53 protein-coding genes (2 of these 53 running past the window's edge) are annotated in these 56,761 nt (G+C 59.2%); 23 read left to right on the top strand and 30 right to left on the bottom strand.

The window, feature by feature from the left end; genetic code table 11:
* On the top strand, nt 1–615 hold the final stretch of the coding sequence (locus D3F01_RS11330) for an HD domain-containing protein (protein ID WP_242888814.1). 1,233 nt of this gene lie to the left of the window's left edge; the window shows 615 of its 1,848 coding nt (coding positions 1,234–1,848); the start codon falls outside the window, past its left edge; it ends in the stop codon at nt 613–615.
* 134 nt (nt 616–749) lie between these two features.
* On the opposite strand, the gene pflA is transcribed toward D3F01_RS11330, so the two are convergent.
* From pflA to D3F01_RS11365, 7 genes are all read right to left on the bottom strand, one after another.
* Nucleotides 750–1,505: a pyruvate formate-lyase-activating protein gene (pflA, locus tag D3F01_RS11335; protein WP_242888816.1), complete on the bottom strand. Its 756-nt coding sequence runs from the start codon at nt 1,503–1,505 to the stop codon at nt 750–752.
* Nucleotides 1,492–3,744, bottom strand: coding sequence for a formate C-acetyltransferase (pflB, locus tag D3F01_RS11340; protein ID WP_117534012.1), 2,253 nt, complete (start codon nt 3,742–3,744; stop codon nt 1,492–1,494). The genes pflA and pflB overlap by 14 nt, the downstream gene beginning before the upstream one ends.
* A 634-nt stretch (nt 3,745–4,378) precedes the next feature.
* Nucleotides 4,379–4,831 (bottom strand): hypothetical protein, encoded by a 453-nt coding sequence (locus D3F01_RS11345; protein WP_242888817.1) that lies wholly within the window; start codon nt 4,829–4,831, stop codon nt 4,379–4,381.
* Nucleotides 4,832–4,921: 90 nt separating this feature from the next.
* Nucleotides 4,922–5,947 (bottom strand): lysylphosphatidylglycerol synthase domain-containing protein, encoded by a 1,026-nt coding sequence (locus tag D3F01_RS11350; protein WP_242888818.1) that lies wholly within the window; start codon nt 5,945–5,947, stop codon nt 4,922–4,924.
* A gap of 189 nt (nt 5,948–6,136) precedes the next feature.
* Nucleotides 6,137–7,738, bottom strand: coding sequence for a glycosyltransferase (locus tag D3F01_RS11355; protein ID WP_242888819.1), 1,602 nt, complete (start codon nt 7,736–7,738; stop codon nt 6,137–6,139).
* 22 nt (nt 7,739–7,760) lie between these two features.
* Nucleotides 7,761–8,588, bottom strand: a complete 828-nt coding sequence (locus D3F01_RS11360) for a hypothetical protein (RefSeq protein ID WP_242888820.1) — start codon at nt 8,586–8,588, stop codon at nt 7,761–7,763.
* Between the two features lie 60 nt (nt 8,589–8,648).
* Nucleotides 8,649–9,809 carry an acyltransferase gene (locus D3F01_RS11365; protein ID WP_242888821.1) on the bottom strand — a complete coding sequence of 387 codons (1,161 nt, stop codon included), beginning with the start codon at nt 9,807–9,809 and terminating at the stop codon, nt 8,649–8,651.
* 376 nt (nt 9,810–10,185) lie between these two features.
* Here D3F01_RS11365 and D3F01_RS11370 point away from each other — a divergent pair, with 376 nt between their 5' ends.
* The 4 genes from D3F01_RS11370 to D3F01_RS11385 all read left to right on the top strand — a co-directional run bounded on the left by D3F01_RS11370 (nt 10,186) and on the right by D3F01_RS11385 (nt 14,824).
* Nucleotides 10,186–11,694 carry a class I adenylate-forming enzyme family protein gene (locus tag D3F01_RS11370; protein WP_242888822.1) on the top strand — a complete coding sequence of 503 codons (1,509 nt, stop codon included), beginning with the start codon at nt 10,186–10,188 and terminating at the stop codon, nt 11,692–11,694.
* 28 nt (nt 11,695–11,722) lie between these two features.
* Nucleotides 11,723–13,195 carry a class I adenylate-forming enzyme family protein gene (locus D3F01_RS11375; protein WP_242888824.1) on the top strand — a complete coding sequence of 491 codons (1,473 nt, stop codon included), beginning with the start codon at nt 11,723–11,725 and terminating at the stop codon, nt 13,193–13,195.
* A 182-nt stretch (nt 13,196–13,377) separates the two neighbouring features.
* A complete protein-coding gene (locus D3F01_RS11380) occupies nt 13,378–13,620 on the top strand; it encodes a phosphopantetheine-binding protein (RefSeq protein WP_223455057.1) in 243 nt (80 codons plus the stop codon).
* 7 nt (nt 13,621–13,627) lie between these two features.
* Complete coding sequence (locus D3F01_RS11385; protein ID WP_242888825.1) at nt 13,628–14,824, top strand: hypothetical protein; 1,197 nt, start codon at nt 13,628–13,630, stop codon at nt 14,822–14,824.
* Between the two features lie 482 nt (nt 14,825–15,306).
* Here the strand turns inward: D3F01_RS11385 and D3F01_RS11390 are convergent, their stop codons facing one another.
* From D3F01_RS11390 to D3F01_RS11400, 3 genes are all read right to left on the bottom strand, one after another.
* Entirely contained in the window at nt 15,307–17,370 is a 2,064-nt protein-coding gene (locus D3F01_RS11390) for a hypothetical protein (protein ID WP_242888828.1), read from the bottom strand.
* A gap of 264 nt (nt 17,371–17,634) precedes the next feature.
* Nucleotides 17,635–17,772 (bottom strand): hypothetical protein, encoded by a 138-nt coding sequence (locus tag D3F01_RS11395; protein WP_242888830.1) that lies wholly within the window; start codon nt 17,770–17,772, stop codon nt 17,635–17,637.
* A gap of 243 nt (nt 17,773–18,015) precedes the next feature.
* Complete coding sequence (locus tag D3F01_RS11400; protein WP_242888832.1) at nt 18,016–18,978, bottom strand: biotin--[acetyl-CoA-carboxylase] ligase; 963 nt, start codon at nt 18,976–18,978, stop codon at nt 18,016–18,018.
* Nucleotides 18,979–19,312: 334 nt separating this feature from the next.
* Between D3F01_RS11400 and D3F01_RS11405 the strand changes: the two genes are divergently transcribed.
* From D3F01_RS11405 to D3F01_RS11420, 4 genes are read left to right on the top strand one after another with little or no spacing between them, the layout of a single operon-like run.
* Nucleotides 19,313–19,843 (top strand): sigma-70 family RNA polymerase sigma factor, encoded by a 531-nt coding sequence (locus tag D3F01_RS11405; RefSeq protein WP_005934952.1) that lies wholly within the window; start codon nt 19,313–19,315, stop codon nt 19,841–19,843.
* Nucleotides 19,827–20,405, top strand: coding sequence for a hypothetical protein (locus D3F01_RS11410; protein ID WP_242888838.1), 579 nt, complete (start codon nt 19,827–19,829; stop codon nt 20,403–20,405). The genes D3F01_RS11405 and D3F01_RS11410 overlap by 17 nt, the downstream gene beginning before the upstream one ends.
* Nucleotides 20,406–20,415: 10 nt before the next feature.
* Nucleotides 20,416–21,096, top strand: coding sequence for a hypothetical protein (locus tag D3F01_RS11415; RefSeq protein WP_242888841.1), 681 nt, complete (start codon nt 20,416–20,418; stop codon nt 21,094–21,096).
* The gene (locus D3F01_RS11420) at nt 21,077–21,571 is read left to right on the top strand and encodes a hypothetical protein (RefSeq protein WP_242888842.1); all 495 of its coding nucleotides are present in this window, start codon (nt 21,077–21,079) and stop codon (nt 21,569–21,571) included. Before D3F01_RS11415 ends, D3F01_RS11420 begins: the two co-directional genes overlap by 20 nt.
* 169 nt (nt 21,572–21,740) lie before the next feature.
* On the opposite strand, the gene D3F01_RS11425 is transcribed toward D3F01_RS11420, so the two are convergent.
* Nucleotides 21,741–22,886 carry a glycoside hydrolase family 88 protein gene (locus D3F01_RS11425; protein ID WP_242888843.1) on the bottom strand — a complete coding sequence of 382 codons (1,146 nt, stop codon included), beginning with the start codon at nt 22,884–22,886 and terminating at the stop codon, nt 21,741–21,743.
* Nucleotides 22,887–22,889: 3 nt separating this feature from the next.
* Entirely contained in the window at nt 22,890–24,446 is a 1,557-nt protein-coding gene (locus tag D3F01_RS11430; RefSeq protein ID WP_242888844.1) for a glycoside hydrolase family 28 protein, read from the bottom strand.
* 99 nt (nt 24,447–24,545) lie between these two features.
* On the opposite strand from D3F01_RS11430, the gene D3F01_RS11435 reads away from it, so the two are divergent.
* Nucleotides 24,546–25,361 (top strand): AraC family transcriptional regulator, encoded by an 816-nt coding sequence (locus tag D3F01_RS11435; RefSeq protein ID WP_117505867.1) that lies wholly within the window; start codon nt 24,546–24,548, stop codon nt 25,359–25,361.
* A gap of 79 nt (nt 25,362–25,440) precedes the next feature.
* Here the strand turns inward: D3F01_RS11435 and D3F01_RS11440 are convergent, their stop codons facing one another.
* The 5 genes from D3F01_RS11440 to D3F01_RS11460 all read right to left on the bottom strand — a co-directional run bounded on the left by D3F01_RS11440 (nt 25,441) and on the right by D3F01_RS11460 (nt 30,652).
* Complete coding sequence (locus tag D3F01_RS11440) at nt 25,441–26,298, bottom strand: carbohydrate ABC transporter permease (protein WP_097771504.1); 858 nt, start codon at nt 26,296–26,298, stop codon at nt 25,441–25,443.
* Nucleotides 26,299–26,309: 11 nt separating this feature from the next.
* Nucleotides 26,310–27,236 (bottom strand): sugar ABC transporter permease, encoded by a 927-nt coding sequence (locus tag D3F01_RS11445; RefSeq protein WP_097771503.1) that lies wholly within the window; start codon nt 27,234–27,236, stop codon nt 26,310–26,312.
* Nucleotides 27,237–27,400: 164 nt separating this feature from the next.
* Nucleotides 27,401–28,771, bottom strand: a complete 1,371-nt coding sequence (locus D3F01_RS11450) for an extracellular solute-binding protein (protein WP_097771502.1) — start codon at nt 28,769–28,771, stop codon at nt 27,401–27,403.
* A 543-nt stretch (nt 28,772–29,314) separates the two neighbouring features.
* On the bottom strand, nt 29,315–29,923 hold the full coding sequence (locus D3F01_RS11455) for a thymidine kinase (RefSeq protein WP_005934938.1): 609 nt from the start codon (nt 29,921–29,923) through the stop codon (nt 29,315–29,317).
* Between the two features lie 87 nt (nt 29,924–30,010).
* Nucleotides 30,011–30,652: a redox-sensing transcriptional repressor Rex gene (locus tag D3F01_RS11460; protein WP_005934937.1), complete on the bottom strand. Its 642-nt coding sequence runs from the start codon at nt 30,650–30,652 to the stop codon at nt 30,011–30,013.
* 253 nt (nt 30,653–30,905) lie between these two features.
* On the opposite strand from D3F01_RS11460, the gene D3F01_RS11465 reads away from it, so the two are divergent.
* Nucleotides 30,906–31,592, top strand: a complete 687-nt coding sequence (locus D3F01_RS11465) for an ATP-dependent Clp protease proteolytic subunit (RefSeq protein WP_097771500.1) — start codon at nt 30,906–30,908, stop codon at nt 31,590–31,592.
* 31 nt (nt 31,593–31,623) lie between these two features.
* On the opposite strand, the gene D3F01_RS11470 is transcribed toward D3F01_RS11465, so the two are convergent.
* On the bottom strand, nt 31,624–32,952 hold the full coding sequence (locus D3F01_RS11470) for an MATE family efflux transporter (RefSeq protein WP_242888845.1): 1,329 nt from the start codon (nt 32,950–32,952) through the stop codon (nt 31,624–31,626).
* A 244-nt stretch (nt 32,953–33,196) separates the two neighbouring features.
* On the bottom strand, nt 33,197–34,108 hold the full coding sequence (locus D3F01_RS11475) for a pyridoxal-phosphate dependent enzyme (protein WP_097771498.1): 912 nt from the start codon (nt 34,106–34,108) through the stop codon (nt 33,197–33,199).
* Nucleotides 34,109–34,404: 296 nt separating this feature from the next.
* Here D3F01_RS11475 and D3F01_RS11480 point away from each other — a divergent pair, with 296 nt between their 5' ends.
* The 8 genes from D3F01_RS11480 (at nt 34,405) to uvrC (ending at nt 41,180) form a co-directional block, all read left to right on the top strand.
* Nucleotides 34,405–34,788, top strand: coding sequence for a sigma factor-like helix-turn-helix DNA-binding protein (locus D3F01_RS11480; protein WP_035394754.1), 384 nt, complete (start codon nt 34,405–34,407; stop codon nt 34,786–34,788).
* Between the two features lie 31 nt (nt 34,789–34,819).
* A complete protein-coding gene (gene ffh, locus D3F01_RS11485; RefSeq protein ID WP_242888846.1) occupies nt 34,820–36,175 on the top strand; it encodes a signal recognition particle protein in 1,356 nt (451 codons plus the stop codon).
* Nucleotides 36,176–36,261: 86 nt separating this feature from the next.
* Nucleotides 36,262–36,504: a 30S ribosomal protein S16 gene (rpsP, locus tag D3F01_RS11490; protein WP_035394752.1), complete on the top strand. Its 243-nt coding sequence runs from the start codon at nt 36,262–36,264 to the stop codon at nt 36,502–36,504.
* A gap of 16 nt (nt 36,505–36,520) precedes the next feature.
* Nucleotides 36,521–36,754: a KH domain-containing protein gene (locus D3F01_RS11495; protein WP_005934928.1), complete on the top strand. Its 234-nt coding sequence runs from the start codon at nt 36,521–36,523 to the stop codon at nt 36,752–36,754.
* Nucleotides 36,755–36,966: 212 nt separating this feature from the next.
* Nucleotides 36,967–37,503: a ribosome maturation factor RimM gene (gene rimM, locus D3F01_RS11500; RefSeq protein ID WP_097771496.1), complete on the top strand. Its 537-nt coding sequence runs from the start codon at nt 36,967–36,969 to the stop codon at nt 37,501–37,503.
* Between the two features lie 3 nt (nt 37,504–37,506).
* Nucleotides 37,507–38,739 (top strand): tRNA (guanosine(37)-N1)-methyltransferase TrmD, encoded by a 1,233-nt coding sequence (trmD, locus tag D3F01_RS11505; protein WP_242888847.1) that lies wholly within the window; start codon nt 37,507–37,509, stop codon nt 38,737–38,739.
* Nucleotides 38,740–38,999: 260 nt separating this feature from the next.
* Complete coding sequence (locus D3F01_RS11510) at nt 39,000–39,263, top strand: HPr family phosphocarrier protein (RefSeq protein WP_005920365.1); 264 nt, start codon at nt 39,000–39,002, stop codon at nt 39,261–39,263.
* 69 nt (nt 39,264–39,332) lie between these two features.
* Entirely contained in the window at nt 39,333–41,180 is a 1,848-nt protein-coding gene (gene uvrC / locus D3F01_RS11515; protein WP_242888850.1) for an excinuclease ABC subunit UvrC, read from the top strand.
* A 54-nt stretch (nt 41,181–41,234) separates the two neighbouring features.
* Here the strand turns inward: uvrC and D3F01_RS11520 are convergent, their stop codons facing one another.
* The 3 genes from D3F01_RS11520 to D3F01_RS11530 all read right to left on the bottom strand — a co-directional run bounded on the left by D3F01_RS11520 (nt 41,235) and on the right by D3F01_RS11530 (nt 43,757).
* Nucleotides 41,235–42,083, bottom strand: coding sequence for a transporter substrate-binding domain-containing protein (locus D3F01_RS11520; protein ID WP_242888851.1), 849 nt, complete (start codon nt 42,081–42,083; stop codon nt 41,235–41,237).
* 158 nt (nt 42,084–42,241) lie between these two features.
* Complete coding sequence (locus D3F01_RS11525) at nt 42,242–43,057, bottom strand: amino acid ABC transporter ATP-binding protein (RefSeq protein ID WP_117476736.1); 816 nt, start codon at nt 43,055–43,057, stop codon at nt 42,242–42,244.
* A gap of 16 nt (nt 43,058–43,073) precedes the next feature.
* The gene (locus tag D3F01_RS11530) at nt 43,074–43,757 is read right to left on the bottom strand and encodes an amino acid ABC transporter permease (protein ID WP_005931789.1); all 684 of its coding nucleotides are present in this window, start codon (nt 43,755–43,757) and stop codon (nt 43,074–43,076) included.
* Nucleotides 43,758–44,073: 316 nt separating this feature from the next.
* Between D3F01_RS11530 and D3F01_RS11535 the strand changes: the two genes are divergently transcribed.
* On the top strand, nt 44,074–45,102 hold the full coding sequence (locus D3F01_RS11535) for an NAD(P)H-dependent glycerol-3-phosphate dehydrogenase (protein ID WP_117535829.1): 1,029 nt from the start codon (nt 44,074–44,076) through the stop codon (nt 45,100–45,102).
* A gap of 166 nt (nt 45,103–45,268) precedes the next feature.
* Here D3F01_RS11535 and D3F01_RS11540 read toward each other — a convergent pair whose 3' ends face one another.
* The 7 genes from D3F01_RS11540 to coaBC all read right to left on the bottom strand — a co-directional run bounded on the left by D3F01_RS11540 (nt 45,269) and on the right by coaBC (nt 53,724).
* Entirely contained in the window at nt 45,269–46,324 is a 1,056-nt protein-coding gene (locus D3F01_RS11540; RefSeq protein WP_242888853.1) for a GDSL-type esterase/lipase family protein, read from the bottom strand.
* Between the two features lie 15 nt (nt 46,325–46,339).
* A complete protein-coding gene (locus D3F01_RS11545; protein ID WP_242888855.1) occupies nt 46,340–48,073 on the bottom strand; it encodes a class I adenylate-forming enzyme family protein in 1,734 nt (577 codons plus the stop codon).
* A gap of 183 nt (nt 48,074–48,256) precedes the next feature.
* The gene (locus D3F01_RS11550; RefSeq protein ID WP_242888856.1) at nt 48,257–49,282 is read right to left on the bottom strand and encodes an ATP-binding cassette domain-containing protein; all 1,026 of its coding nucleotides are present in this window, start codon (nt 49,280–49,282) and stop codon (nt 48,257–48,259) included.
* Nucleotides 49,275–50,336: an ABC transporter ATP-binding protein gene (locus tag D3F01_RS11555; protein ID WP_097771486.1), complete on the bottom strand. Its 1,062-nt coding sequence runs from the start codon at nt 50,334–50,336 to the stop codon at nt 49,275–49,277. Before D3F01_RS11555 ends, D3F01_RS11550 begins: the two co-directional genes overlap by 8 nt.
* A 13-nt stretch (nt 50,337–50,349) precedes the next feature.
* A complete protein-coding gene (locus D3F01_RS11560) occupies nt 50,350–51,381 on the bottom strand; it encodes an ABC transporter permease (protein ID WP_097771485.1) in 1,032 nt (343 codons plus the stop codon).
* The gene (locus D3F01_RS11565) at nt 51,381–52,322 is read right to left on the bottom strand and encodes an ABC transporter permease (RefSeq protein WP_242888858.1); all 942 of its coding nucleotides are present in this window, start codon (nt 52,320–52,322) and stop codon (nt 51,381–51,383) included. Before D3F01_RS11565 ends, D3F01_RS11560 begins: the two co-directional genes overlap by 1 nt.
* 205 nt (nt 52,323–52,527) lie before the next feature.
* On the bottom strand, nt 52,528–53,724 hold the full coding sequence (gene coaBC, locus D3F01_RS11570; RefSeq protein ID WP_005931764.1) for a bifunctional phosphopantothenoylcysteine decarboxylase/phosphopantothenate--cysteine ligase CoaBC: 1,197 nt from the start codon (nt 53,722–53,724) through the stop codon (nt 52,528–52,530).
* 251 nt (nt 53,725–53,975) lie between these two features.
* Between coaBC and D3F01_RS11575 the strand changes: the two genes are divergently transcribed.
* The 3 genes from D3F01_RS11575 (at nt 53,976) to D3F01_RS11585 (ending at nt 56,573) form a co-directional block, all read left to right on the top strand.
* Complete coding sequence (locus D3F01_RS11575) at nt 53,976–54,863, top strand: type III pantothenate kinase (RefSeq protein ID WP_005931758.1); 888 nt, start codon at nt 53,976–53,978, stop codon at nt 54,861–54,863.
* 24 nt (nt 54,864–54,887) lie between these two features.
* On the top strand, nt 54,888–55,871 hold the full coding sequence (locus tag D3F01_RS11580) for a Gfo/Idh/MocA family oxidoreductase (protein ID WP_242888859.1): 984 nt from the start codon (nt 54,888–54,890) through the stop codon (nt 55,869–55,871).
* Nucleotides 55,872–55,973: 102 nt separating this feature from the next.
* Nucleotides 55,974–56,573, top strand: a complete 600-nt coding sequence (locus tag D3F01_RS11585) for an ECF transporter S component (RefSeq protein ID WP_097771480.1) — start codon at nt 55,974–55,976, stop codon at nt 56,571–56,573.
* A gap of 130 nt (nt 56,574–56,703) precedes the next feature.
* Here D3F01_RS11585 and D3F01_RS11590 read toward each other — a convergent pair whose 3' ends face one another.
* On the bottom strand, nt 56,704–56,761 hold the end of the coding sequence (locus D3F01_RS11590) for a DUF6465 family protein (RefSeq protein ID WP_035393739.1). 275 nt of this gene lie beyond the right edge of the window; only the last 58 of its 333 coding nucleotides appear in the window; its start codon lies off the right edge, out of view — the gene reads right to left on this strand; the stop codon is at nt 56,704–56,706.

The following is a 56,761-nucleotide window of genomic DNA, read 5'->3' on the forward strand; positions in this document are numbered from 1 at the left end:
CGTGCCCTGCTGCATCGGCAGATCGAGACAAGGCCCGAAACACTGGTTGGCCTGCTGGGCTGCAGGAGCGCGGCCGAGGTGCAAACCCGGCGGGAGGAGCTCTGCCAGACGGCCTATGAGTGCGGCCTGTACCACGACCTTGGCAAGTGTGCCGTTCTGATGTACATCGACAACAACGCCCGCCGCCTGCTGGATGAGGAATTTTTCTGCATCCAGAGCCACCCAAGGACCGGCGCTGCCATTCTGAATAGAATGGGCTGCGGAAGAACGCTGGCCCCGGCGGCACTCTATCACCACTGCTATTACAACGGCAAGGGCGGATATCCCAATGATGTACCCTCCTGCCCGGAGGAGATCAAGGGAATCGTGGATGCGCTGAGCGTGGCAGACTCGCTGGATGCCGCCACCGATAATATCGGTCGGTGCTACAACCTTGCCAAGCCCTTCCGCACGCTGCTGGAAGAGCTGCGGGCCCAGAGCGGCACCCGCTATGCGCCCAATGTGGTCGCTCTGTTCGAGGATGAGCGTTTCTGCCAGCTGCTGGCAGAGAACACAGATGCCGAGCGCAAAAGGGTGTATCTGCAGGTGTATCACGCCGGAAGTGAAGAAAAATAAACGACCCTCTCTATCATTGCTTCGCAGTGCCACCTCCCCAAAAAGGGAGCGGGCATACGTCAGCGTGATAGAGAGGGTCATTCTTTTTGTTTAAGTCAGGATGAAGCTTTCCCAGTCCACCCTGCCGGTGCAGTTCAGCCGGGGTACTTAGCCACTTCCAACAATTCCTCCGCCCGGCGGACCTGTTCCGCCGTGGGGGGAACAGCATCGGGCAGGGGATAGGAGATGCCCAGCTTCTGCCACTTGAACAGCCCCAGCGTGTGGTAGGGGAGAACCTCCACCCGCTGCACCGTTTTCAGGCTGCGGATGAAGTCTGCGGTCCTGCGCAGGCCCTCCTCGTCATCGGTGAGGCCGGGCACCAGCACATGACGGATCCAGAGCGGAACGCCCAGATCAGAGATGTGCCGTGCCATGGCTAAGATGTTGGCATTGTCCCGGCCGGTAAGCTGACGGTGCTTCTCCGGGTCGATCTCCTTGAGATCCAGGATGACCAGACTGGTGGAAGCCATCAGGGTATCGAAGGCGGCCAGGTAGGCGGGGTCATCGGGCTGGAACGGCTGACCGGCCGTGTCCAGCGCGGTGTGCACCCCCTTGGCGCGTGCCAGCTGGAAGAATTTTGTCAAGAAGTCCATCTGCCGCAGCGGCTCGCCGCCGCTGACGGTGATGCCGCCCTTCTTGCCCCAGTAATTGCGGTAGCGCCAGACATGCTGGAACAGCTTCTCCGGAGACCATTCCGTGCCGCCCTCAGCGCTCCACGTTTCGGGGTTGTGGCAGTATTTGCAGCGCAGGGCACAGCCCTGCAGAAAGACAACGAACCGGACACCCGGCCCGTCCACCGAGCCGAAACTTTCCAGCGAGTGGACGAGACCGACAGAGTCACAGTGCGGCATGGCAGGTACGGGAGATCACGTCCATCTGCTGTTCGCGGGTCAGGTCGATGAACTTGACCGCATAGCCGGAGACGCGGATGGTGAAGTTGGCGTATTCTTCCTTTTCGGGGTGCTCCATGGCATCCAGCAGCTTCTCCTTGCCGAACACGTTCACGTTCAGGTGGTGTGCACCCTGATCGAAGTAGCCGTCCATGACCTGCACCAGGTTCTCCTTGCGCTCCTCCTCGCTGTGGCCCAGAGCCTCGGGGTTGATGGTCTGGGTGTTGGAGATGCCGTCCAGAGCCCAGTGGTAGGGCAGCTTGGCAACAGAGTTCAGGGAAGCCAGCAGGCCGTTCTGCTCCGCACCGTAGCTGGGGTTTGCACCGGGTGCAAAGGGGGTAAAGGCGGCACGACCATCGGGCAGAGCACCGGTGTACTTGCCGTACACCACGTTGGAGGTGATGGTCAGGATGGAGGTGGTAGCCTCGGAGTTGCGGTAGGTGTGGCGCTTCTTGATCATCTCCAGGAAGGTGCGCAGCAGCCAAACGCCGATCTCATCGGCACGGTCGTCATCGTTGCCGTACTTGGGGAAGTCGCCCTCCACCTCATAGCCGGTGGCCAGGCCGGTCTCATCGCGCACGACCTTGACCTTGGCGTACTTGATGGCGCTCAGGGAGTCGATGACGTGGGAGAAGCCTGCAATGCCGGTGGCAAAGGTGCGGCGCACATCAGTGTCGATCAGGGCCATCTCGGCTTCCTCGTAGTAGTACTTGTCGTGCATATACTGGATGAGGTTCAGCACGTTGACATACAGGCCGGCCAGCCAGTCCAGCATCTGCACATACTTGGGAAGCACCTCGTCATAGTTCAGGTACTCGCTGGTGATGGGGGCATAGTTGGGGCCGCACTGTTCGTGGCTCTTCTCGTCCACGCCGCCGTTGATGGCGTACAGCAGGCACTTGGCAAGGTTGGCGCGTGCACCAAAGAACTGCATCTCCTTGCCGGTCTGGGTGGCAGACACGCAGCAGCAGATGGAGTAATCATCGCCCCACACGGGCTTCATCACATCATCGTTCTCGTACTGGACAGAGCTGGTGTTGATGGACACCTTGGCAGCGTACTTCTTGAAGCTCTCAGGCAGGGCAGAGGAGTACAGAACGGTCAGGTTCGGCTCCGGTGCGGGGCCCATGTTCTCCAGAGTGTGCAGGAAGCGGTAGCAGTTCTTGGTGACCATGCTGCGGCCGTCCATGCCGATGCCGCCCACTTCCAGGGTGGCCCACACGGGGTCGCCGGAGAACAGCTGGTTGTAGCTGGGGATGCGGGCAAACTTGACCATACGGAACTTCATCACCATGTGGTCGATCAGCTCCTGAGCCTGGCTCTCGGTCAGGGTGCCGTTCTCCAGATCGCGCTGGATGTAGATATCCAGGAAGGTGGAGATGCGGCCCACGCTCATGGCAGCGCCGTTCTGGGTCTTGATGGCGGCCAGGTAGCCGAAGTACAGCCACTGGCAGGCTTCCTTGGCGTTCTTGGCGGGCTGGGAGATATCGCAGCCGTAGGCCTCGGCCATCTTCTTCATGCCCTTCAGGGCGCTGATCTGGCGTGCGATCTCCTCGCGCAGGCGGATCACATCATCGGTCATGGTGCCGTCGCCGCAGTTGGCGAAATCTTCCTGCTTGAACTTGATCAGGGCATCGATGCCGTACAGGGCCACGCGGCGGTAGTCGCCCACGATGCGGCCGCGGCCGTAGGTGTCGGGCAGGCCGGTGATGATGTGGGTGTGGCGGGCAGCCTTCATCTCAGGGGTGTAGGCATCGAACACAGCCTGGTTGTGGGTGCGGGTATAGTCGGTAAAGATCTTGTGCAGCTCCTCGCTGGGCTGATAGCCGTAGGTGGTGCAGGCCTGCTCTGCCATCTTGATGCCGCCGTAGGGCATGAATGCACGCTTCAGGGGCTTGTCGGTCTGCAGGCCGACGATCTGCTCCAGATCCTTCAGGGTCTCGTCGATATAGCCGGGGCCGTAAGCGGTCAGGCTGCTGACGACTTCGGTCTCCATGTCCAGCACGCCGCCCTTGGCGCGCTCTTCCTTCTGCAGCTTCTGCAGGGCACCCCACAGCTTATTGGTGGCTTCGGTGGGGCCAGCCAGAAAGCTCTCGTCGCCGTCGTACGGGGTGTAGTTCTTCTGGATGAAGTCGCGAACATTGACTTCCTCTTTCCAGATGCGGCCCTCAAAGCCTTCCCACTGTTCAAAATTGATCATTGGAACCTCCTTGCTCCATTTCATGCGCAAGTTAGCGCATTCTAACTACTGAGCCTTTGAAAAACCGCACTACATAGGCGGCTTTCTGGGGGCGAAACAGTCTTGAACTGCCGTCTGCGGCAGCTCTGACTACAAGGTGTAGACAAAAATGAAAACCTGCCCACAAAATCTTGCGTTACTATAATAACAAGAACCACTTTAAAAAGCAATAGAAAACAAGTGGGTTTTCTTCCAAAGCAAGGGGGATTCTTTGGGCAGAATGTAGAAAAAACGCTGAAACCCCGGCGGTGCACACCTTTTTCGGGAAAAATTGCAAATTGAGGGTTGACAAGACTAACCGCTTATGGTATCCTGTTCTCACGGCACTGGTTAGCCAATTCTAACCGCGCTGCACCAAAAAACGGCGCGTCTGCAAGCGCTCCGTTCCATTCCTCCATTCCATACTCTCTTTTTCTTGGCAGGATGCAGCATTCTGGTTTGCTCTGCATCCGCCGCGCGGCACACAGGGCTCTGGTACGGCACTGTGCGCAGATGAAAACAAAAACGGGACACTCAGCTTGACCACCTGAGTGCCCCGATTTTTGTTTTGTCCCGGTCGTTGATCAGCCGCATCCCGGGGAGCGGACAACATTCTTTACACCACCGCGTCCCGCAGCAGCTGGTAGATGGCCTCCGCGTTTCCATTGGGGGAGCGGAGGGAGACGAATTTTCCGTTTACCTGGCAGACTCCGTCCGAATAGACGGTGAAGAGCAGGTTCTGGCTGGAACCGTCTGCAAAGCGCAGGGTGATGGAATGCGCTTCGTAGTCGTGGGAGTAGGAGCGGGCATTCTGGTTGAACTTCTGGTAGCAGCTCGCGTTTTGCAGGATCTTGAAAAATGCCTGATAGGTGTCATCGCCCGCAGAATAGGCACGGGTGGTGACCACAGAGGGGCTCAGGCTGACGGTATCCTCCACACTGACAGAGACGGAAGTGCTTTTATTGATATCAGTTTTCAGGTCAACGCGGCGGTTGGAAACGAACAGCAGCACGAACAACACGACCCAGAGGACCATGATGGCATAAAAACGGAGACTTTTGTTTTCCATAAGGCGTTCTCCTTTGGCAGGCCGCACAGCAGGGCGGCCAGAGAGATTCAGAGAGTACGCTTTCATTATAGTGCCGGAACGCGCAGGATGTCAACTGTTCTCCAGATGCTTCTGTGCCGCAAAGGTACCTGCGGCGCTGGCGGCAAACACAAAATAGTAGCTTGCGATGCGGAAGAGCATCAGGGTGCTCATGGCTTCGCCGCTGGTCATAAAGCTGCTGAACACCAGCAGAAAGGCTGTTTCAATGGAGCCCATGCCTGCCACATTGGGCAGGGCGTTGGAAAGGAAGAGCATCAGGCTGGTGAGCAGCTGTACCTGCCAGAAGCTCAGCCCGCAGGAAAGCCCCATGAACCGGATGCAGAACCACGGCAGGGTGAACATCAGAAACAGCTTGAGGGTCTGCATGGCAAGGATGCGGGCACAGCGGCCTTTGTCGGCCAGCAGGAGGCGGCTCTCGGTGGCCAGGGTGTCCAGCTGTTTCAGCCACTTTTCCCGGCGGGTCTGCCATGGTTCCGTTTTGGGCAGAAAGCCCATGGCCCAGCGGGCCAGCCGCTGCACCAGCGGCGAGACACAGAGCAGCACAAGCGCCACGATGACCAGCGCCACCACGCAGTAGGCGGCGGGCAGATAGTGCATCACGCCGGAGGTGTTGGCGGCGAGCCAACGGTGCTGCAGCAGGAGCATCACAGTGGCATAGAGCAGAACGGTGGTCTTGTGGAATACATATTGCAGGGTCATCAGGCCCACACCGGGGCCCAGCGGCAGGCCGCAGTGGTAGAGATAGTAGGACTCCATGGGCACAGCCCCGGCACCCAGGCCGACCACGTTGCCAAAGATGCCCACAAAGGCGGCATCCATGCCGCGCCGCAGGGTGAAGCCCGGCAGGCGGCAGCGGATGATGAGCCAGCAGACGATTCCCTCAAGCAGGGGGTATGTCAGGCCGATGGCCAGCACCAGCAGCACCTGCCAGAGGGAGAGCTGGGCCAGCGCGGTCGAGATCTCGGCCCAGTGGCTGCTGAAGATGAAAACCACTACACAGGTCAGCGCCAGCAACACCAGCAGAGAAAGGATCGCTTTTTTGCGGGAGGGCTGCTGGGGGGTGTTGGTCTGTTCCATGAGACAAGGCTCCTTTCACGATACTGCTTGCAGTATAACACAGCGGGGCCTTGCTTTTGTGAACTGAAACAAAATTTTTCTCGTCACTTTGTGTGATATGATAAAAAAGAACCTCTCCGGCTCACTTCGTTCGCCAGCTTTCCTATGAGGAGAAGTGGCATTGCGAAGCAATGACGGAGAGGTTTTGTGTTACTTTTTCGCTGTCAGATCTTCCACAGCAGCCCGGAGCGTCTGCTCAAAAGCCTCCTTGGAATAATACTGCTCGTACATTTTACGGCATTCAGTCCGCATGGAGGCCAGCTCTTCCGGGTGCTCGATGGCATACTCCAGCAGGACAGCCAGCTGCTGCGGGTCGTCGTCGTGGTAAACGAAGCCGTTCCGCCCCTCGGAGATGAGCCCGGCGGTGCCGGTGTGCTCCGATACGATGGACGGCTTGCCGAAGATCAGACCCTCGGTGACAAAGGTGGGCATGGGATCATCGCGGGAAGCACAGACCAGACCGGTGCACTGCTCCATCAGGCTCTTGATCTCGTCACGGGTGAGCCGCTTGCAGTAGTACACGTTTTCCGGGTAGTCTGCGGTCAGGGCGCGGACGGAGTCCATCATCTCCTTGTCAGCGGCCTGGCCCACAAAGAGGAAGGAGGCCTTCTCCCGTACCTCGGGCGGCAGCAGGCGGATGGCCTTGCAGAAGATATCGTGGCCCTTGCGGCGCTCAAAGGAGCCCACCGTGGCAAACAGCGGGCGGCCGCGGTTGTAGCCCAGATCGGTGCGGACAAAGTTCTCTGCCGCGTAATCAGGCAGGCCGTAGATGAGCGGCCGGATCTCGAACTCGGGCCGCACGGCGCGCATGGCGTTGGCGGCGTGGCTGCCCACCGAGTAGACCCGGACATTCTCTCCCAGCTGGGTGGGAATCTGGTGGGCAATGTGGGGATAGCCTGCAAAGGCATCGTGGAGCCACCACAGCACCGGTACGGCGGTGCCGCTCAGGGCACGGACGGCCCGGGCCATGACCACCGTATTGACGATGACGAAGTCGGCACAGAGGGCCATGCCCCAGGCATCGGAGACATTGCGGCAGGACGACCGGGTGATGACCGAGGCCCCGGCATCCAGGAAGAGATGCAGGGAGCCGCCGTCACTGGGGCCCAGCACAAGTACCTCATACCCCATGCTGCGCAGCACCGGCACGGCGCTCACCAGCACGATGGGCGCACCGGTCATATCCAGCACATGGCTCATAATAAAGGCGCGTTTGCCATGGGCCGAAAACGCATCCTCGGCGCAGATGCCGCGCTCGTAGTGGAGCAGGGCCTGCGGGATGAGAGTGGGCTTAGTGCAGAGCTGCGCGGCCAGCGCCAGCAGCTCGGGCACATTTTCGGGGTCATGGGCGGCGGCGCGGCAGCGCTCCAGCAGGGTGCGGCTGACCACGGCGCAGCGGTTCTGCGCCTGCAGCGGCTGGCTCTGATAGAGGGCAGTCGCCCCGCCAAAGCCGAACACAGCGTTGCAGACGGCGTAATCCGCACCATCCTGCAGGGCTTTGGCAAAGTACATCAGGGCGGTGGACATCAGCTCCACGTCCTCGGCGGCCAGAAGCACGCCGTCCACGCTTGCGGTCAGTTCCCCGTCCAGCCGGTCCACCAGCCGGAACTTGCGGTGGAGCTGGTCGGTCAGTGTGGCTTTCAGGGCCGTGCTGCGGGCCGATGCGCAGACCAGCAGGTAGGTGCTCTGGGTGTTGCTGTACTCCTGCAGGGCCAGCTGACGCTGCTGCAGGGGGGTGTAGTTGTTATACATGGCTGTTCCTCCGTTCCGTTTCTCAGTTTCCACGGTGGAACAGACGCATCAGGCTGCGGATGGGAGCAGTGAGCTTCCAGCTTTTGCTGGAAAACACGCTTTCCAGCGAGGTCTCGTAGGCAATGATCCGGGCCTGCAGATCGGCGTTTTTTTGGCACAACTGTGCGATCTCCTGCTGCAGGGCGGCCACCATCTGCTGCTGGGCCGCGGCATTCTGCTCCAGCCTCTGGATATGCTGCTTTTCGCTGTCCTTGCGCAGCTGGAGCTGCTGCACGCCCTGCAGCACGGCGCAGAACAAAGGCTCGTCCGTCAGGGTCTCCAGCGGGAAGTAGCCATAGCTCACCACCAGCTTCATCCCGGCGGGGTAGTGGGTGGTGCCCTCCAGCCGGTAGTTGGGGTCATCGCCCAGGAACAGGGTGCTGCCGCCGGAAAGGTTCAGGCCGTTGGTGGGTGCGCAGATGATGCGGTCATCTGAAAAGATCAGGTTGGTGATGCAGCAGGGCAGCTCACCCGGGTCGAACCGCAGGGCCTGTGCAGCCACCGGCAGCTCAAAGGTCGCGGTCACGGCACCGGTCAGCTCGTCGGTGGTGCAGTCGGGGGCGGTCAGGGTGTCCTTTTCCGAAAAGCCGAAGCCTGCATCATAATAGAGCAGCGGCTGCAGCAGAGTGGGCGAGTCAGTATGCATCTCGCGCTGGGGGTGTGCCGCAAGGTAGGACTGCACCTTCTGTTCCAGGGCAAGGCAGCGCTCTGCCAGATGGGAAACACCTTCGTCCGAAAGCTTGAGCTGCTGTTCCAGCTCGGCGATCTTTTCCTGCAGAGCCGCAGTGTTCTCAGGAGCTGCGTTGTTCATAACCGGATTCTCCTCATAATATTATTTCACTTCAGCAGAGGGGGCACCCTCTGCAAAAAATCAGTGTTTTGCCGCAAAATGACGCTCGGGCGCTTCGGTGCGGGCGCTGCGCCGGCGGGGCGCTTCCGCCGCCTTCTGCTCCCGGCGGGAGGTGAGCCAGAACTTCAGGTCCCGGCGGCGCACCAGCAGTTCGCAGATGAGCAGGGTGGAGCCCAGCGAAAGGGTGAACTGCAGCACCATGCCCAGCACCGGGTGAGCCGCAAACTTCTGGGGCATCAGATACCAGGGAATGGCCGTGAGCTCCACGGTGTGGACGCAGAAGATGAACAGCGAACGACGGCCAATGGCCTGGATGGCGTGGGTGACAACGTTCTCCACCCTGCGCTGGAACCAGATGACGATGGAAAGGATGCCCAGGCCCGTCACGGCATCCAGCAGGATGCTCACGGGGCCGAGGGTCCACTCGGCCATCGAGACGCAGTCGGTGCTCTTGGTAAGAAGCACCAGTGCAGCCACAGCCAGCGCCGCCGCGATCATCCCGCCGCGCAGACGGGGCGAGAGGGGCTGATCAAAGATCTTATATTTCTTGGCAAGATAGCCCACATACAGGGCAGGAACGGTGACCATGCCCTGACCGATGCAAAAAGGGGCCTCCCAGGTGATGCAGATGCCCCAGCCTAACAGCATGGTACCCAGCACCGCCCAGTTTATGTACTGCTCCGGGAAGATATTCAGGATGAGATCCAGCAGGATCCATGCGATCATCAGCGAGAGCAGATACCACATGGGGCCGCAGGAGAAGAACAGCTGGCCGAAATAGGTGGCCGTGTGGGGCAGGCCCAGTGCAAAGCCGCCCAGCACCTTGTAGGTCTCGTAGGTGGCGTTGTGCAGGCTGCCGAACAGGCTGTAATGGATGATAAAATGGAACACGGTGGTGGCAATGCCTGTATAGATGTAAGGCTTGAGCAGCGTTTTGAACTGCTGGTCGATGCACTTGCCGATGGAGCGCTTGCGGAAGCCGTAGCCGCTGGCAATGTAAAAGGCCGCCATCAGGGATTCGCGGTAGGCGAACATGCAAAAGGTCAGCGGGTTGATGTGGCTGGCATCGCCCATGGGGTAAAGCTCACCGGTGTGGGCAAAGACGATGGTCAGCATGCCGACACCCTTGAGCAGATCGAACATGCCCAGCGAATTTGCGGCACGGCGTTTGGTTCCCTCCATAAAAAGGTCCTCCTCTGCGCCGCACCCCGCCCCGGGATGGCAGAATTGCCGGATTTTTGGCGCATCATGTTAAAAATTAGAGATATTTATAATAAGTATAATGCTTTTTGCCCCTGCTGTCAATCAAACCCAGGGAGAAAGCACGGTAGGCGGATACCGGGAAAAGTGTACCACACTCACGGCCTGCCCGCAACAAAAGGCAGGATTTACATCCGGGTGCACAGATTGACTGTAAGTTTAAGTTGCATATTTGTGCAATTAAATCTTGCGTTTGAGCCCTCTATGCGGTATACTCTAGGCTAGAGTACCCAGAAGATTCCATTTAGCGGAAACGAAAGGGAATATTTTAACAAAAATAAACAGGGAGTGTAAAATAATGGCAGACAAGGCTTGTAACGAAGTTGTGACCGCGGCAAATATGCCGATGACCGTTTTTGACATGATCTCTGCGATGCAGAATAAGTATGCTGACCGTGTGGCGTTCCGCTATGTGGAGGGCAAGGACACGGTGGTGGAAAAGACCTACGCTCAGTATGTGCAGGATATCCGCAAAGCGACCGGCTACCTGCAGCAGGAGCTGGGCGAGCCCAAGGGCAAGAAAATCGTCATCCTGAGCCGAACCAACTATGAGTATGGCGCGGTCGTTTTCGGCACCATGATGGCAGGCGCTGTCATCGTGACCCTGAACCAGGGCAAGACCTGGGCCGAGCTGGAGTATGAGCTGGGCATGGTGGAGCCGGACCTCATCTTCAATGATGGCATCGATTACGGCTACCGCGCCCAGCTGGAAGCGCTCTATGGCGCTCGGCTCCGCCCCATGGATGCCTGGACCGCTGCCCCTGAGGCTGAGATGGTCAACCGCATCGACCACGAGGGTCTGCTGATGCTGATGTTCACTTCCGGCACCACCGGCCGCAGCAAGGGCGTGATGCTGAGCGAGAAGAACTACTTCACCGCCTGCCAGATGTACATCGATGGCCAGAAGGACATCCTTGACCAGGAGGAGCGGCTGGCACCCCAGTACCTCGACCAGACCTTCAGCCACTTTACGCTGGTGCCCATGTTCCATCTGGCCGGTTTCATCTGCTACTTTGTCTATGGCATGCAGGGCTGGACCCTGAATCTCTGCTGTGATGCCCGCGACCTGCGCCGGGATATGAGCCTGATGCACAGTGATGCCATGTCTACCCCGCCGGTGCTGGTGGAGATGATCTACAACGAGATCAAGCGCGGCCATGCCGACCGCCTGAACGGGCTGTGGAACCTGAGCTGCAGCTCTGCCATCCTTGATCCCGCCATTCTGAGCGATCTGGTGAAGAATGGCTTCTACATCAATCAGTGCTACTCCATGACTGAGCTGGCCGGCTATGGCCTGCTGAACGTGACCCAGGAGGGTGACCACCTGCGTGCCCTGGGCAAGCCGGACGGCTTCTGTGAGGTCAAGGTGGACGAGACCGGCGAGATCTGCGTCCGCGGCGGCTGCGTGATGCTGGGCTACTATAAGGACCCCGAGGCCACTGCCGAGACCATCGACAAGGACGGCTGGCTCCACACCGGCGACCTGGCCCGCGTGGACGAGGAAGGCTACTACTATATGACCGGCCGCAAGAAGAACCTCATCATTCTGGACAGCGGCGAGAACGTCAGCCCCGAGGAGCTGGAAAAGCTGCTGGGCAGGTGCGATGCCATCAAGGAGTGCATCGTCAAGGAGATGGGCAAGAAGATCGGCACTGTGGTCTGCTGTGAGGATGACAAGCAGCAGCAGGTGAAGGCTTTTGTCACCGAGCTGAACCGCACCCTGCCCATGTACAAGCGCATCTCCGTTGTAGAATGCAGCGCCGAGCCCCTGCCCCGCAACGCGCTGGGCAAGCTGCTGCGCAAGTAAAACCAAACGGGAGAAAAAGGAGCAGACCATGGTAAACAATGTCTATGATCTTGTCACCCGGACAATGGAGCAGGAATTCCCCGGGCGGGTGGCCTTCCGCTGGGTAGAGGATGCCACCGGTACCGTGAAGGAAAAGACCTATGCCGAGTATGCACAGGATATCCGCCGCGCCGCTGCCTGGTTTGCCCGGAACATCCCGGAGGTGGAGGGCAAGCGGGTGGTCCTGTTGAGCCGGAACTGCTATGAGTACGGCGTGAATACCTTTGGCGCTGTGCTGGCCGGGGCTGTTCTGGTAACGATGAACCAGAAAAAGACCTGGGACGAGCTGAGCTGGGAGCTGGAGCTGGCAGAGCCTGCCCTCATCCTGAACGATGGGGTGGACTACGGCTGCCGTGACCAGCTGGAGGCTGCGTATGGGGAACGCCTGCGGCCGATGGATGTCTGGAAGGACACCGCGCCCGGCGGGCTGGAAAAGAAAATCGACCCCAATGCCCTGATGGTCATGCTGTTCACCTCCGGCACCACCGGCCGCAGCAAGGCCGTGATGCTGGCAGAGCGGAACTTCTTTACCGTGATGCAGATGCACGTTGCCATGGGCGACCACTTGCTGGACTTCAAGCACCGGCAGCTGCCCGAGGACAAAAACGATGTCCTGAGCAACTTTGCCATCCTGCCCCTGTTCCATCTGGGCACCTTTATCTGCCTGTTTTCCTGGCCTTTCAAGGGCTGGGCTCTGAACCTTTGCAGTGACCTGCGGAATTTCTACCGGGATCTGGGCCTGATGCACAGCGATTCCATTGCCGTGGCCCCGGTGCTGATGGAGAGCATCTACAAGGATGTCAAGCGCGGCCGCGCCGATAAGCTGAACGGCCTGTGGAACCCCTGCGGCAGCTCTGCCATGTTCGACAGCGAGACGCTGCTGAGTCTGGTGGAAAACGGCATGTACATCACCCAGTGCTACGGCATGACCGAGACCTGCGGCGATGGTCTGGTGAACTACGCCCAGGCAGAGCCCCATATCCGGGCGCTGGGCAAGCCGGACGGCCACTGCGAGTACAAGCTGGATGAGACCGGCGAGATCTGCATCCGGGGCGGCTGTGTGATGCTGGGCTACTATAAAGACCCCGAGGCCACCGCCGAGATCATCGACAAAGACGGCTGGCTCCACACCGGCGACCTAGCCCGTGAGGACGAGGACGGCTATTACTACATGGTGGGCCGGAAGAAGAACCTGATCATTCTGGGTACCGGCGAGAACGTCAGTCCCGAGGAGCTGGAAAGAAGGCTCAACGCCTGCCCTGAGGTGCAGGAGTGCGTGGTCAAAGAGATGGGCAAGAAGATCGGCACCGTGGTCTGCTGTGAGGATGACAAGCAGCAGCAGGTGAAGGCTTTTGTCACCGAGCTGAACCGCACCCTGCCCATGTACAAGCGCATCTCCGTGGTGGAGTGCAGCGCCGAGCCCCTGCCCCGCAACGCCATGGGCAAGCTGCTGCGCAGGTAAGCGCGGAAATTGTAAAAAAAGCGCGAAACCGGGCGGCCTGTGTGTTGCATTTCCTCTATAAAACAGGTATTATAAAACACAGGAATGTCCCGCCCGGCTGGCTAAACCGGCCCGGCGCGTGGCATACTGAAACTGCGCCCTTGCAGGCGATAAAAAACCCTCACGGAAAGGAAGATTTTTTGATGGAAAGAGCAGAAATCGTGTCTCAGATCCTGGCAATTCTGGAGGATGTGGCAGAGATCTCGCCCGAGGATGTCAACGAAAACAGCGTGATGATGGATGATCTGGATCTGTCCTCTATGGAGATCCTGACCGTCGTGGCCGATCTGGAAGAGACCTTTGGTCTGCGCATCCCCGAAAAGGAGCTGCGCAACTTTGTGACCATCGGCGATCTGACCGATTATCTGGCCGAGAACGCGGGGTAAATTCCGGATGAATGCAGAGCAGCGTGCGGTGTTTCAGGGCATCGTCTACTACTACCGTGAAAATCAGGTCCTCTGCCGCTATCAGGCCACGCTGAAGGAGGCCGTTGACCCGGCTCTTCTGCAGCAGGCACTGGATGCGGCCCGCCCGCTGGCAGAATATTATTTCTGCCATGTGGTGTGGGAAAAGCGGGAGGCCCGTCTGGAGCCCAACACTGCCCCCTGCCGTGTGCGGCAGGGCAGCGCCCAGCCAAAGATCCCCGAGGAGACGAACGATTATCTCTTCTCGCTGGGCTGTGAGGGAAACACGGTCTATCTGGACTGGTTCCACTTCCTGGCCGATGGCCGGGGCGGCTCGCCCTTTTTCACCCTGCTGCTCAAGCTCTACTGCAACCTGCGCTCCAACGCCGGTTTTGTGTGCGAGGCCCTTGCCTCTGACCCGCCCTACGATGTGGAACAGCTGCTGGCCCGCTACCCGGAGAGCCAGGTGGCCAACAACATGCAGAAGGACGTGCTGCAGATCCACGAGGGCACGCCCCATTTTCAGCGGCTGCGGCTGGACAGGCAGAGCCTTGTGGATCTGGCGCAGAAGGAGGGCGTGAAGCCCTTCAGCGCTCTCATGGGGCTGACCTGCCAGGCAGCGCAGCGGTATCTGGAAAAGAACGACCTTGTGTACAGCTATGCCGCCGACACCCGCGCGGCGCTGGGGGTGCCGCATGCCCTGTACAACTGCATTGCGTCCTTTCAGCTGGCCCTGCAGCTGGAACCGCAGGCCCGGCTCCACAGCTTTGCAAAGCAGCTCGACCATGAGATCCGGGAAAGCCTGACCCCGGAGCGCCGCCTGTTCCGCATGGCCGAACAGATGGGCTGGGTGTATCAGGTGTTCCGGCAGAAGGCCGCACTCAAGATCAAGAAGCGTGTGTTCCAGATGGGCGAGTACATAAGCGGCTTCCCGGCAGATTTCTGGGTCAGCTACATCGGCAGCCCGCTGCTGCCGCACAGCCCGGAGCTGGAAGCATACCTGACCGATTTCCAGACCTGGGTGCTGCCGGACGGTGCATCCCTTGCAATGGAGGTCACCAGCCTGCACGGCGTGCTGACCTGCTGCATTGAAAACAAGGTGGACAAGCCCGGCTACCTCGAGGCCCTGCGCGGCGTGATGGAGCAGGAGGGCATCAGGGTGCTGGAAGCGGTACATATCTCTTAAACTGCATACAAACAGAAACACCCCCGGTGCGATCGCACCGGGGGGTTCGCTGTTTAGTTAGCATCCTCACCCTCTCCGTCATTGCTTGCGCAATGCCACCTCTCCCGAAGGGAGAGGTAAGACATCTACGGGGTCAGGTGATGCGAAGTACAACCTCTCCGTCATCATCGCTTCGCTCGATGCCACCTCCCCTAGTAGGGGAGGCCTTGGCATACCGTCACGTTTTCGAGCGTTGACGCTTCGCTAATTTTTGCACAGTTGCCGTCAGATCTTTTCTTGCGGCAGATGATGGTTTTGGAGCCGCAGGCGACCATAGCGAAAAATGAATCTCCTGCCAAAGGCTCCCCTACTAGGGGAGCTGTCACGGCGTTAGCCAGTGACTGAGAGGTTGTACAAAGACGAGGCCCATCCTCTGTGATGCGTTGGCTCCCCCTTTGGGGGAGCTGGCAAAGCCGAAGGCTTTGACTGAGAGGGTTCGCCACTTACCCCTTCATCTGATTCCAGCTCCGAATAACCTCCCAGCGGCTGACGGAATCCTCCGCAGACGCATCCGGGGCGAGGAGCAGGTTCTCGATGGCCCATGCAAGGGCCTGCTGGACCGGGGCAGCATCGGCAGGGAGAAGAGCAGCGGGGGTCGGGGTTCCGGCGGCTTCCCACAGCAGCAGGGCCAGCTCCCCGGCGTTGTTGGGGATGGCCGCACCGGCAGGCAGGACGGTGTTCAGGTACAGCTCAGTGCCGATCATGTAGCCGGTGTAGCCGAGCACAGCCGCGCCAGCACCCGCCGTGCCGATTATGGCGGCGGTGCCAAGGATGCCGGGGCCGTCATCTTCGATGCTGGCCTCCCGGTACTGGGCTTCCACGGTAACGGTCTTGCCGTTTTCCACCGCATTGGCCGGGATGGTAAAGCTTTCGGCGTTGTAGGCCACATTGGGGTTGCCCAGCAGGCTTTCCTCACTGATGGCCCACTGGTCGAACACCATGCCCTCCGGTACGGCATCCGGGTTCAGGGTCACTTTTGCTTCTGCATCCACCGGCACGGTGCCGCTGGTCAGCGCATCCCTTTCGCCGGTCGTAAAGCTGCCGCCCACCACTTTCAGGGTGTAGGTCTTCGGTTCCGGTTCAGGCTTCGGTTCGGGTTCCGGTTTCGGGTCGTTCAGCTGCAGCTCAAGGTCAGCCGTAAGAGGCAGCTGTACTTCCCGTACCTTGCCGCTGCTCAGGGTCACATACAGGGTGCCGGTGGGCTGGCCGACCACATAAAGCTCCTTGGCGGCACTGTCCAGTGTGGTGGTATCGCCGCTGGTTTTCAGGGCCGTAATGGTTCCGTTATCAGAAACGGTAATTTTCTTGGCGCTGTTTTCGCAGCCGGTGGGAACATTCAGGAACACGCCGTTCAGGGCGCTGGCATTGCCGGCAACTTCTTTCAGGAAAATGCCGTTTGCAATGCTGGCATTTTCGCCCACCGCAACCGGGCAGTTCACCGCCACCCTATGGGGGTTCAGGTCGGTGCTGTTAAAGTCATAGCTTTTCTCGGCGGTAGGCTCCAAAATTAGGCTGTTGTTTTCAAACTTCCAACCATCACCGGTATAATTTGCCCTGCTGCCATCCCTATCTTGTGCCACGGCAGGGTAGCCGTCCTTGTCAATCACCAGCCGGGTCAGTGGGCTGATGGTTACGGTTGAGCCATTTGCAGGCGGTGCGGTGAAGGTGACTTCATAAACTCCGCGGATATCCTCGAACTCAATCTTGAAATTGCTCACACACCAGTCGGAAAGAAGCATGTGCTGCACACTATCAATGGTTACATCAAGTGGTGGGAGTGTATGGTCAAAAACATAAACAATTCTGACAGAAGCAGGATATGTTTGATTCGGGATGATATAGCATGAATTGCGATACCCATTGACCGAAACATCGATAAAATCGGACGGCGTTTCTGCTGTGAGGGTATAACCTGATGCTACGGGACTGGTGCCGCTAATGCTTGACTTATCTTTGAAAGTGCCGCCGTTGATCCTGCCGCCATTGTTTGTAACGGTGTACGAAGAAGCCCAATCACCAAACTGACCATTTTCAATGATGCCATCCAATTCATTGGTGACCGAAGTGAAAAAACGGCCACCGATTATTGTGCCATGGTTTGTAACAGCACCCTTAAAAATGCCGCCCTTGACAGTGCCATTGTTCGTAACAGAGGCTATAAAATTTCCATCCGTAACGGTTGCATTTTCGCCAATTACCAGGTTACAGTCGGTTGTGATGGAGTGCCCTGTGTGAATGGCAAAAAAATCATAGCTTGTTGGGGCATTGGGGCACAGGGTCAGAATTTTACAATTTTCATCGGCATCGTAAGTCCAGCCATCACCAGTGTAGATATCATGCCCGTTGACTGTTTGGTGAGGGATATGATCCAGAACAGGATAACAGTCTTGTCCGATTTTAAGTTCGCCGCTGCTACCCTCTTCCGCTGCTGCGGTCAATGCCGACACGGGCAGGAACGTCAGCACCATACTAATTGCCACCAACAGGCTGAGTAGTCGTTTCTTCATGGGGGATTCCTCACTTTCCTTGCGCCGGTCTCCCGGCTGGGTGGTAGGGGGGCTTATACTCTTCTACTTCCTATAATGCAAAAAATGAGGAATCCTTTCACCTGACTGGGAATTTTTTTTTTTTTTGAGGACGACCTCTCCTCCTTGACAATCCACCGAAAATTGACTATACTACAAATAGAAAAGGCGCTGACTGCAAATGGTCAGCTCCCACTCCTAGTCAGTTAAAAAGATTGACCGCTAAGTTTGGAAGGCTTGGGGCGGTCAATCTTTTTTGTTTTTATCGTGTTCTTTGTTAGAAATTTTCCAACCAGCATCAAATGCGGCTTTGGCAACGTTGACCATCAACGTCAGCAAACCGATGATGACGGTCAGTAGTGCGCAAACTTCTGCTAAAGACATCTGACATCCCTCCCTTCGCTTAAAGCTCCGGGACAGGATCTTATTCAAAAAAGTTCCGTTTCCCGGAGACCTGCAGCCCACTTGCGTGGGGATGTAATGACCGGGAGTGGAAGCATGACCACCTGCATTGCAGACAGCACCTTTACCGCCATTGCTGGCGATATTTTTAGTTTATCATAAGATTCGACGAATTACAACCAGAAAAGCGGCTCACCCTCTCCGTCTTTGCTTCGCAAATCCACCTCACCCTGTCCTTGTCGGCCGGATGCTGACCTCACCATGCTGCAGGGCAACCTGCCTGCCGCCCTCGCGCTCCACCACCAGACGGCCCGCATCGTCAATGGAAAGGGCCTTTGCGGCATAGGTATCGGCCCCGGTGCAGACAGTGACCCAGTGGCCCGGCACAAAACAGCGGGCCCGGTACTCGTCCAGACAGTCGAAGGCCGGGCAGAGGGAGAGCAGCTCCCGGGCAATGGCCCCGGCCAGCACTGCCCGGCTCACGGGTGCGGGCCCGCCGGGGTAAAGGCTGCCCGCCGTGCGGGCCAGCTCCTCGGGCCAATCGGCAGAAGAGGTGGTCAGGTTGAGGCCGATGCCCACCACCAGCCATTCCAGCTGACCGCATTCCATGTCGGTCCCGGCTTCGGTCAGGATGCCGCAGACCTTGCGGCCCTGATAGTAAAGGTCGTTCACCCATTTGATGCCCAGCTCCAGCCCGCACAGGGCCTTGACAGCCCGGGCCACGGCCACTGCCGCACTGATGGTCACACTCTGGGCATCGGCGGCAGAAAGGGCGGGCCGCAGGATGAGGGAGAGGTAGACCCCTTTCCCGGCAGGGCTCTCAAACCGCCGCCCCAGCCGCCCGCGCCCCGCCTTCTGGTGGGCCGTGAGCACCAGCGTGCCGTGGGGCGCACCGCCCAGTGCCAGCTGCTTGGCCGTCAGGTTGGAGCTTTGCAGCGTGTCGTAGATGTGGATGGGAGCGGGGTAGGGGCCCACAGCTTCGGCGCAAAAGGGGTCACCGCCTGCCAGTCGGTAGCCCCGGCGCGGGGCGGAATCCAGCGCGTATCCCTGGGCCGAAAGCGCCTGTGCCGCCTTGTGGACAGCCGCGCGGCTCACGCCCAGCGCTTCGGCCAGCTGCTGGCCTGAGATATAGGCTCCTTCTGCCGCCGAAAGCGCCTGCAGCAGGGCCTGTTTGGTGCTTCCCCCCATGGAAACTGCCTCCTTCTTATAGTATAATAACAGTATAGCATAACTTGAAGTTTTGCAAAAGAGACTTGCCCATTATGCCAATGGCTCCCCTACTAGGAGCAACAGCAACAACCGCCGCCAGTGGCGGATGAAGGGCGTTGCTGTTGGGGCCGCGGCCAGCAAGATACGAGTGCTGTTTACAGCACGAAGTGGATGCTGGGAGCCGCAACCCGTACTGGCGCGAAGCGCCTGAGAGGTTTGATCCATTTTTTTTATTTTTCAAAATTTTTGCAGGAAAACCGTGCTCTGCTTCGTATTCATTTACAGAGCGGCAGGAAAGGAGGGATGCGGACCGTTGACAACACTGGAATTCAATGCGCTGGTGCGGCAGTATCAGGGGCTGGTCTACACGGTCTGCCACCAGCTGGTGCCGGACGAGGGCGATGCCCAGGATCTGGCACAGGAGACTTTTTTGGCCGCATGGCGGGCCATTGACCGCTGCCCGCCCGGGTACGAAAAGCAGTGGCTGGCGCGTATCGCTTCCAACAAAGCCAAGGACTACCTGCGCAGTGCGTGGGTGCGCCGGGTGAACACCCCGGGAGATGATATCCTTGCACTGGAAGGCGCGCCGCCCGGCTCCGACCCGGAGCAGCAGGTGCTGGATGCCATGAGCGAGGAGACCCTGACCGGGAAGATCCTGGGGATGCGGGAGCCGTACCGCACCCCCTGCCGCCTGATGCTGCTGGAGGGCCGCACCGCCGCCGAGGCGGCAGCCCTCTGCGGCAGGCCCCAAAAGACGGTGGAGGCGCAGATCTACCGGGCAAAGAAAATGCTGGCGGAGCAGATCCGTCAGGAAAGGAGGAGCGAAGATGGAATTGTTTCGTGAAGATGGCTGCATGACCGACGCGGGCTTCCGGGCCATGATGGATGGCCGGCTGGATGAGCTGGGCAGGCTGGAAGCCGCCGAACATCTCTCTTATTGTGACCAGTGCATGGACCGCTACACGGCCCTTTTGACCGCCGACGCACTGGAAACACCGCCAAGGAGCGTGCAGGGCGTGGTGATGGGCACGATCTGGGCCCGCCTGATGCAGAATACCTACGGCAGGGCTGCTGTGGCCGGTGTGGCCGCTGTGCTGGCCCTGACTCTGTGGCGGAGCGGAGCGCTGCAGCAGATCATCCAGTATGGTGCCGGGCGGGAGACCGTGCTGGAGACCGACCAGAGCCAGCTCTGGGAGCCCGGCCGGAATGACCCGGCCCCGGAGAACACCCCGCAATACCGCCCCATTGAGGACGACCGGCCGCAGGCCGCACCGGAACAGCTGGGGAGACCCGTGCAGACAAAACAGGACCGCCGTTATGCCGGCGAAGGCTCCTCTTTGCTCCACAAGCTGCTCACGGATGTGACCGATAAGATTGCGGGCAATGCCCCGAATACTGAGAAATGAGGGAACGATTATGAAGAAAAATGGCATCCTGACCCTGCTGTTCGCCTTTATCCCGGGCGCAGGCCAGATGTATCAGGGATATATGAAGCGCGGCCTTTCGCTGGTGCTGATGGCTGTTGCCATCGGCATGGCATCCGCACTGATCCCGCCCGTCGCGTTTACGCTGCTGGTGGTGTTCATGTACAGCTTTTTCGACACCTTCAACCTGCGTGCCCAGATCAGCATGGGCACCGCCCCGGAGGACGATTATCTGATACACTTCGACCCGCAGGACAAGCGCCTTGCCCGGATGATGATGGACAGCCACAAGCTGGTGGGCTGGTGCCTGATCGCCATCGGTGCGCTGATCGCCTACGAGCAGATCATTATGAACACGCTGGGCGATATCCTGTGGCGCTGGGGCCAGAAGGCTCCGGTGTGGCGGGCCATCTATCTGGTGATGGATCAACTGCCCGAGGTGGTGCTCTGCGTGGCGCTGATCCTGTGCGGCATCTGGCTGGTGCGGGGCCCCAGAGCAAAGAAAGCTGCCCCGGAAGCCGCCGCCCCGGAGGAGACCGATTTTCAGGAGTATCAGCCTGAAAAGAAGATGCCCAGCCTGCTGGATCACTTTGCCCGCAAGGCAGAGCCGGATACGACCGGTGAGGTGACCCTTGACCCGGAGGATGAAGACGATGGACGAGAAGAAGAATGACACAGCAGAGACCCCGGCCTTCAAGGCCCCGGAAAACGCCCCGGTGCGCCGGGTGGGCACCCTGACGCTGGGAGTCTGCCTGATCGTCTGCGGCGTGCTGTTCCTCTGCTATTTCTTTGTGCCGCATTTCAACTGGGAGCTTGCGTTGAAGATCGCTCCGGCGGCAGGGCTGATCCTGCTGGGGTGCGAGGTGCTGTATTTTGCCGCAAGGCCCCAGCGCTGGAAGTACGATTTTCTTTCGGTGTTCCTCTGCATCGTGCTGATGGTCAGCGCCTTTGGCGGGGCCTGCCTGATGGCAGCCTTTGATTTTGCCCTGCACCGGGAGGAGTTCTGGATCGAATACGATGCCCGGCAGGAACGGGACCTGACCGATGAGGAAAGCGACCGCCTGCGCCTTGATCTGGACGAGGGCACCGGCCCTGACCTCGATGAGGAAAATGAGGACAGCAGCGCGGCCTCCCACACGGAAGTGTGAGCCATACAAAAAACATATCACAGCAATACAAAAGATACCTTTTACAGGGGGCACCTGTCCGGGTATACTGAATGTGCACCCGGACGATGGGTGCTCGAAGAAAAAAGTGTAAAAGCGAACCGCCATGGCATCTGTCACCATGGCGGTTCGCTTTTTGCTGTATCGTGTATTACTTGCGGGCGATCATCTCGGTGTAGGCCAGCACCAGGGGGCCTACGCCCTTGGCATCGTTGCAGACCACAGGCTCACTGAAGTAGTAGGCCAGGGAGCCGTCGCGGTGATCCTTGCCGCCCAGACCTGCCACCAGGCAGATGCCGCCCAGCTGCAGGCTGCCGTCCGGGTTCTTGGAGAGGTACCTGTCACAGGTGCCGTAGAAGGCTTTCTCAGCCCAGGCAGCCATCCGCTTGGGCAGGTAGCCCAGGCGCACGCCCTTGAGCACCGCATAGGCAAACAGGGCAGTGCCGCTGGTCTCAAGGTAGTTGCCCTCCACGCCTGGGTGATCCATCACCTGCCAGAACATGCCGGTCTCCTCGTCCTGGAACTTGTGCACATCCTCAATGGTCTGCTTGAGCATGGCCATGATGCCGCGGTACTCGTTGTACAGCTGCTCGTCCATCCGCTCCAGCACATCCACCATGGCCACCATGAACCAGCCCATGGCCCGCAGCCAGAAGTTGGGACTGCAGCCGGTCACGGGGTCAGCCCAGTACATCTGGCGGCTCTCGTCGTAGCCGTGGTAGTACAGGCCGGTCTTTTCGTCCCGCATGTGCTTTTTGATGTTCATAAACTGCTTGTAGCTGTCAATGCAGCCCTGCATCTTGTTGTAGCGGGTCTCGTACTCCATGTAGAAGGGCTGGGCCATGTAGGTGCCGTCCAGCCAGACCTGCCAGGGGTAGATATCCTTGTGCCAGAAGTTGCCCTCCTTGGTGCGGGGCTGGGTGAGCAGCTGGCTGCGGATGGTGTCGATGGCCCGGCGGTACTTCTCGTCCCCGAAGATGTCGTACAGGGTGAACAGGTTCTTGCCCTGGTTCACGTTGTCCAGGTTGTACTCCTTGGGGTCATAGGTCCTGATGGAGCCATCCTCCTGCACAAAGAAGTCGATGAAGTCCCTGGAGAAGCTCAGGTACTTCTCGTCCCCGGTGGTCTTGTACAGGCTCAGGCAGGCCGTGATCATGCAGCCGTCGATGTAGTTCCACTTGTTGGGCTTGCCGCTGCGCACCTTTTCAATGTTCCACATGGGGGCTTCGGCGCTGGAATTGGCGATCAGGTAGTCCACATAGTCGCCCAGCAGGGTGAGAATTTCTTCATGGGTCATGGGTCAGTCCTCCTCGAAATGGCCGACATTGGCAAAGCGCAGGCGCTCGCCCTCGTAGCCGGTGATCTTGACGTTGTGCAGGTCGATCTCCTTGACGTTCTCCGCGTAGATGGCCAGCTTTTTCACGTTGGGGCGGTTGTCCGCCATGGCAGCCTGACCGGCTTCGGCATTGGGGTCAAAGGTGATGGTGACATTCTTCATGGAGATGCGCTCGATGGGCTGCTCAGGCAGGCCGTCGAAGTAGCAGCCCGCGAACTGTGCGTCAGTGGCCACGATATCCTCCATGGTCAGGCTGCCCAGCCTGGGGGTGTACTCATCCACCGGCATGGCATCGCGGCACTGGACATAGGGGCCGTGTCCGTCCGGGTCACAGAAATAGAACATGTTGATGACAAAGGGAGCCTTGACACCGCGCATCTCCACATTGCGGAACAACAGCCCGTCGATGACGGCGGTGTTGCCGCGGCCGCGCCGGGTCTTGACCCGCAGGCCGCGGTCGGTGTGGTCCATCAGGCACTGGGTCACCACCATATCCTTCACGCCGCCGCTCATTTCGCTGCCGATGACGATGCCGCCATGGCCCTTGTCCAGCAGGCAGTTCCGGATCACAGTGTGCTCGCAGCTCTTTTTCAGCTTCATGCCCAGGAACACCTTGCTGGCTTTCATGGCAATGCAGTCGTCACCCACATGGATGTTCGCACCGATGATGCGGGTGTACTCGCAGCTCTCGGGGTCGATGCCGTCGGTGTTGGGGGCGTTGTAGGGGTTGTTGATGTTGAAGTTCAGCAGGTCCAGGTGCTTGACGAAGATGGGGTGGATGGTCCAGGAGTAGCTGTTCTGCACTGTGATGCCGTGGAGGCAGACATTCTCACTGTCCACCGCGGCCACCGCGCGGGGCCGCCATGCGATCCGCTTGACCTTCTGGTTGATCCACCAGTCGCCGTTCTGGGCATCGCAGTCCAGCGTGCCCTCGCCGGTCACCACCACGTCGTGCACCTGCGTGATGTTCAGCAGACCGGCAAAGCTGTCCAGCGGGTTGCCCTCCCAGCCGGTCAGGTAGTATTCATCCACCTCGTTCTCACTGGGGATGACACCGGGCAGGATGGGGTAGTGGGTGCGGTCGTTGTCGCCCAGCAGCACAGCGCCCTTTTCCAGGTAGAGGGTGGTGCAGCTCTTCATAAACAGGCTGGCGGTGCGGTAGCGCCCGGCGGGCACATAAATCGTGCCGCCCTTGGGGCAGGTGGAAAGGGCGGCCTGCAGCTTGCCGGTGTTGTCGGTGGTGCCGTCGGCCACCAGACCGTAGCGGGATGCGTCCACAAAGAAGGTCTCAGCCTCAGTGGTGAAATCGAGGGTCAGGGTCACGCCCTCAGCCTGCACGGCAACCGTGTAGGGGGTGCCGGGCAGCAGGCTGAACAGGGAGAACACGTTGGTGTTGCAGGCCTCGTACACCGTCTTGCCGTTCAGCTGAACGGTGAAGGGATGTGCCGGACGGTAGCACAGGCCGTTTTCCAGCTCGAACACGGCACTGCGGGTCATGGAACGAATCAGGGAAAGCTTCATAAACAGGATGCCTCCTTGGATGTTGAAAGATTTATGGGTTGCCCGCAGGTGGCGGGCATGGTACACTGAGGAAAAGAAACTGTTGAATGGGGTGTGCGGATGAAAGCGGAACGGGAAAAATGGAGCGGCCGGGTAACGGCAACGGCGCTGCGGTTCCAGACCGGCCAGTATGAGCTGGCTGAGGAGGAGGAGATCTGCCGGATCATTCTGGTGTCCGGCGGCAGCTTTACGCTGGTGCGGGGCGGTGAGAGCCTGCTGGTGAACCCGGGCTGTGTGCTGCTGCTGGGCCCCGGCGGGGGCCTGCTGCAGCAGGCGGGCCACATTGCCCCTGAGCTCATCGGCTGCCGGTTCCCGGCGGGCGTTCTCCCGGTGCTCAAGAACCTGATGCAGCGGGATTTCATGCCGCTGTTTGAGCCGGGAGCACAAACGGCCCTGTACGGCCCGGTGCAGTGGTCGGGCCGCCTGCGCACGCTGCTGGGCATGATGCAGAGCGCCGAGAGCGAGCCGGAAAGCCCCGGCATGATCTATCTGGCCCTCATCCTGCACTATGTGGAGCAGGAGTGCCGCAGTGAAAGGCAGGACATCCGCCCCCGCAACGAGACGGTGGAGCAGATCTGCGCTTACCTTGCAGCCAACTACCAGCAGAAGTTCTCCCTGACAGATGTGGCTGCGCGGTTCTACCTGTCGCCCTATTACCTGAGCCGGCTGTTCCGGCGGGTCACGGGCCAGTCCATTGTGGATTACATCAATGGCCGCCGCATTGAGGCTGCCCAGCGCCTGCTGGAGAGCACTGATCTGAACATCAGCGCTGTGGCCGAGCAGACCGGCTTTGCCTCCGCCGCCCATTTCCGCCGCGTGTTCCGCGAGACGATGGGAACGGGGCCGCTGCAATACCGCAAGAGCCACCGCGGATAAGAACAACGCCCCCTGTGCTGTGCACAGGGGGCGTTGCTTATTCATCGAAAGTCAATGGTTCTGTCCGCAGAGGGGGTGCTTAGCCCTTGACAGCACCGGCGGAGATACCTTCGACGAACTGATCCTGTGCACAGAAGAAAACGATCAGCTGCGGCAGGATGGAGATCAGGGACAGGGCCAGGATACGGTTCCAGGCAAAGCCGGTATCACCGTCCATGGACAGCTTGACGAACAGGGACATGGGGTACTTTGCAGGGGTCTGCACGTAAAGCAGGGGGCCCATGAAGTCGTTGCAGCTCCACATGAACTGGAACAGTGCGCAGGACACCAGAGCGGGCATCAGCATGGGGACAATGACCTTGTACAGGGTCTGGAAGGAGTTGCAGCCATCAATGGCGGCAGCCTCGTCCAGATCGCGCGGGACATTGCGCATGAACTGCACCAGCTGGTAAACAAAGTAGGTCTCAGTTGCAAATGCAGTGTGGACCCAGATGGCCAGATAGAACGGGCTGTTGACCCAGCCGAACTTGGTGTACAGCAGGAACTGAGGAACGTTCAGAACGACCTGAGGCAGGAACAGGGTGGCCAGCATGATGCTGAACAGGATCTTCCGGCCCGGGAAGTCGAAACGGCCAAAGCCGTAGGCTGCAATGCAGGAGGAGACCACCGTGCAGATGACCTTGGGCAGAACATAAGAATAAGTGTTCAGCATGGCCTGCAGGATGTTGATGGAACCGCCGAAGTTGTTCAGCGCGTTCCTGTAGCCCTCCAGGGTGGGGTTCTTGATCCACAGGCCGATGCCTGCAAAAATCTCGCTGTTGTCCTTGAAGGTAGCGCTGACCATCCACAGCAGGGGATAGATCATGATCAGGCCAACCAGGATCAGGACAAAGTACTTAAAAAACGTCGCAATGGCGTTGGATGCTTTCATTCCCATACTGTCACACCTTACCTTTCATCCGAGTAGTAGACCCACTTCTTCTGGCTGGTGAAGGCGATGATCGTGAGGATGCAGACGATCACGAACATGATCCAGGCCAGAGCGGAAGCCATGCCCATCTGGTTGGACTTGAAGGCGTAGTTGTAAACCAGAATGGAGATCAGGGTGGTGGAGTTGCGCGGGCCGCCGTTGGTGATGATGAAGGGGCCGTTGAACTCCTGGAAAGCCTGGCAGATCTGAGTGACCAGGTTGTAGAAGATGATGGGGGTGATCATGGGAACAGTGATGGAGAAGAACTGCTTCCACTTACCGGCACCATCAATGGTGGCAGCCTCGTACAGGTCTGCAGGCACGCCCTTCAGGGCGGCTAGGAACAGCACCATGGCGGAGCCGAACTGCCAGATGCGCAGGAAGCAGATGATCCACAGCGCATAGTTGGGGTCGCTCAGCCAGGAGGGGCCCTGTGCGTGGCCGAAGGTGATGGCGCGGATGATGGTGTTGACCAGACCATCATCACGGAAAACGGCCTTCCACAGCACGGCGATGGCAACGGAGCCGCCCAGAATGGACGGGATGTAGTAAACGGTACGGAACAGGTTCACGCAGGCGATCTTGAAGTTCAGGATGTATGCGATGAACAGGGCAAAGATCAGCTTCAGGGGCACGGTGACGAACGCGTACTTGAAGGTGGTGACCAGAGCCTTGGTGACCTTGGCATCAGAGAAGGCAGTGACGTAATTCATCACGCCGTACTGGTGGATGCCGTTGAAGAAGTTCATGTCGGTGAAGCTGTAATACAGCGACTGACCGAAGGGGATGGCCTTGAACACGATAAAGCCGATGATCCAGGGGATCAGGTAGATCAGACCCTGCCACTTATCCAGGAACTTCTGTGCGGGGGTACGCCCGAGAGAGGGCGCTTTGCTTTCTTTCATCCGGGGATCCTCCTTTGGTGAAAATCAGTGCAGCAAACCTTATGTCACACTTTGGCAACAGATTTGTCAGAGAATTGTAACCTGTACCTGAGAAAAAAGGGGCATCGGGCCTACGGGTGGACGATGCCCCTGATATGTAGCTTAACTCAGGTCAGCAAAGAAGATCAGACAGTGTAGCCAACAGCAGACATGCCGTCCAGCAGGGTGTCAACAACATCTGCGCCGCTCTTGTTGTCGTAGTCAACGGTATCGAACACTTCCTGATAGATGCCGGTGCCGGTAGCCTTCAGATCGGAAGACTCGAACAGGGGATCCAGCTGGCAGGAAACAAAGCTCATAACCTTGCCGTTTGCCTCGGCGACCAGCTCGTTGATCTTACCGGCAGCCTGAGCGGTAGCCAGACCAGCCTTGGAAGCGGGGACACCGCACTCGGAGCCCATGATGGCAGCGCCGTCGCCGTTCCACAGGTACTCGATCAGGGTAGCAGCCTCAGCGGGGTTCTTGCAGGTCTTGGTGATGGCCATGCCCATGGAGACCTTGGAGAAGCCGCCGTTGTAATCGCCGAACTTGATCTCCTCACCAACGGTGAAGCCGGGCTTGTTCTCCTCGTCCAGAGCGTCCTGGTACTTGGAAGCAGCGGAATCCCACTCGAAGATGCCGGCGATCTTGCCGGTGATCCACTCGTTGGACTGGTGGGTAGCACCGTCGCCGTTTGCACCGTAGTAGGTGGGCAGCGGCATGATGACGTGGCCGTCGACCAGGCTCTTGATGAAGTCGATGCCCTCGGCGATCTCGTCAGCGGTGTAGTTCAGGGTAGAGGTGGTGGGATCTGCCCAGTCCTTGCCGTACTTGGACTCGAGGTAGAACACCATCAGGATCATACGGTCGTATGCGCCCAGGTGCAGGGGATAGTAATCATCGCCCAGCTTCTCCTGGAAAGCCTTGCCGGCTGCAAACAGATCGTCCTCAGTGGAGGGGACTTCGGTGATGCCGGCCTTGTTAAAGGTGGTCATGTTCCAGTAGAAGATACGGCCGGTCATGGAGATGGGCACGCACTGCTGTGCATTTGCAACATTGCAGGCACCCAGCTTTGCGTCGTCCCACTGGGACATATCCAGGTAATCGGTGACGCTGTTCAGATCCAGGAAGGTCTGGCCGTTGCCGGAGTAGTTGTACAGCCAGTTCCAGTTGATCTGGCAGACATCCTCAGCCACGCCGCCTGCAAACTTGGTGGACATGGTGTCCTCCCAGCCGGACCATGCAGCGAAGGTGGGGTTGACGGTGATGGTGGTGTGCTCAGCAGAGAAAGCCTTCAGGGCCTCCTGGTAAGCGTTGTGGCGGGACTCGCCGCCCCACCAGCTCATGGTCAGGGTAACGGGATCGCTGCTCAGGCCAGCCACGGAAGCAGCCTCGGCTGCAGAAGAAGCGGTGCTGGAAGCAGCGCCGCCATTGCCGCCGCAGGCAGCCAGCAGACCAGCTGCACCGACAGCACCGGTGACCTTCAGGAAATCACGACGGGAAATTGCCTTGCTCATTGTTGTTCTCCTCCTAATAAATCAAAAAACATCGCGCGGGCCTTACTGCACAAGGCTCGTTGTATACAAATATGATAACAAAAGAAATGGGAAAAAGAAAGATGTAAATTGAAGTGATACGGACAAAAAACGAACAAATATTGCTCTTGTGATTTGCGGTGATTTGACGGCATTGCCGAAATGAATAAACTTGGAACGAAAAACTATGCAATCTGCATAGTTGGATAGATTGCATAGAAACGGGCCGAGAAAGTGTGGCGGAACCTCTAAAATTGCAATGTTTTTGTAACTTATTGCGAAATTGACGGTATATTGTTGTATACAACATGTGAAAAAAGTGACGATATCGCTGTTTTGCAAACTGATATATCAATTGCGCAAAAAACGTTCGCCGTTGGATACAACTGATATATCACTTTGAAAGGGGACGCACAAAAAAGAGCGCCGCCCGGCTGGGCAGCGCTCTGAAAACTGTAAAAATCTTTTGGGAGATCTTGGCTCTCATGCAGGAAGGTGGCTCCTGTGCCTGCTGGAGGTCGACACTTACTGTGCGTTCCGTTTGGCGTAAAACGCCCGCCGTGCCTTGAAATAGCACTGGGGGCACATGCTGACGTACTGCACATCGTTTTCCAGATCGATGGCGACCTGCTCGCCCTCAAAGACGAACTCCCCATTGACCCTGCGGCAGTTGCAGGTGGCCTTGCGCCCGCAGGTGCAGATGGTCTTCATCTCCTCAATGGTGTGGGCCAGCTCCAGCAGACGGGTGGAGCCGGGGAAGCCCTTGAGGGAGAAGTCTGACCGCAGACCGTAGCAGATGACCGGGATGTTCAGGTCTACCGTGACCATGAACAGCTGCTCGGCCTGTGCCGGGGTAAAGAACTGGCTCTCGTCGCAGAGAACACAGGCCAGCGGCTGCTCCCCGGCAGAAGCGGCGCGCACGGCCTCGAACACATCCACCTCGGGCGGGATGAGCAGGTCGGCCCTGCGGCGCACGCCCAGGCGGCTGACCAGCTCGCCGCCGCCCTTGGTATCCACCTGGGGCTTCAGGATCAGCACCCGCATCCCCTGCTCTTCGTAGTTGTGGGCCACCTGCATCAGCGCGGTGCTTTTGCCGCTGTTCATGGCACCGTATCGGAAGTATAGCTTCGCCATAGTTGCTCTCCTCATAAAAAAGCAACCCTCTCTGCTCGTTCGGGGGGAGAGGGCTGCCTGTTTCCTGTGATATGCTATAAGAATAGATCAGTCCTGATTGCGCAGGCGGTAACCCAAGCTCATCAGGCTGTCGCCCAGGTGGACGTTCTCCACCACCACTTCGGGGTAGGGCACCGACAGGTCGTAGTGGGAGAAGTTCCAGAAGCCTTTGATGCCCAGTTCGACCAGCCGGCCGCTGAGCTCCTCCGCACCGCTGCGGGGCACACAGAACACAGCCACCTCAGGCTTATGCTCTGCGCAGAAGGCCTCCAGCTCGTCAACGTGTAAGATCTGGATGCCGTTGATCTCTTTGCCCACCTCGCTGGGGGAATTGTCAAAGGCGGCGATCAGCTTGTAGCCGTTGGTGTCGGTGGTGATGAAGCGGCTGACTGCCTTGCCCAACCGGCCGCAGCCGATGAGGATGGTGGGCAGCAGGTCACCGTTGCCGAACAGCAGATGCTCCAGGATGGAAAGCAGGTTCTCCACCGAGTAGCCGATGCCCTGGCGGCCGTTCACGTCGCCGATGCAGTTGAAATCCTGCCGCACCTGAGAGGCCGTGGTGCCCATCTGGGCGGCCAGCTCGCGGGAGGAGATGCTGGTGATGCCGTCGTTCTTCAGCGTCCGCAGGTAGCGGTAATACTTGGGCAGGCGCTTGATCACCGGAAGGGAAGCTTTGCCGGGATTGTTCATGGAAATGGTTCTCCTTTCATCCAAAGGGAATGCCGGTCTCTTTGCACCCTGCAAGGTGCACCGGCGATTAAGACAGTTTCTGAACAATAATGATATATACTTGTCAATCTTATTCTTAGTATAAAGTATACTGCAATGAGACAGAATGTCAAATCCTCTGGGCCAATTTTTTTCAAAGTAAAGAAATCTTAACCGCCGCATATTGCTTCGATCTCCGGGAACACTGAAAAAAACACCCTGAGGAGGAGCCAACATGCCGGAAGATGAAAAGGAAACCACCGAACAGCAGCGGTTGGAGAAAGAGCAGCTGGAAGATCTGGGCACGGTGTGGCGCACCCGCGGCCCCCATGCCATCCACTGCCTGACCGTGATCGGCCAGATCGAGGGCCATGTGGAGGCCCCGCAGGGCCAGAAGACCACCAAGTATGAGCATGTGATCCCGCAGCTGGTGGCAGTGCAGGAGGACCCCGCTGTGGAGGGCCTGCTGGTGCTCATCAATACCGTGGGCGGGGACGTGGAGGCCGGGCTGGCGCTGGCAGAACTCATTGCCAGCATCTCAAAGCCCAGTGCCACGGTCGTGCTGGGCGGGGGCCACTCCATCGGCATCCCGCTGGCAGTCAGCGCCCGGCGCAGCTTTATCGTGCCCACGGCGACCATGACGGTGCACCCGGTCCGCCACTCCGGCATGATTCTGGGCGTGCCCCAGACCATGCGGTGGTTCGAGCAGATGCAGGAGCGCATCACCGGCTTTGTGGCGGGCCACAGCGGCATTACGGCAGAGCGCTACTCAGAGCTGATGCTCCGCACCGGTGAGCTGGTGATGGACGTGGGCACCATGCTGGACGGCAAAAAGGCCGTGAAGGAGAAGCTCATCGACCAGCTGGGCGGCATCTCTGATGCACTGGAATGGCTGTACCGGGAGATCGAGCGGACTGAGTGAGAGAAAAGACCTGCCCGGGGCGGTGTCAGGCTTACAGCTCGCCCTTCCGCAGATACTTCACCATCATGGGGGCTTCATAGACCAGCATGAGGATCCAGCCCACAACATAGCTGTACGGCAGGGCCTCGATATCCATCTTCATCAGCAGCACAAAGACGGCAGCGGCCGCCACACGGCCTGCCATGTTGAGCGTGCTGCTGTTCAGGGTGATCTTAAGGTCGCCCAGGCCGCGGAAGCCGCCCTGGATGCCATTGGTCAGCGAGGGCATCAGATAGAACAGGGAGACCAGCTTCAAAAAGCGCACTCCCAGATGCACCACGGCGGCATCGGTGACGAAGAGCCGGATGATGGGCTCGGCAAAGAAGAAGCAGATGGCTGTGATAAAAATGGCGTAGAGGAACTCCAGCTTCAGGCCGCAGAAGAAGCTGGTGCGGACACGGTCTTTTTTGCCCGCGCCGCGGTTCTGAGCCATCAGGGTGGTGGTGGCATGGCCGATGTTCTGCTGGGGCACATAGGCAAAGTCATCGATGCGGCCTGCAGCGGCAAAGGCTGCCATGGCGTTGACACCCATGGTGTTCACGATGGCCTGAATGGCGATCTTGCCCAGCTGAACGGTGGCCTGCTGCATGGCGCTGGTCCAGCCGTAGCTGATGGTCTTTTTCAGCAGCGAGGAGTCAAAAATGAACCAGCGCCTGCCCAGCTGCAGCACAGGGACCTTCCAGCGGATATAGATCAGGCAGAACACGCAGCAGAGCGCCTCGCTCAGCACGGTGGAAAGGGCACAGCCCTCGGAGCCCCAATCCAGCACCTCAACAAAGAACAGGTCGCCGCCAATGTTCAGTACCGAGCTGATCATCAGGAAGTACAGCGCGCTTTTGCTGTCGCCCAGCGCACGCATGGTGGCGGCGAGGAAATTATAGAAGAAGGTGAACAGCAGCCCGCCGAACACGATGCGCAGGTAGTTCACAGCGATGGGAAGGATCTCTTCCGGCACCTGCAGCAGACGGAGCAGCGGATTTGCCAGGATCACACAGGCCAGCGAGAACACCAGGGAAAAGACGGAGCCTGCAATGGCGGTGGTGGAGACCTGACGCTCCACCAGCCTGGTGTCGCCTGCCCCGAACGCCAGGCTGACAAGGATGCCTGCACCCAGGCAGACACCGTTGATGAACAAAATCGCCAGCGTCATCAGCGGGTTGGAGGTGCCCACGGCGGCAAGGGCATCCTCGCCCACGAATTTGCCGACAATGATGCTGTCCACGGCGTTATAGGTCAGCTGGAACAGGTTACCCAGCACAAGGGGAATGGTGAAATTGACCAGCAGCGGTGTGATCGGGCCGGTCGTCATATCCTTGGTCATATGGAATTCTCTTTCCTTAAAAGTATAGTGTGCAGTCCAACGGTGAGCTTTCCCACGCAAGTGAATACGGGTTGCGGCTCCCAGCATCTGCTTCGTGCACTTGCACTCGCATCTTGCTGGCCGCGGCCCCAACAACAGCTTCCTGTTTCCGCCACTGGCGGCGGGCGCTGTTGTTGCAGGCCATTCCATTACCCCAGCGGACACTTGCTTTGGGAAACTCCCCGCCGTCCTGCGAAAAACAACATCAAAAACTTAAATTTTGCCGTCCGCTGAAGATGGCCAGCGCCGAGCGGCTGGTGCCGGTGGCGATCAGCTGTGCGGCGGCGTGGAGGGCTGCACCGGCGGCAGGGGAGGCGGGAATGGCATCGGTGGCAAGGACCCGCTGTGCAGCGCGGTTGGCATCGGTGCTGGTAACGGCGGCTACATTATCCACAACATAGGCGTTGTAATTGCCCGGCACGATGCCGTAGCCGATATCCGGGATGCCGTGCCCGCCGGTGAAGCCGCCGCCCAGAGCCTGATTCTCAAAGGGCTCCACGGCCACGATGCGGACATCGTTGGTCCAGGCCTTGATGGTCTCGCCTACGCCGGTGATGGTGCCCGCGCTGCCCACGCCGACGGTGATGGTGTCCACGAGACTGCGGCCCTCCCGGGAGATGGCCTGCACGATGGCGGGGCCGGTCACCCGGCGGTGGTATTCGGGGTTATCGTCGTTGGCAAGCCAGTTCATATAGTACCAGCCCTTTTCGGCGGCGGTGGTCTCTGCCAGCGCCCGGGCCCCCGCAAGGCCCCGCTGAGCGGGGGAATGCAGGATCTGCGCCCCCAGCCGGAGCAGGTATTCCTGCCGCAGGGCCGGGGCATCCTCCGGCATGGTCAGCACCACGGGGTGGCCCGCCGTCCGCCCGGCAAGGGCCAGTGCCATGGCAAAGGAGCCGGAGGCCGCTTCAATGATGGGCTGGCCCGGGAGCAGCTTGTGCTTTTCCGCCGCAAGGGCCAGCATCCCCTCGGCCACCGAATCGCGGGACGTGCCGGTGGGCCCATTATAATCAAGGTAAGCATACAGCCGCCCCTTGAGCCCGCAGGCGGCAAGATAGCCCCGCAGCTCCACGATCGGACAGGGAACCAGGGTCTGATAGATGTTTGGATAAATTGCCACGAAATTCCTCCCTTACGCAAACCTGAGCAGTCAGCACAGAACTGTCTGCCATGCCAAGGGCTCCCCTGTTAGGGGAGCTGGCAAAGCCATCAGGCCTAGACTGAGAGGTTTCATACCTATAAGGTAGCGCATCCTGTGCCCAGCGTCAAGCCGCAATTGGACAAAATGGAGAAAAAACTGCCGAAAAATCAGCAGAGTGATGGAAAAAAGCCTTGACAAGGAAAAGAATGTCTGCTATACTCCGTATGTAAAGCAAATAAACTTTACAACAAATGGAGGTCAGGGCAGAACGCATCATGGCAAAAGACTTTGAAATGGGCTATCTGCTCGATTTTTATGGCGAGGTGCTCACGCCCAAGCAGCGCGAGATGCTGAACCAGTATTACAACGACGACCTCTCCCTCAGTGAGATCGGGGAAAATTTCGGGATCACCCGTCAGGGCGCACGGGATGCCATCAAGCATGGCGAGACCACCCTGAAAGAGCTGGAAGCCAAGGTGGGCTTTGCAGGCCGCTACCGCCGGGTGCAGGAAAAGCTGGAGGAGCTGGAACAGCTGGTCATTGACGCGCGGTTCGAGTGCACCGGCCCCTATGCCAGGCTCACCACCACTGAGTATGCAGCAACGCTGAACAAGATGCTGGGGCTGATCCGCTCCATCGACGAAGTCAACGAGAGCTGACACCATTACTAATTTGAGAGGAGCACCGAACATGGCATTTGAATCTTTGACCGACCGCCTTGCCGGTGTGTTCAAAAAACTGCGCGGCCACGGCAAGCTGACCGAGGGCGATATCAAAGCCGCCATGCGCGAGGTGCGGATGGCCCTGCTGGAAGCCGATGTCAACTACAAGGTTGCCAAGGATTTCTGTGCCAAGGTCTCCGAGCGCGCCATGGGTCAGGAGGTCATGGAGAGCCTGACCCCCGCCCAGCAGGTGGTCAAGATCGTTAACGAAGAACTCGTAGCCCTGATGGGCGGCGAGGAAGCCCCCCGCCTGATCGTCAAGAACAAGGGTCAGACCATCATCATGCTCTGCGGCCTGCAGGGCAACGGTAAAACGACCCACGCAGCCAAGCTTGCCAAATACTTTATCAAGCAGGGCCGCCGCCCCATGCTGGTGGCCTGCGATATCTACCGCCCTGCCGCCATCGACCAGCTGCAGGTGGTGGGCGGGCAGGCAGGTGCGCCGGTGTTCACGCTGCCGGGTGCCAAGCCCCCGGAAATCGCCCGCAAGGCGCTGGCCCACGCCAGGGATTACGGCAACGACATTGTGATCCTGGATACCGCCGGCCGTCTGCAGATCGACGAGGTCCTGATGCAGGAGCTCGTGCAGATCAAGGAAGCTGTCCCCGTGGACGAAACACTGCTGGTGGTGGATGCCATGGCAGGCCAGGATGCTGTGAACGTTGCCAAAACCTTCAACGAGACGGTGGGCATCGACGGCATCATCCTGACCAAGACCGATGGCGATACCCGCGGCGGTGCGGCACTTTCGGTGCTGAGCGTCACCGGCAAGCCCATCAAGTTCCAGGGCACCGGCGAAAAGCTGGACGATCTGGAAGTGTTCCATCCCTCCCGCATGGCCAGCCGCATCCTGGGCATGGGCGATGTGCTGAGCCTCATTGAGAAGGCACAGGATGCCGCCGATGAAAAGGCCGCAGAAGAGACCGCCCGGCGGATGATGGAAAACAAGTTCGATATGAACGACATGCTGGCCCAGTTTGCGCAGATCCGCAAGATGGGCGGTGCAGGTGCCATGCTGAGCATGATGCCCGGTATGTCCGGCATTGATGCCAGCCAAGTCGACGAGAAAGCCTTTGACCGCATCGAGGCCATGATCTATTCCATGACCAGGGAAGAGCGTGAAAAGCCCTCCATCATCAACCCCAAGCGCAAGCGCCGCATTGCAGCGGGCAGCGGCACCCGGGTGGAGGATGTCAACAAGCTGCTCAAGCAGTTTGAGATGATGCAGAAGATGATGAAGCAGTTCAAGAAGAGCCCCAAGGGCTTTGCCCGCCGCCTGGGCGGCATGATGGGCAACCCCAATGCCTTCCGCGGTTTCAAATAACAATGGTATACACCCCGCAGGGGTTGTACAGATAGATTTAATCAAACCCCGAACCGGGGCACAAACATTTTTGGAGGATATTTACCATGGCAGTTAAGATTCGTCTGCGCCGCGTTGGCGCTAAGAAGGCTCCCTTCTATCGTGTTGTTGTTGCTGACAGCCGCTTCCCCCGCGACGGCCGTTTCATCGAGGAGATCGGCACCTACGATCCCAACCAGGAGCCCTCTGAGGTGAAGATCGACGCTGAGAAGGCCAAGGCCTGGATCGCCAACGGCGCACAGCCCACCGATACCGTCCGCGTTCTGCTGAAGAAGTCCAACATTCTGTAAGTAGGAGGGCTGACTCATGCAGGAGCTGTTGCTGGCAGTTGCCCGCGGTCTCGTGGAGGACAAGGAAGCCGTCAAGGTCACGGTGGACGAGCCCCGCGAGGACGGCACCATCGTCTACCACCTGAGCGTGGCAGAGGGAGATATGGGCCGTGTCATCGGCAAGCAGGGCCGGATCGCAAAAGCCATTCGTGTGGTGATGCGCGCGGCTGCTGTGCGGGTCGATGAAAAGGTCCTTGTTGAGATCGACTGAGCACCCTACGGGCCCTTTGCCGCAAGGCAAGGGGCCTTTTTGTATTATTAGGCAGCTCGCCCTCTCAGGCCGCTTCGCGTCCAGCTCCCCCAAAGGGGGAGCCCTTGGCAAAACCAGAAACTTTGTGGTGACTGCCAAGGCCTCTCCCCTCGGGAAAGGTGGCATTGCGTAGCAATGACGGAGAGGGTGAGGATGCTAAAGGAGTAAAAGCAATGCAGAAATACTTGGAAGCCGGCAAGGTGGTAACCACTCACGGTGTGCGCGGCGAGATGAAGCTGGAGCTGTGGTGTGACGGCGTGGCCTTTCTGAAAAAGGTGGGCCGTCTGTACACCACCCCCCAGGGCGGCAGGTGCTACAAGATCACCTCCATCCGCCCCCAGGGGCAGATGGCCCTGCTCCAGCTGGAAGGGGTTAGCGATATGGATGCCGCCCGTGCCCTGCGGGGGCAGGTGTTCTACTTTGACCGTGACGATGCCACCCTGCCTGCGGGCAAGTGGTATGTGGCCGACCTCATCGGGTGTGAAGTGCGGGATGCCGATACCGGCAAGGTGTACGGCGTGGTGACCAGCGTGGACCACCCCGGCGCACAGGATATCTACACCGTCAAGGCCCCCGGCGGCAAGGAATATATGTTCCCCGGGGTGGATGCCTTTTTGAAAGAGCGCAACCCGCCGGAGGGCTATCTCCTTGTCACTCCCATCCCGGGCCTGCTGGATGACGATTTTGACAGTGAGCGGGAGGAGGAGTGAGCCATGGGGATGCGTGTGGACATCGTGACCCTTTTCCCGGAGATGTGCCAGCAGGTGCTGGATTCCAGCATCATCGGCCGCGCCGCCAAAAAGGGATATATTGAGACCCACTGCCACCAGATCCGGGACTACACCCTGAATAAACAGAAGCAGACCGACGACTATCCCTATGGCGGCGGCTGCGGCATGGTGCTCTATGCCCAGCCCATTGCCGACTGCCTGCGGGCAGTCCAGAAGGAAGTGCAGGAACAGGGACGGCCTGCGCCGCATATAGTATTCCTGACGGCAGGTGGGCAGCGCTATACCGAGGAGCACGCCCGGCGGCTGGCCCAGTACGACAACCTGACCCTGGTCTGCGGCCACTACGAGGGCATTGATGAGCGCGTGATCGATGCCTTTGCGGACGAGGAGATCTCCATCGGCGATTATATCCTCACCGGCGGTGAGCTGGCCAGCCTGGTGGTGGCAGACAGCGTCCTCCGCCTGAAACCCGGCGTTCTGGCCGAGCAGAAGGGCTACGAGGAGGAGAGCTACTGGGACGGCCTGCTGGAGTACCCCCAGTACACCCGGCCCGAGGTCTGGGAGGGCCGTGCTGTACCGCCTGTCCTGCTGGAGGGCAACCACCAGAAGATCGATGCCTGGCGGGGGCAGCAGAGCCGGGAGCGCACCCGTCTGCGCCGCTCGGAGCTCTACGAGCAGTGGTGTGAGACCCATCCTCTGACCGAGATCCCCAAGTGGAAGCGGGGCGAGAATGTCCGGCTGGTCAAGACCGCCGAGCAGATGGAGGCTGCCGCAAAGCTGTTTGCGGAGGGCCGCCGGAGCATTTGTGCCGGGGGCTGGGTGCAGGAAGCGCTGGATGCCCTGACCCCGGAGATGTTCCTGCCGCAGCTGCAGCAGGAAAAGCAGGAAGGCTGGGTCTGCTACCTCCACTATACCAAGGATGTGCCGGATGCCACGGTCAGCGTACACCACAAGACCGGGCAGGTGGAGCACCTTTTTGTGACGGAGAGCGCCCGGGGCAGGGGCATCGGCCAGAAGATGCTGGATTTCGCCCGGAAGAAGCTGCCGGAGCATGAGCACCCGGTGCTTACGGTGCTGAACACCAACACCCGGGCACTGGCTCTTTACCGCCGCATGGGCTGGCAGGTAGTGGGCGCAAAGGAGAAATTCGACCCGGCCAAAGACCCGCTGGTGGTGCGCCCCAGTCAGGTGCTGGAAATGCGCTATCAGGGCTGAAAACAGGGTCGAACGGGCCGGGAAACTGTCGAAGGTCGAAAAAATGTTGAAAACTTTTGTATTACCCGGCCAACACTGGGGGAATAATTTTGTTATCTTTGTATAAAAGGCGAAAAAGACCCCCCTCATCATTGGGAAAACCGCCAAAAATGCGTTCTGGGGCTGTACATTGGTTTCGGCTTGCGCTAAAATAGGTACAACGCAACAGGCAAGAAACAAATCGAATTCCCGAGAACGATAATAGATAGGAGCGTTTTACTATGTACGTCAAAGAAGTTACCGTTGAAAATCAGGTTGGTCTGCACGCTCGTCCGGCTACCTTCTTTATCCAGAAGGCTAACGAGTTCAAGTCTTCCATCTGGGTCGAGAAGGAAGAGCGCCGTGTGAACGCTAAGAGCCTGCTGGGCGTTCTGTCTCTGGGCATCGTGGGCGGCACCACCATCCGCATCATCGCTGACGGCGCAGACGAGCAGGCTGCTGTTGATGGCCTGATCAAGCTGGTCGAGTCTGGCTTTGCAGAGTAATTCGAGCCTTTGATTTTTGAGGCGGCGGGATGTTTTTCCTGCCGCTTTTTGTTTTACCAAGGAGCTGCCATGACCAAAGCAGAACTGTATCAGAAAGCCTGTATGCTGCCGCTTTTGCCCGGTGTGTATATCATCCGGGACAAAAGCGATACCATCATCTATATCGGCAAAGCCAAGCGCTTGCGCATCCGGGTGAGCCAGTATTTCCGCGAGGGCGTGCCCCACGACAACAAGGTCAGCCAGATGATCGCCCACGCCTATGCGTTTGATGTCATCGTCTGCCAGAGCGAGTTCGAGGCGCTGGTGCTGGAAGCCAGCCAGATCAAGGCGCACACCCCCAAATACAATATCCTGCTGAAGGATGACAAGGGCTACAGCTATATCAAGGTGACCCGGGAAGCCTGGCCCCGGCTTTCCTTCGTGCTGCAAAAGGAGGAGGACGATGCTGAATACATCGGCCCCTATACCTCGTCCTTTGCGGCCCGGCAGATGGCCGAGACCGCGCTGGATGCCTTTTTGCTGCCCCGGTGCAGCAAGCGGTTCCCCCAGGATATCGGCAAGGGGCGGCCCTGCCTGAATGCCCATATCGGCAAGTGCATGGCCGTGTGCAGCGGCAAGATCAGCTGCGAGGACTACAATCAGGCCGTGAAAAACGCGGTGCATCTGATCCGGTACGGAAAAAAGGATATTCTAAAGACCCTGAACGAGCGGATGATGGAAGCCTCTGACCGGCTGGAATTTGAGACAGCGGCCCTCCTCCGGGACCAGATCAATGCCATCACCAAGGTGACAGCGGGCCAGAAGGTCGTGGTGGACCCGGAGGTGGAGATGGATGTGGTGGCGCTGGCCGGTACCCCCAGCAGTGTCTGCGCGGCAGTCCTGCGCTTCCGGGAGGGGCGGCTGACCGATAAGCGGGAGTTCCTTTTCCACGATACGGCAGATATTGCCGCCGTGCGGGAGGAGTTTCTGCCCCGGTATTATCTGGACGATGAGCAGATCCCAAAGATCATTGCCGTAGACGAGCTGCCGCCGGACAGCGAAGTGCTGCAGCAGGCCCTGAACGAAAAGCGGGGCAGTGAGGTGCAGCTCTATGTGCCCAAGCGGGGCGATAAGGCCCATCTGGTGGAGATGGCCCACACCAACGCGGTGGAACGGCTGGCCCGGGAGAGCGGCCGCTACGCCCGTGAGGAAAAGCTGCTGGATGAGATGGCGCAGGTGCTGGGGCTTTCCAAGCCGCCGCGCACCATTGAGAGCTACGATATCTCCAACTGGGGCGATGGCACCAGCGTCTGCGGCATGGTCACCTTCCGGGATGGCAAGCCCTACAAAGCCGGATATCGGAAGTTCCGGATGAAGACCGTGCTGGGGACAGACGACTACGCTTCGCTGGCCGAGACGGTGTCCCGGCGGGCGGCAGAGTATGAGAAATACGCCGCGCTGGCCGCACAGGGGCAGGGCAGCGATAATTATTTCGGGCAGAAGCCGGATCTGCTGCTGATGGATGGCGGTCGGGGGCAGGTCAGCGCGGCCAAGGCGGCACTGGCAGGCACTTCGCTGGCCGATGTGCCCCTTTACGGCATGGTCAAGGATGACCATCACCGCACCCGTGCCATCGTGGACAGTGAGGGCCGGGAAATCGCCATCAATATGAACCGGGGGACTTTCACCTTTATCACGGCCATCCAGGACGAGACCCACCGCTTTGCCAATGCCTACCGCAAGCAGCAGATGCGGAAGAAGAGCTATTCCTCCACCCTGACCGAGGTGCCCGGCGTGGGTCCCAAAACGGCCAAGGCCCTGATGACACAGTTCAAGAGTGTGGGTGCTGTGCGGGAGGCCACCCCCGACCAGCTGGAAAATACCCCCGGTGTGGGCCCCCAGCTGGCACAGACCATCTATGATTATTTTCACGCATAACAAAAAGAGGGCGGCTGCATCGGCAGCCGCCCTCCTGGCGTATTCAGGGAAAGATCAATTCTCAGAGGAGATATCCTGACCGAAGTACTTCTCGCTCAGCTCCTTCAGGGTGCCGTCGGCGCGCAGCTCATCGATGGCGTTGTTGACGGCTTCCAGCAGGGTGGCGCTGTTGTCGCCCTTGCGCAGGGGGATGGCAACGTGGGAGGCATCCTCAGTCTGGGCCACGATCTTAAAGTCGGCATCCGGATGGACGTTCAGGTAATCGTAGAAGGAGACATCCGCATTCAGGGTCGCGTCAATGCGTCCGGCAGACAGCAGCTGGATGGTTTCCTCCAGGGTGTCGATGCCCTGCACGGTGGCACCGTAGCTCTCAGCCAGCTCCATGTAGGTGGAAGCCAGGCTGTTGGCAGTGGTCTTGCCCTTCAGGTCCTCAAAGGTCTTGATCTCGTCGTTGTCCTTGCGGACGGCCAGAGCGGTGTGGATGTAACCGTAGGGAGTGGTGAAATCATAAGTCAGGGCGCGCTCGTCGGTGACCTCCACGCCGTTGCAGACCATGTCAAAGCGTCCAGCGTCCAGACCGGCGAACAGGCTGTCCCAATCGCTCTCCACATACTCCGGCTCCACGCCCAGCTTTTCGGCAATGGCGCGGGAGACCTCCACATCATAGCCCACCAGAGTGTCGCTCTCGTCATGGTAGCTCCAGGGCTGCCATGCGCCCTCCAGTGCCACGATCAGCTTGCCACTGGCCTGAATGGCAGCCAGCTGGTCAGCAGAGGAACCGGCAGCAGAGGATGCACCGGAGCTTGCGGCGGTGGAGGTGCTGCTGTTGGAGCAGCCGGACAGGGCCAGAACGCCGGCAGCGGCCATGACACTCATCATCGAAATAAAAGTTCTGCGCTTCATAGTTAAGATCCTTTCATAGAAAAAGCTGTATCAAAAGGACGGCGGGGAGTTTCCTAAGCAAATGTTCCGCTGGGGTGGGACCCTGTTGCCGCAGGCAATAGGGCGGGCGATGGAATGGCCCGAAGCATTTGCGTGGAAAGCTCCCCGTCGTCTGTTCCTTATGCTGTATGCTCGATCTTCCGCAGGAACTCCCGGGTCCGCTCCTCGCGGGGGTGGGCAAAGAATTCGTGGGAAGGGGCCTGCTCCACCACCACGCCGTTCTCCATGAACACGGTCTTGGAGGAGACGTTGCGGGCAAAGCCCATCTCGTGGGTGACCACCAGCATGGTCATGCCCTCTTCGGCCAGCTTCCGCATGACAGAGAGCACCTCGCCGGTCAGCTCCGGGTCAAGGGCACTGGTGGGCTCGTCAAAGTAAATGATCTCCGGGTCGGTGGCAAGGGCGCGGGCAATGGCAACGCGCTGCTGCTGTCCGCCGGAAAGCTGGCGGGGATAGTAGTCGGCCCGGTCGGCCAGACCGACCTTTTCCAGCATCCGTCTGCCGATCTCGTCTGCCTGCTCTTTGGGCATCCTGCGGGCAACGATCAGGCCCTCGGTCACATTCTGCAGGGCGGTCTTGTTCCGGAACAGGTTGTAGTTCTGGAACACAAAGGCTGTTTTTTTGCGCAGGCGGGCAATGTCGGCCCGGGAGATCCTGCCAAGATCGAAGGATTCGCCGTCGAACACCAGAGTGCCGCTGTCAGCGGTCTCCAGAAAGTTCAGGCAGCGCAGCAGGGTGGTCTTGCCGGAGCCGGAAGGGCCCAGAATGGCAACAACATCTCCCTTTTCCACACTCAGGTCCACGCCGTTCAGGACGTGCAGCGCGCTGCGCACCCGGCGGGCATTGCCGCGCGGGAAAGGCCCGATGTGGAAGCGGGGCTTGTCATCGTAGGTGTAAAATGTTTTGTGGATGTCTTTGATCTCTAACATGGCCATACCGTCCACCCCTTTCTCACTGGAAGCCGTGTGCGTTCAGCTGCCGCTCCACCAGTGCCTGCAGCTTGGTGATGATGGTGCAGAACAGCAGGTAGACCACGGCCACTTCGCAGTAGATGGGCAGGAAAATGTAGGTGCGGGCTGCCACACGCTGCCCTGCCATGAACAACTCTGCCACCGTGATGTTGGAGGCCAGAGAGGTGTCCTTGATCATGCTGATGAGGGAGTTGGACAGGGAGGGCACGGCAGTGCGCAGGGCCTGCGGCAGAACGATGCGGCGCATGATCTGCCACCAGGTCATGCCCACGCAGGAACCGGCCTCCAGCTGGCCCTGGGGCACGCTTTCCAGCGCGCCGCGCATGGTCTCGGCGCAGTAGGCACCCTCGTTGAAGGCAAAGGCGATGACGGCTGCCGGAAAAGCATCCAGCATGATGCCCAGGCTGGGCAGGCCGTAGAAGATGATGAACAGCTGCACCAGCAGCGGCGTGCCCCGGATGACCCAGATGTAGAACCGGGCGATCTGGCGCAGCACCGGAACATTGGCGTACTGCACCAGCGCAACAGCCACTGCAATGACCATGGCAAGGCTGAAGGAGATCAGGGTCAGGGGAATGGTCATGGTCAGGCCTGCCGTCAGGATGCGGGGCAAGGCCTCCCACAGCACGCTGACCGTGCGGTTGGTAAGAAGTGCTTCAAACATGTTTTTCTTCCTTATTGACAAAAAACGGTGGAATATCTTTAGGATACACCTTAAACTATGGTTCAGGTCAAGAGCATATCCTACAATTCCTACCAAAATACTATAGCATGAAATGGAGATAAGTGCAATCCATTGGCGAAAATCCTTCACTCTGGCCAAAAACAAAAGAAAACACGGATTAACTTTGTGCAGACTGGCAAGGAGTTGACGCGGTACGATGTTTCGTGTAAAATGGAATCAGACAGGCCCCGTGCAGGAAGCGCGGGGAACAGGCCGGGCACACAAGCAGCCCGGCGCATACGGAGGACAAAACACAATGAAGCATAAAATTGGTATTCTGGGTGCAGGCACCTGGGGCATGGCTCTGGCGCGGATGCTGACGGTGAGCGGCAATGACGTGACCGTGTGGTCGGCGCTGGAACAGGAGATCGACAACCTTTCCACCACCCGGGTCCACCCCAATCTGCCCGGCATGACCATTCCGGCAGAGATGAAGTTCACCAAGAGCGTGGAAGAGGTGTGCACGGACAAGGAGATCCTGCTGTTCGCGGTGCCGTCGGTGTTCGTGCGCTCCACCGCAGCCAAGGCCCGGCCCTTTGTGCCGGACGGTCAGATCATTGTGGACGTTGCCAAGGGCATTGAAAAGGATACCCTGTTCACCATGACGGAGATCCTGGCCGATGAGCTGGGCAAAGAGGGCGGCCCCAAGGGGGTGCGTCTGGTGGCCCTGAGCGGCCCCACCCACGCCGAAGAGGTGGCGATCGACCTGCCCACCACCATCGTTTCGGCCAGCAAGGATATGGAAGCGGCCAGATTCGTGCAGACGGTGTTCACCAACAACGTCATGCGTGTGTACACCAATGAGGACATCAAGGGTGTGGAACTCAGCGGTGCCATGAAGAACGTCATTGCGCTGGGCGTGGGCATCTCCACCGGCCTGGGCTATGGCGACAACGCCCGCGCCGCCCTCATCACCCGCGGCATTGCCGAGCTTGCCCGGCTGGGCGTGGCCATGGGCTGCAATGTCCACACCTTTGCCGGTCTGGCCGGCATCGGTGACCTGATCGTGACCGCCACCAGTATGCACAGCCGCAACAATCGGGCCGGCATCCTCATCGGCAAGGGTGAGACCCCGGAGCAGGCCGTGAAGGAGGTCGGTATGGTGGTTGAGGGTATGAACGCCCTGCCTGCCGCGCTGGAGCTTGCCGCCAAGTATCAGGTGGAAATGCCCATCGTTCAGACCGTGAACGCTGTCGTGAACAAGGGCATGAGCGCCGCCGAGGCGGTGCGCTCCCTGATGGATCGTGACCCCAAGAACGAGCTGCCCCAGGACTACGAAAAGTAATATTTTTTCATCGAGAGGGACGACCCTCTCCGTCATTGCTTCGCAATGCCACCTCTCCCGAGGGGAGAGGTTTGGTGCTGTACTTTACGGCATCAAAAAAGCTCCCCCTTTCGGGGGAGCTGGCAAAGCCGCAGGCTTTGACTGAGAGGGCTGTCCCTCTTTCATTTTACTGCTGGGCCTCGATGGCCTTGACGATCTTGTCGGCGATGTACTTGTGGCCGGAGACGGTGGGGTGGCCATCCAGCTCAGTCTGAGCAAAGGGGATGGAAACGTAGGTGGCACCGTAAACATCGGCCAGCTGCTTTTCGTAGTTGTTCAGCTTGCTGAAGTAGTTGCTCCAGCTGGGCAGCAGGGGCACGGGGTTGGTGGCACCGATGATCAGGATCTGGGCATCAGGGTTCAGCTCCTTGACGGTCGCCACGATCTGGCGCAGGTTGCTGCTGCTTTCGGGATAAGCGTTCTCGCAGATCTTGTTCATGCCGGAGAAGAACAGGTTCCAGACGGCATCTTTCTCGCTGCGGGTCAGGCTGAGCTTTTTCAGGCTCTCGTTCAGTGCGTCCTCGGTTTCCTTGCTGCTGCCGCGCAGGTTGCCGCTGAGCACGATGGAAGCCAGGTCCTCACTTTTCCAGTTAGTGGCCTCACCAAAAGAGACCACGGTGGGCACAAAAGCATCGTTGGAGCCCAGCTGGATGGAGATAACATCGGCACTTTTGATGTAATCTACAAACTCGGGGTAATTGTACTGGCAGCCGGAGAGGGTGTTCATCTCGGCCATGGTGCCGGTCCTGACCAGCTCCACCATATCCTTGCTCATCACGCCGGGCAGGCCAAGGTTGATGGCATGATCCCGGTCGAGGTTCAGGCTTTTGCCCACCTGACCCACATAGCAGGTCTCGGGGTAACCCTTGAAGTTGGAGGAAACGTCCACGCCCATCAAGTTATGTGCATATTGAACGGTAGTCAGGCCGATGCCGGCGCAGATGCTGTCGCCCAGGGCAACATAGGTGATGGAGTTGGGCTCCTTCTCTTCTTCGGTGCTGCTGGAGGTGAAGAAACAGTTCTCCTCCTCTGTGGCGGTCTGTTCAGTGGTCAGAGCGGGGTCAGCGCTCTCTTCCGGGGCGGCTGCAAAGGCCGGAACGCTCAGGACAGAGAACAGCATGGCGGCCGAAAGGGCCAGGCCAATCAGTTTCTTTTTCATGGTGTCGTCACGAATCCTTTCCAATGTGTATTATTCTGCTTAATAATCGCGGGGAGTGATCTCTTCTTCCAGCTTGCGATAATCAAATTTAGCGGCCAGTGTCAGGGGCATTTCGGGGATGATCTTGTACCCCACAGGCTGGACATATTCGGGCAGCTCCTCGATGCAGAGCTGGCGCAGCTCCTTGATGATCTGCTTGCGCTTGGCGGCGGGAACCGCAGGGTCAAGCACCAGATAGACAAAAGGCAGGCGGCCCTGCACATGATCCTTGTCGGCGCAGCCCACCACAGAGCACTGATGCACGGCGGGATGCTGGCTGACCACATTTTCGATCATGGAGGGGAACACCTTGAAGCCATCGTGGCGGATGATGAGCCGCTTGATCCGGCTGTCCAGATAGACAAAGCCGTCCTCGTCCAGATAGCCGATGTCACCGGTATGCACCCAGACCCGGCCATCTGCATGGGTGCGCAGGATGGCGGCGGTCTCGGCAGGCTTGTTGTAGTAGCCCTTCATAACGCCGGGGCCGGAGATGCACAGCTCGCCCCGCTGGCCGATGGGCAGCTCCGTGTCGGTGCCCGGCTCAAAGGCGGACACCAGCGTGTTGACCAGTGGCAGGCCCACGCTGCCGGGTTTGTTGTTCTGTCCGGCAGCAGCGGTGGCAGCAGAGGATGCCTCGGTCATACCGTAGCCCTTGGCGATGGGGAATTCCACGTTGTGGGCGGCCAGGAAGTCGTTGACCGTCTGTTCGGCACCCCGGGCGATGGCATCGCCGCCCGCGGCATAGTTGCGGATGAAGGAGAGATCCTTGTTCTGCAGCTTGGGGTCAACAGCCAGCTGCTGGTAGTGGGAGGGCACGCCGAACATGTGTTCGGGCTTGTACTTCCAGATCAGGCTGCCCAGCTTATTGGGGTCGAGGTTGGGGACGATGACCACCTTGATGCCCAGCGTCAGCGGCAGATGTACGCCGCAGGCAAAGCCGTAGGCAATGAAGGGGGGCATGATGTTCAGCAGGGACTGACCCTTGGAAAACAGCGTGTCGCAGGCAGAGAACTGCATGGCGATGCCGTTGAAGTTGTTATCGGTCAGCATCACGCCCTTGGGGGAGCCGGTGGTGCCGCCGGTGTGCACCACCACGCAGGCATGCTCCGGGTCATAGGGTTCTGCGGCAATGCTCTCGTCCTTCCCGGCAGCAAGGAACTGCTTCCAGTGGATGACATTGGAGTGATACTTGTTCTTGTCGAGATTCTGGACCTTGTAACCCAGCGCCAGAGGCAGCGGCAGGGAGTCGGCCGGGGAGAGCACCACCACATGCTCCACATGGGTGCGCTTGGCAGCCTGATGGCAGCGCTCATACACCACATTCAGGCAGATCAGCAGGTGGGAATCCACCTCTTCAATGTACTCACGGATGCCCTCCACACTGTAACGGGGATCCACCAGGTTCAGAGTCGCGCCGATCATGTCGGCGGCATAGAACGCAAAGATGATCTCCGGGGTCATCACGCTGACCACAGTGGCGATATCGCCCTTTTTCAGGCCCGCGGCCCGCAGGGCGGCAGCTGTCTTTTTGACGTTGACGATAAAATCAGCGTAGGTGAACTTGCGGCCATAGTATTCCAGTGCGGTCTCGCCCAGCCGGTTCTTGTTCTGCCGGCAGACCAGCTCAAACGCCGTGCAGGCGGGCATGGTCTGGTCAATGTACTTCTGATCGTAGAATTTCAGCCAGGGACGTGCCTGGGAAGCATAGATCGGGGTGTTGGATGTTGTCATAAATTGTCCTTTGTCCTTTGAGCAGTCACTGCACCCGCAGCCGGGGCAGCTGGATTCAATGGGGTCTTAAATTTCGTCCGTTTGTCAAAAACAACACAATACGTACAAGAGCTATTGTAGTAGAGCAGGGTGGAAATGTCAAGAAACAAAGGGCGAACTTTGTCAAAAAACGCAAGAGAAAGTTTACATTTCAGCCAGCCAGTCTTTGGCCTCCTGCTCGCTGCAGAGCACCCAGTGGCTGGGGCGCAGCTCCCGCCACTGGGGGGCCTCCTGCGTGTAATCGTGCATGGCAGGGTCGTAGACCAGCAGCTTTTTCTTCCGCTCCAGCCTGGGGTTGGGCATGGGGATGGCGGAGAGCAGGCTGCGGGTGTAGGGGTGGATGGCATGGGTCACCAGCTCTTCCGCATCGGCCAGCTCCACGATATCGCCCTTGTGGATGACGGCGATGCGGTCCGAAATGTACCGCATGACCGAGAGGTCGTGGGCGATGAACAGGTAGGTGATGCCGCGCTCCTTCTGCAGATGGCGCAGCAGGTTGAGCACCTGGGCGCGGATGGACATATCCAGAGCCGAGATGGGTTCGTCGGCAATGATGAACTCAGGCTCCACGATCAGGGCGCGGGCAATGCCGATGCGCTGGCGCTGGCCGCCGGAGAACTCATGGGGGAAACGGGAAGCGAATTCAGGCAGCAGGCCCACATCCAGCAGTGCCTGCCGGACCTTCTCCTCCCGCTGGGCGGCGGTCAGGTCGGGCCGGACATTCTGCAGGCCCTCGCCCACGATGTAGCTGACCTTGGCGCGCTCGTTCAGGGAGGACTGCGGGTCCTGGAAGATCATCTGGATCTCCTTGATGACCTGCTGGTCCAGCTGGCGGGAGATCTTGCCGTTGATCTTCTGGCCCTTGTACAGGACCTCGCCGCCCGAGGTGGGCAGGATGCGCATGATGGCGCGGCCGATGGTGGTCTTGCCGGAGCCGGATTCGCCCACCAGACCAAAGGTCTCGCCCTTGTAAATTTCAAAGTTGGCACGGTTCACGGCCTTGAAGGCCTTGCGGCCGGAGCCGTAGGTCACCTCGAGGTCCTTGACCTTAAGCAGGACCTGCCGGGGCGAGGCCTCTCCATCTTGCTGGCGCAAGACCTTTTTTTCGCTCGAACACTCCACTGGGGTATTCGCTGCTTCGCAAACGCGAATGTCACGATTTTCAGGCATCCTGCATCCCCTCCTCTTTCAACAGTTTGACGGCGGCGGGCGGCTCCACCTTGGGGGCCCGGGGGTCCAGCAGCCAGGTCTTGGCCTTGTGGGTGGGGCTGACCGTAAAGTAGGGCGGGCGCTTGACAAAGTCGATCTTCAGCGCCTGGGGGTTGCGGGGCGCAAAGGCATCGCCGTGGATCTCGGTGAACAGGTTCGGGGGTGTACCCTGAATGTTGAACAGATCCTCGCCCTTGATGCCCATCTGGGGCATACTGGACAGCAGCGCCCAGGTGTAGGGGTGGCGGGGGTCGTAGTAGATCTCATCGGAGGTGCCGATCTCCACGATGTCACCTGCGTACATGACGGCCACCCGGTCGGCGATGTTGGCCACCACGCCCAGATCGTGGGTGATGAGGACGATGGTCAGGTTGTACTTGACCTGCATCTCCTTGAGCAGCTGCAGGATCTGGGCCTGAATGGTCACATCCAGTGCGGTGGTGGGCTCGTCGCAGATCAGGATCTGCGGGTTGCAGGCCACCGCAATGGCAATGACGACGCGCTGGCGCATACCGCCCGAAAACTCGTGGGGATACTGCGCAAAGCGCACCTCGGGGTCGGCAATGCCCACGTCCCGCAGGTATTCAAGGGTCTTTTCCCGGGCGGCCTTGCCCTTGAGATGCTGGTGCAGCTCCACGGCCTCCATGATCTGGTCGCCGATGGTCTTCAGGGGGTTCAGGCTGGTCATGGGGTCCTGCATGATCATGGCGATCTCATGGCCCCGGACCTTCAGCCAGTCCTTCTCCTTTTTCAGGTCGGAAAGGCGGATGGGCTTGCCGTCATCGGCACCGTAATAATCAATGGTGCCCGAGGTGATGGAGCCGTTGGCATCCAGCAGGCCCATGAAGCTCTTGGTAAACACGCTCTTGCCGGAGCCGGATTCGCCCACGATGGCAAGGACTTCGCCGTGGTAGATGTCCAGGTCGATGCCGCGGATGGCATGCAGCACCTTGCCGCGCAGGTTGAATTTGATGTTGAGGTCCTTTACAGAAAGGATGAGCTGATTTTTTTCCATCTTCTGTCCCTCCTTACTGCAGGTGGTTCTTCGGGTCAGCAGCGTCCGAGAAGGCGTTGCCGATGAGGTAGAACGCAATGGTGACAAAGCTCAGGATGATGGTGGGGTAGAGCAGCTGATACCGCAGGCCCGCCTGCATCATCACCTTGCGGCCGTCGTTGATCAGGTTGCCCAGAGAGGGCGTTTCCACAGAAAGGCCCAGGCCGATATAGGTGATGAACACCTCGCTGCCGATGGCGGCGGGGATGGTCAGGGCCATGCGCAGCATGATGACCGATACCAGATAGGGCAGCAGATTGCGCAGCACGATGCGGCGGATGGGGGTGCCGATGCAGCGGGAAGCCACGTTGTAATCACGGTCGCGGATGATCAGGATCTGGTTGCGGATAAAGCGCGCCATGGCGATCCAGCCCGTGATGGACATGCCCAGGATCAGGGTCTGGATGCTGGGGGACGCAACATAGGAGATCAGGATCAGGATGATGGTGGAGGGGATGTTATCGCAGATGTTGTACAGCTCGGTGAAGAAGAAATCGAGCTGGCGGACATAGCCCCAGAGCACGCCCACCGTGATGCCCACCACGGCCTCGATGAGGGCCACGAAGAAGGCGATGGTCAGACTGGTGCGTGCACCGGCCCAGATGCGGGCCCACAGGTCCTGGCCGATGGCGTTGGAACCCCAGATAAAGCCCTCTTCCCCGGGGGCGATATTGCGAAACTGGATGCCGGTGGCAGGGTCTACCTGGCAGAGATTGGGATCTGCCTGACCGGGCAGATAGGGCTGCAAAAAGGCAAAGCCCACCACGAACACCAGTGCAATGAGCAGGGCCACGGCGATCTTATTCTTGAAGAAAGCACGGAAGGTGCTGCCCCAATAGCTGTAATTGGAGTAGGAGGTGGCCTCGGCGCGCTCCTCACTGAACCCGGCGGGGGTGAACAACTCGTCCTCGGGCAGGTCGGCCCAAGCGGCGGGGCCGTCCTTCTGCAGCTTGTTCAGGTCGTTTTCCAGAACAGCTGCCTTGTGATCTTTCATGTGGAACAGCATTATCGGCCACCTTCTTTCTTGCCAAAACTGATGCGGGGATCGATGAGCACCATGAGCAGATCGCCCAGGATCAGGCCGATGATGCCCACGCAGGCGTACAGCAGCACGATGCCCTGCACCATGGTGTTGTCGTGGCGCTGGACGCAGGTGACCAGCAGGCCGCCCATGCCGGGGATGGAATACAGGCTCTCGATGTAGATGGAGCCGACCACAGTGTTCAGGAAGGCAGAGGGAATATACTGCACCAGCGGCACCATGGCGTTGCGGAAGATGTGGCGCAGGGCGATGTTGCTCTCGCTCACGCCCTTGGCCAGCGCCAGCCGGACGTAATCCTTGTTGCTCTCGTCCACCATGTAGCGGCGCAGCCACATGGCGTAGAATGCCACGTTGCCCAGGCTCATGGAGCAGACCGGCAGCACCCAGTACCGCCAGTCGGAGGCATCAAACAGCAGGCCCACGCCCAGGGAGGTGGTGCCGTACATCTGAATATAAAGGTAATATACGGCGGCAGGCACAGCCTGAATGAGCACGATGATGGCGGTGCCGATCTTATCCGGCCAGCGGTTCTTGAACCGGCCCATCAGCAGACCCATGGGAATGCCGATGACCAGGCTCAACAGCATGGCAAACACACCCATCTGGATAGAGATGGGCAGCTTTTTGGCCAGGATGCCGGTGACCGAGGCATTTACCTTATAAATATGGCTCACGCCCAGGTCGCCGTGGAGGGCATTCCACCAGAAGCGGCCGATCTGCACCGGCAGCGGGTCCAGCAGGCCCATGGACTGCAGGCCCGCCTGGATCTGAGCCTCGGTCATTTTTTCGTAGTTTGCAAAGTAGCCTTCTACCGGCATCAGCCGCAGCAGGCAGAATACGAGCGTTACAATGACGAGCAGCGTCAGGATGGAACGCCCGATGCGTTTTGCCAGATATTTCAGCATATCTGTGCGCACCCCTCTTTCGTTTGTGGTTCCTCCGCGGACAGTGACCTGGACAGCGGATAGGAATAGAATACATCAAAATTGCACTTTTGGAAAGTGATTTGCCCGGATTTTGAAAAATGTTTTTGTAAAAGCAGGGTGAAGTGAACGTTTCTCTTACAAAAACAACCCTCTCCGCCGGGTTGACGGAGAGGGATAAAAGTTTTTATAAACCTCTGCGCTTCAAAATCTCATCCAGAATGGCATCGGCCACATCGGCCTTGCTCATCAGGGGCAGCTCCCGGGTACCGTCGGGGGTGATGAAGGTGACCACGTTGGTGTCCACCCCAAAACCGGCTCCGGCGACCTTCAGGTTGTTGGCCACCACCATGTCCAGATTCTTCCGGGTCAGCTTGGCCGTGGAGTTTTCCACCATATCCCGGGTCTCCATGGAAAAACCGCAGAGGAACTGGTGGGTCTTTTTCGGGCCGATGGTACCCAGAATGTCGGCGGTGCGCTCCACAGGGATGGAGAGGTCGCCGTCCTTTTTCTTGATCTTGTCACTTGCCACCGTCACGGGGCGGTAGTCGGCCACGGCGGCAGCCATCACCAGCACGTCCATCTCCTCAAAGCGGCTGGTCACGGCATCGTACATATCCTGCGCCGTGGTAATGGGAACATCGGTGGTGAAGCGGACCGGCGGCAGGTCGGTGTGACCGTGGATGAGGGTGACCTCCGCTCCCCGCATGGCGGCGGCCCGGGCGATGGCATAGCCCATCTTGCCGGTGGAGTGGTTGGTCAGGTAGCGCACGGGGTCCAGCGGCTCCTGCGTGGGCCCGGCGGTCACAGCGATGCGGACACCGGCCAGATCCTTGGGCCGGGCGATGGTGTGCAGGATGTACTCGATGAGCACATCCTCCTTGGGCAGGCGGCCGCTGCCCACATCCTTGCAGGCCAGCACTCCGCTCTCAGAGGGGATGACCGTGAAGCCGTAGTGCTCCAGCGTTCTGAGGTTGTCCTGCGTGATGGGGTTTTCCAGCATCCCGGTGTTCATGGCCGGGCTGACCAGCTTGGGGCACTTGGCTGCAAGCACCACGGTGGTGAGCATATCATCGGCAATGCCGTGGGCCATTTTGGCAATGACGTTGGCCGTGGCCGGTGCCACCAGAACGACATCCGCCTTTTTGGCCAGCGAGATGTGGGTGACCTCGAACTTGAAATCGCGGTCGAAGGTGTCCACCATGCATTTGTGGCCGGTCAGCGTCTCAAAGACGAGAGGGGTGATGAAATGGGTGGCGTTCTCGGTCATAATGACCTCCACGTCCGCCCCCAGCTTTTTGAGTGCGCTGGCCACATTTGCCATTTTATAGGCGGCAATACCGCCGGTAACGCCCAAAAGGACGCATTTGCCCTGCAGATCCATCCAAAAAACCTCCTGTTTTGCGGGTTTGCCTCTTTAGTATAATCCAAAATCACCGCCAGCACAACAAAATCTTTCGGTTGGGTCTTGTATCCAGCGCAAAAATGCGGTAAAATAGCTTGACTTAGAATAAAACCTCTCCGTCAAGGTCTGCGTCTTTGCAGCCTCTCCTGCCGGGAGAGGCAAGCCAACCGGCTCCTCTGGCAGGGGAGCCGGAGCAAAGCGCCTGAGAGGTTTTGCAGGAAAGGTAAAATATGATCTTAGCCATTGATATAGGCAACACCACCGTCGCCCTGGGCGGCATCAAGGACGGACGTGTATGCTTTGTGGCCCACATGGATACGGTGCGCACCCGTACCGCCGCGGAATACCGCATTGAAATGGAAAAGGTGTTTGCTCACCGCCGCCACCCGGAAAAGCCCATCCGGTTCGAGGGCGCGGTGCTGACCAGCGTAGTGCCCCAGATCACCGGGGCACTGGCTGAGTGCGCCCGCTATTACACCGGCAAAAAGCCGGTCATCGTTTCGCCGGAGATCCGCACGGGCCTGACCATGGGGGTGCCTGACCCCCATGCCGTGGGCAAGGACCGGCTGGTGGATGCCGCTTACGCCGCGGCGAACTTCCCGCTGCCGGTCATCACCGTGGATCTGGGCACTGCCACTACATTTAATGTTGTGGATGAGAACCGGGTATTCCGGGGCGGTGTGATCTGCCCGGGGCTTTCCACCGGCCTGCGGGCTCTGGGGGAGCGCTGTGCCCAGCTGCCGCAGGTGCGGCTGAGCTCCCCCAAAGCAGCCATTGGTGTGAACACTGAGAGCTGTATGCTTTCGGGCTCTGTGCTGGGCACGGCAGTTCTGCTGGACGGCATCACTCAGCGCATTGAGGAAGAGCTGGGCCGCCCGGCCACCCTGGTGGTCACGGGCGGGCTGGCAAAGTATGTCACGCCGCTCTGCCGCCATCCGCTGACCTACGACCCGGAGCTGCTGCTGAAGGGGCTGGCACTGCTGTACCAGATGAACGCCCCTCAGCCGCACTATGCCGCCGGTGGCAGGCGGCGGAACCCGAACAACAATTTCCGCCGGGGCCGCCGTCCCCGCTCCCAGCGCCGGGAACGCCGCGAGGAGAAGAACAAAAACGGCTGACGACGAAACAGGATGGAGAGAACAATGAAACTAGGGATCCTGGGCACGGGGATGATCGTGCGGGAGTTTCTGCCCTGGCTGGCAGGGCCGGACTGCCCCTTTACGGTGCAGGCACTCTGCAGCACCCAGCGCAGTGCGCCGGTGGCCGACGAGATGTGCGAACAGTACGGCATTCCCCAGCGCACCACGAACTATTTTGAATTATTGCAGTGGGTGGATGTGATCTATCTGGCCGTGCCCAACCTGCAGCATTACCGCTATGCCAAGGTGGCGCTGGAAGCGGGGAAGCATGTCATTGTGGAAAAGCCCATGGCCTGCACCGCTGCCCAGACCGAGGAGCTGGCGGCGCTGGCCCGCCGCAAAAAGGTGTTCCTGTTTGAGGCCATGACCACCCAGTACCTCGAAAACTACAACAAGATCCGGGAGCTGCTGCCCCGCATCGGCAGGGTGAAGCTGGTGCAGTGCAATTTCAGCCAGTATTCCAGCCGCTACGATGCCTTCTGTGCCGGGGAAACGCCGGTCTCCTTTGACCCGGAGTGTGCGGGCGGTGCCCTGATGGATCTGAATGTCTACAACATCAGCTATATCGTGGGCCTGTTCGGTGAGCCGAATCAGGTGCACTACCTGGCCAACATGGAGCGCGGCATCGACACCAGCGGTATCCTGACCATGGAGTACAACAGCTTCAAGGCAGTCAGCATGGCCGCCAAGGACTGCGGTGCGCCTGCCCGGTATGTCATCCAGGGCACAAAGGGCTATATCCTGCAGAAATCCACGGCCAACTGGTGCGGCGGCGTGACCTTCCACCCCAATCAGGGCAAGGAAGAGCACTTCAACCTGAACGGCGGCAGACCCCGGCAGGCGGCGGAGTTCCACGCCTTTGCCAGGGCCATCGAGGGCGGTGACCAGGAGCTGTGCAGCCGGATGCTGGATACCTCCGTGGCCGTCAGCCGTGTGCTGACCGTGGCCCGGCGGAGCGCCGGCATCAAATTTCCCTGTGATAAATAAGGTGGGCTTGCCCGCTTATTTATAGATTCCCTGACAGAAAAAACCAGATTTGCGCCGTATCCGACGTATAGGGCGGAACGGCAGCAGGAGGAAAACTGAATTATGAAAAACAACGATCTTCGCACTCTCACCCGACTGGCACTGCTGGTCGCCATCGAACTTGTAATGAAGGCCATCGGCCTGGGCAGTGTGCCCATGGGCCCGCTTTACATGAGCTTCCTGACCCTGCCCATTGCGGTGGGTGCCATCACCATGGGCCCCGTGGCCGGTGCTGTGCTGGGCGGCGTGTTCGGCGCGGTGAGCTTCTATGATGCCGTTACCGGTGCTTCCGCCATGACCGGCGCTCTGTTCCAGGTCAGCCCTGTCAACACCTTTATCCTCTGCGTGGGAATGCGTGTGCTGATGGGCGTGTGTGTGGGCCTGATCTTCAACGGCCTGAGCAAGCTGGACAAGAGCCGCACCTGGAGCTATATCGTCAGCGCCATGTGTGCTCCGGCCCTGAACACCCTGTTCTTCATGGGCTATATCGTGCTGGCGTTCTACAACTGCGACTATGTCCAGAACCTGGTGTCCGTTAAGGGCGCTGCCAACCCCCTGATGTTCGTTGTGCTGCTGGTTGGTGTCCAGGGCGTGGCTGAGTTCCTCGTCTCCGGCATCCTGGGCGGCATCGTGGCCCGCGCCGTGCACAAGTTCCTGAAGTAAGCCCCCGCGTTCCGTGTCAGGGAAGAGCGTATGGGTTTGTAACATTGTAAAACAAAAGACCAGAACTGAACTGCCACTGGCAGAACAGCTCTGGTCTTTTTCTGTGCGGTGAAAAACAGAAACGCAGCCTTTACAGAGGCAGCTTGCCGCCGACCTTGTTGACGACATAGTAGGCGGCTTCTTCCTCG

Origin of the sequence: Faecalibacterium sp. BCRC 81149 (assembly GCF_022750605.1) — a bacterium.
Lineage (GTDB): Bacteria > Bacillota > Clostridia > Oscillospirales > Ruminococcaceae > Faecalibacterium > Faecalibacterium duncaniae.

Bases quoted from the DNA above. Each gene is read 5' to 3' on its own strand.
- D3F01_RS11480 (WP_035394754.1), top strand. From the start codon at position 34,405: ATGGCAAAAGACTTTGAAATGGGCTATCTGCTCGATTTTTATGGCGAG.
- D3F01_RS11520 (WP_242888851.1), bottom strand. From the start codon at position 42,083: ATGAAGCGCAGAACTTTTATTTCGATGATGAGTGTCATGGCCGCTGCC.
- D3F01_RS11360 (WP_242888820.1), bottom strand. From the start codon at position 8,588: ATGAACAACGCAGCTCCTGAGAACACTGCGGCTCTGCAGGAAAAGATC.
- D3F01_RS11395 (WP_242888830.1), bottom strand. From the start codon at position 17,772: ATGTCTTTAGCAGAAGTTTGCGCACTACTGACCGTCATCATCGGTTTG.
- D3F01_RS11415 (WP_242888841.1), top strand. From the start codon at position 20,416: ATGAAGAAAAATGGCATCCTGACCCTGCTGTTCGCCTTTATCCCGGGC.
- rpsP (WP_035394752.1), top strand. From the start codon at position 36,262: ATGGCAGTTAAGATTCGTCTGCGCCGCGTTGGCGCTAAGAAGGCTCCC.
- pflA (WP_242888816.1), bottom strand. From the start codon at position 1,505: ATGCCGCACTGTGACTCTGTCGGTCTCGTCCACTCGCTGGAAAGTTTC.
- D3F01_RS11435 (WP_117505867.1), top strand. From the start codon at position 24,546: ATGAAAGCGGAACGGGAAAAATGGAGCGGCCGGGTAACGGCAACGGCG.
- D3F01_RS11345 (WP_242888817.1), bottom strand. From the start codon at position 4,831: ATGGAAAACAAAAGTCTCCGTTTTTATGCCATCATGGTCCTCTGGGTC.
- D3F01_RS11550 (WP_242888856.1), bottom strand. From the start codon at position 49,282: ATGCCTGAAAATCGTGACATTCGCGTTTGCGAAGCAGCGAATACCCCA.
- D3F01_RS11370 (WP_242888822.1), top strand. From the start codon at position 10,186: ATGGCAGACAAGGCTTGTAACGAAGTTGTGACCGCGGCAAATATGCCG.
- D3F01_RS11565 (WP_242888858.1), bottom strand. From the start codon at position 52,322: ATGCTGAAATATCTGGCAAAACGCATCGGGCGTTCCATCCTGACGCTG.
- D3F01_RS11380 (WP_223455057.1), top strand. From the start codon at position 13,378: ATGGAAAGAGCAGAAATCGTGTCTCAGATCCTGGCAATTCTGGAGGAT.
- D3F01_RS11585 (WP_097771480.1), top strand. From the start codon at position 55,974: ATGAAAAACAACGATCTTCGCACTCTCACCCGACTGGCACTGCTGGTC.
- D3F01_RS11390 (WP_242888828.1), bottom strand. From the start codon at position 17,370: ATGAAGAAACGACTACTCAGCCTGTTGGTGGCAATTAGTATGGTGCTG.
- D3F01_RS11465 (WP_097771500.1), top strand. From the start codon at position 30,906: ATGCCGGAAGATGAAAAGGAAACCACCGAACAGCAGCGGTTGGAGAAA.
- D3F01_RS11470 (WP_242888845.1), bottom strand. From the start codon at position 32,952: ATGACCAAGGATATGACGACCGGCCCGATCACACCGCTGCTGGTCAAT.
- uvrC (WP_242888850.1), top strand. From the start codon at position 39,333: ATGACCAAAGCAGAACTGTATCAGAAAGCCTGTATGCTGCCGCTTTTG.
- D3F01_RS11530 (WP_005931789.1), bottom strand. From the start codon at position 43,757: ATGTTTGAAGCACTTCTTACCAACCGCACGGTCAGCGTGCTGTGGGAG.
- D3F01_RS11430 (WP_242888844.1), bottom strand. From the start codon at position 24,446: ATGAAGCTTTCCCTGATTCGTTCCATGACCCGCAGTGCCGTGTTCGAG.
- D3F01_RS11525 (WP_117476736.1), bottom strand. From the start codon at position 43,057: ATGGCCATGTTAGAGATCAAAGACATCCACAAAACATTTTACACCTAC.
- D3F01_RS11560 (WP_097771485.1), bottom strand. From the start codon at position 51,381: ATGCTGTTCCACATGAAAGATCACAAGGCAGCTGTTCTGGAAAACGAC.
- D3F01_RS11400 (WP_242888832.1), bottom strand. From the start codon at position 18,978: ATGGGGGGAAGCACCAAACAGGCCCTGCTGCAGGCGCTTTCGGCGGCA.
- D3F01_RS11580 (WP_242888859.1), top strand. From the start codon at position 54,888: ATGAAACTAGGGATCCTGGGCACGGGGATGATCGTGCGGGAGTTTCTG.
- D3F01_RS11460 (WP_005934937.1), bottom strand. From the start codon at position 30,652: ATGAACAATCCCGGCAAAGCTTCCCTTCCGGTGATCAAGCGCCTGCCC.
- D3F01_RS11545 (WP_242888855.1), bottom strand. From the start codon at position 48,073: ATGACAACATCCAACACCCCGATCTATGCTTCCCAGGCACGTCCCTGG.
- D3F01_RS11440 (WP_097771504.1), bottom strand. From the start codon at position 26,298: ATGGGAATGAAAGCATCCAACGCCATTGCGACGTTTTTTAAGTACTTT.
- D3F01_RS11575 (WP_005931758.1), top strand. From the start codon at position 53,976: ATGATCTTAGCCATTGATATAGGCAACACCACCGTCGCCCTGGGCGGC.
- rimM (WP_097771496.1), top strand. From the start codon at position 36,967: ATGCAGAAATACTTGGAAGCCGGCAAGGTGGTAACCACTCACGGTGTG.
- pflB (WP_117534012.1), bottom strand. From the start codon at position 3,744: ATGATCAATTTTGAACAGTGGGAAGGCTTTGAGGGCCGCATCTGGAAA.
- D3F01_RS11350 (WP_242888818.1), bottom strand. From the start codon at position 5,947: ATGGAACAGACCAACACCCCCCAGCAGCCCTCCCGCAAAAAAGCGATC.
- coaBC (WP_005931764.1), bottom strand. From the start codon at position 53,724: ATGGATCTGCAGGGCAAATGCGTCCTTTTGGGCGTTACCGGCGGTATT.
- D3F01_RS11555 (WP_097771486.1), bottom strand. From the start codon at position 50,336: ATGGAAAAAAATCAGCTCATCCTTTCTGTAAAGGACCTCAACATCAAA.
- D3F01_RS11495 (WP_005934928.1), top strand. From the start codon at position 36,521: ATGCAGGAGCTGTTGCTGGCAGTTGCCCGCGGTCTCGTGGAGGACAAG.
- D3F01_RS11385 (WP_242888825.1), top strand. From the start codon at position 13,628: ATGAATGCAGAGCAGCGTGCGGTGTTTCAGGGCATCGTCTACTACTAC.
- D3F01_RS11410 (WP_242888838.1), top strand. From the start codon at position 19,827: ATGGAATTGTTTCGTGAAGATGGCTGCATGACCGACGCGGGCTTCCGG.
- D3F01_RS11510 (WP_005920365.1), top strand. From the start codon at position 39,000: ATGTACGTCAAAGAAGTTACCGTTGAAAATCAGGTTGGTCTGCACGCT.
- D3F01_RS11455 (WP_005934938.1), bottom strand. From the start codon at position 29,923: ATGGCGAAGCTATACTTCCGATACGGTGCCATGAACAGCGGCAAAAGC.
- trmD (WP_242888847.1), top strand. From the start codon at position 37,507: ATGGGGATGCGTGTGGACATCGTGACCCTTTTCCCGGAGATGTGCCAG.
- D3F01_RS11365 (WP_242888821.1), bottom strand. From the start codon at position 9,809: ATGGAGGGAACCAAACGCCGTGCCGCAAATTCGCTGGGCATGTTCGAT.
- D3F01_RS11445 (WP_097771503.1), bottom strand. From the start codon at position 27,236: ATGAAAGAAAGCAAAGCGCCCTCTCTCGGGCGTACCCCCGCACAGAAG.
- D3F01_RS11450 (WP_097771502.1), bottom strand. From the start codon at position 28,771: ATGAGCAAGGCAATTTCCCGTCGTGATTTCCTGAAGGTCACCGGTGCT.
- ffh (WP_242888846.1), top strand. From the start codon at position 34,820: ATGGCATTTGAATCTTTGACCGACCGCCTTGCCGGTGTGTTCAAAAAA.
- D3F01_RS11535 (WP_117535829.1), top strand. From the start codon at position 44,074: ATGAAGCATAAAATTGGTATTCTGGGTGCAGGCACCTGGGGCATGGCT.
- D3F01_RS11420 (WP_242888842.1), top strand. From the start codon at position 21,077: ATGGACGAGAAGAAGAATGACACAGCAGAGACCCCGGCCTTCAAGGCC.
- D3F01_RS11355 (WP_242888819.1), bottom strand. From the start codon at position 7,738: ATGTATAACAACTACACCCCCCTGCAGCAGCGTCAGCTGGCCCTGCAG.
- D3F01_RS11425 (WP_242888843.1), bottom strand. From the start codon at position 22,886: ATGACCCATGAAGAAATTCTCACCCTGCTGGGCGACTATGTGGACTAC.
- D3F01_RS11375 (WP_242888824.1), top strand. From the start codon at position 11,723: ATGGTAAACAATGTCTATGATCTTGTCACCCGGACAATGGAGCAGGAA.